The 43663-nt window shown below is 43.9% G+C and carries 34 protein-coding genes, 1 other RNA gene and 2 pseudogenes; 3 read left to right on the forward strand and 34 right to left on the reverse strand.

From position 1 onward, the window contains the following. Window positions 1-63: 63 nt before the first annotated feature. The 22 genes and pseudogenes from HMPREF2904_RS07405 to HMPREF2904_RS07515 all read right to left on the reverse strand — a co-directional run bounded on the left by HMPREF2904_RS07405 (window position 64) and on the right by HMPREF2904_RS07515 (window position 20653). The gene (locus HMPREF2904_RS07405; RefSeq protein WP_045759973.1) at window positions 64-741 is read right to left on the reverse strand and encodes a rhomboid family intramembrane serine protease; all 678 of its coding nucleotides are present in this window, start codon (window positions 739-741) and stop codon (window positions 64-66) included. Beyond that, a complete protein-coding gene (locus tag HMPREF2904_RS07410) occupies window positions 725-1264 on the reverse strand; it encodes a 5-formyltetrahydrofolate cyclo-ligase (protein WP_049491407.1) in 540 nt (179 codons plus the stop codon). Before HMPREF2904_RS07410 ends, HMPREF2904_RS07405 begins: the two co-directional genes overlap by 17 nt. 109 nt (window positions 1265-1373) lie before the next feature. Beyond that, window positions 1374-2507, reverse strand: a complete 1134-nt coding sequence (locus HMPREF2904_RS07415) for an N-acetyldiaminopimelate deacetylase (RefSeq protein ID WP_070661515.1) — start codon at window positions 2505-2507, stop codon at window positions 1374-1376. A gap of 206 nt (window positions 2508-2713) precedes the next feature. After that, window positions 2714-3412, reverse strand: a complete 699-nt coding sequence (gene dapD, locus HMPREF2904_RS07420; RefSeq protein ID WP_003016885.1) for a 2,3,4,5-tetrahydropyridine-2,6-dicarboxylate N-acetyltransferase — start codon at window positions 3410-3412, stop codon at window positions 2714-2716. A gap of 65 nt (window positions 3413-3477) precedes the next feature. Continuing rightward, window positions 3478-4386 carry a hypothetical protein gene (locus tag HMPREF2904_RS07425; RefSeq protein WP_083307548.1) on the reverse strand — a complete coding sequence of 303 codons (909 nt, stop codon included), beginning with the start codon at window positions 4384-4386 and terminating at the stop codon, window positions 3478-3480. 14 nt (window positions 4387-4400) lie between these two features. Next, window positions 4401-5090, reverse strand: a complete 690-nt coding sequence (locus HMPREF2904_RS07430) for a hypothetical protein (protein WP_070661521.1) — start codon at window positions 5088-5090, stop codon at window positions 4401-4403. Window positions 5091-5095: 5 nt separating this feature from the next. Then, window positions 5096-5803, reverse strand: coding sequence for a hypothetical protein (locus HMPREF2904_RS07435; protein WP_070661523.1), 708 nt, complete (start codon window positions 5801-5803; stop codon window positions 5096-5098). A 108-nt stretch (window positions 5804-5911) separates the two neighbouring features. After that, window positions 5912-7000, reverse strand: a complete 1089-nt coding sequence (locus HMPREF2904_RS07440; RefSeq protein WP_070661526.1) for a hypothetical protein — start codon at window positions 6998-7000, stop codon at window positions 5912-5914. 276 nt (window positions 7001-7276) lie between these two features. Next, window positions 7277-7753 (reverse strand): annotated as a pseudogene (gene pgi, locus HMPREF2904_RS07445) (glucose-6-phosphate isomerase); the annotation flags it as partial. A gap of 440 nt (window positions 7754-8193) precedes the next feature. Then, a complete protein-coding gene (locus HMPREF2904_RS07455; RefSeq protein WP_008808177.1) occupies window positions 8194-8565 on the reverse strand; it encodes a PTS glucitol/sorbitol transporter subunit IIA in 372 nt (123 codons plus the stop codon). Window positions 8566-8663: 98 nt separating this feature from the next. After that, window positions 8664-9644, reverse strand: a complete 981-nt coding sequence (locus HMPREF2904_RS07460) for a PTS glucitol/sorbitol transporter subunit IIB (RefSeq protein WP_020992831.1) — start codon at window positions 9642-9644, stop codon at window positions 8664-8666. A gap of 13 nt (window positions 9645-9657) precedes the next feature. Next, on the reverse strand, window positions 9658-10203 hold the full coding sequence (locus HMPREF2904_RS07465) for a PTS glucitol/sorbitol transporter subunit IIC (protein ID WP_001015684.1): 546 nt from the start codon (window positions 10201-10203) through the stop codon (window positions 9658-9660). After that, complete coding sequence (locus HMPREF2904_RS07470) at window positions 10200-10697, reverse strand: transcriptional regulator GutM (protein WP_001086645.1); 498 nt, start codon at window positions 10695-10697, stop codon at window positions 10200-10202. The genes HMPREF2904_RS07465 and HMPREF2904_RS07470 overlap by 4 nt, the downstream gene beginning before the upstream one ends. Then, window positions 10697-12523, reverse strand: coding sequence for a BglG family transcription antiterminator (locus HMPREF2904_RS07475; protein WP_080981318.1), 1827 nt, complete (start codon window positions 12521-12523; stop codon window positions 10697-10699). The genes HMPREF2904_RS07470 and HMPREF2904_RS07475 overlap by 1 nt, the downstream gene beginning before the upstream one ends. 62 nt (window positions 12524-12585) lie before the next feature. Next, the gene (locus HMPREF2904_RS07480; protein WP_001000837.1) at window positions 12586-13386 is read right to left on the reverse strand and encodes an SDR family oxidoreductase; all 801 of its coding nucleotides are present in this window, start codon (window positions 13384-13386) and stop codon (window positions 12586-12588) included. Between the two features lie 186 nt (window positions 13387-13572). Beyond that, a complete protein-coding gene (locus HMPREF2904_RS07485; RefSeq protein ID WP_008808173.1) occupies window positions 13573-14922 on the reverse strand; it encodes a glucose-6-phosphate isomerase in 1350 nt (449 codons plus the stop codon). 485 nt (window positions 14923-15407) lie between these two features. Further along, window positions 15408-15503: signal recognition particle sRNA small type (ffs, locus tag HMPREF2904_RS07490), an RNA gene on the reverse strand. Window positions 15504-15541: 38 nt separating this feature from the next. After that, the gene (gene tadA, locus HMPREF2904_RS07495) at window positions 15542-16051 is read right to left on the reverse strand and encodes a tRNA adenosine(34) deaminase TadA (protein WP_070661528.1); all 510 of its coding nucleotides are present in this window, start codon (window positions 16049-16051) and stop codon (window positions 15542-15544) included. A gap of 302 nt (window positions 16052-16353) precedes the next feature. Continuing rightward, window positions 16354-17931 carry an ATP-binding cassette domain-containing protein gene (locus HMPREF2904_RS07500; RefSeq protein WP_003012890.1) on the reverse strand — a complete coding sequence of 526 codons (1578 nt, stop codon included), beginning with the start codon at window positions 17929-17931 and terminating at the stop codon, window positions 16354-16356. A 161-nt stretch (window positions 17932-18092) separates the two neighbouring features. Further along, entirely contained in the window at window positions 18093-18383 is a 291-nt protein-coding gene (locus HMPREF2904_RS07505) for a hypothetical protein (RefSeq protein WP_024055403.1), read from the reverse strand. Window positions 18384-18501: 118 nt separating this feature from the next. Further along, window positions 18502-19146 carry an HAD family hydrolase gene (locus HMPREF2904_RS07510; protein WP_003002091.1) on the reverse strand — a complete coding sequence of 215 codons (645 nt, stop codon included), beginning with the start codon at window positions 19144-19146 and terminating at the stop codon, window positions 18502-18504. Between the two features lie 214 nt (window positions 19147-19360). Beyond that, complete coding sequence (locus tag HMPREF2904_RS07515) at window positions 19361-20653, reverse strand: adenylosuccinate synthase (RefSeq protein ID WP_014714023.1); 1293 nt, start codon at window positions 20651-20653, stop codon at window positions 19361-19363. A 319-nt stretch (window positions 20654-20972) separates the two neighbouring features. On the opposite strand from HMPREF2904_RS07515, the gene hslO reads away from it, so the two are divergent. Continuing rightward, a complete protein-coding gene (gene hslO, locus HMPREF2904_RS07520; RefSeq protein ID WP_049518472.1) occupies window positions 20973-21845 on the forward strand; it encodes an Hsp33 family molecular chaperone HslO in 873 nt (290 codons plus the stop codon). Beyond that, window positions 21832-22809 carry a tRNA dihydrouridine synthase DusB gene (gene dusB, locus HMPREF2904_RS07525; RefSeq protein ID WP_049474202.1) on the forward strand — a complete coding sequence of 326 codons (978 nt, stop codon included), beginning with the start codon at window positions 21832-21834 and terminating at the stop codon, window positions 22807-22809. Before hslO ends, dusB begins: the two co-directional genes overlap by 14 nt. Before the next feature lie 463 nt (window positions 22810-23272). On the opposite strand, the gene HMPREF2904_RS07530 is transcribed toward dusB, so the two are convergent. The 12 genes and pseudogenes from HMPREF2904_RS07530 to HMPREF2904_RS07585 form a co-directional block, all read right to left on the reverse strand. Next, entirely contained in the window at window positions 23273-23959 is a 687-nt protein-coding gene (locus HMPREF2904_RS07530) for a YoaK family protein (RefSeq protein ID WP_070661531.1), read from the reverse strand. A 129-nt stretch (window positions 23960-24088) separates the two neighbouring features. Next, window positions 24089-24865, reverse strand: coding sequence for an NUDIX domain-containing protein (locus tag HMPREF2904_RS07535; RefSeq protein WP_070661534.1), 777 nt, complete (start codon window positions 24863-24865; stop codon window positions 24089-24091). 24 nt (window positions 24866-24889) lie between these two features. Further along, window positions 24890-25081 (reverse strand): annotated as a pseudogene (locus HMPREF2904_RS07540) (hypothetical protein); the annotation flags it as partial. A 10-nt stretch (window positions 25082-25091) separates the two neighbouring features. Next, window positions 25092-26153 (reverse strand): AAA family ATPase, encoded by a 1062-nt coding sequence (locus HMPREF2904_RS07545; RefSeq protein WP_049474198.1) that lies wholly within the window; start codon window positions 26151-26153, stop codon window positions 25092-25094. A 164-nt stretch (window positions 26154-26317) separates the two neighbouring features. Beyond that, on the reverse strand, window positions 26318-27043 hold the full coding sequence (locus HMPREF2904_RS07550; protein WP_070661537.1) for a hypothetical protein: 726 nt from the start codon (window positions 27041-27043) through the stop codon (window positions 26318-26320). Window positions 27044-27207: 164 nt separating this feature from the next. After that, entirely contained in the window at window positions 27208-27615 is a 408-nt protein-coding gene (locus HMPREF2904_RS07555; protein ID WP_070661538.1) for a DUF4430 domain-containing protein, read from the reverse strand. Then, window positions 27593-28081, reverse strand: coding sequence for a hypothetical protein (locus HMPREF2904_RS07560; RefSeq protein WP_049485778.1), 489 nt, complete (start codon window positions 28079-28081; stop codon window positions 27593-27595). Before HMPREF2904_RS07560 ends, HMPREF2904_RS07555 begins: the two co-directional genes overlap by 23 nt. Window positions 28082-28090: 9 nt before the next feature. After that, a complete protein-coding gene (locus HMPREF2904_RS07565; RefSeq protein ID WP_070661541.1) occupies window positions 28091-30520 on the reverse strand; it encodes an ATP-dependent Clp protease ATP-binding subunit in 2430 nt (809 codons plus the stop codon). Further along, complete coding sequence (locus HMPREF2904_RS07570; RefSeq protein WP_003002068.1) at window positions 30521-30985, reverse strand: CtsR family transcriptional regulator; 465 nt, start codon at window positions 30983-30985, stop codon at window positions 30521-30523. A gap of 217 nt (window positions 30986-31202) precedes the next feature. Then, window positions 31203-34913, reverse strand: coding sequence for an alpha-L-fucosidase (locus tag HMPREF2904_RS07575; protein WP_070661543.1), 3711 nt, complete (start codon window positions 34911-34913; stop codon window positions 31203-31205). Window positions 34914-35015: 102 nt separating this feature from the next. Beyond that, a complete protein-coding gene (locus HMPREF2904_RS07580; protein ID WP_070661547.1) occupies window positions 35016-41858 on the reverse strand; it encodes an Ig-like domain-containing protein in 6843 nt (2280 codons plus the stop codon). A gap of 215 nt (window positions 41859-42073) precedes the next feature. Continuing rightward, complete coding sequence (locus HMPREF2904_RS07585) at window positions 42074-42595, reverse strand: Dps family protein (protein ID WP_070661549.1); 522 nt, start codon at window positions 42593-42595, stop codon at window positions 42074-42076. A gap of 173 nt (window positions 42596-42768) precedes the next feature. On the opposite strand from HMPREF2904_RS07585, the gene HMPREF2904_RS07590 reads away from it, so the two are divergent. Continuing rightward, on the forward strand, window positions 42769-43239 hold the full coding sequence (locus HMPREF2904_RS07590) for a COG2426 family protein (protein WP_070661707.1): 471 nt from the start codon (window positions 42769-42771) through the stop codon (window positions 43237-43239). The last annotated feature ends 424 nt before the right edge of the window (window positions 43240-43663 follow it).

A 43663-nucleotide genomic window follows, 5' to 3' on the forward strand; every position in this document is an offset into this window, starting at 1 on the left:
ACTGCGTCTTGCTCGACAATCCAAAAATAATTAAGAGGCTAGGACTTTTGTCCTAGCCTCTTCTTAAAATAGAGTTAAGATTTTACCTAAGAAATAAAGCAAAAGTAAGAGATAAGATAGAGCTGCACTCATCTGATAGGTTCGGTTCATAAAGCGAGCTTCCCCTCTTACTGGAAAGACATAAGCCAACATGACCCCAGCTACTAAGCCACCGATGTGCCCCGCCATACTGATCCCTGGCATGAAGCTAAAGATCAAATTGACCACAATCAAGCTGGTATAGGACTGACTCAAGTGGCGAATATAGGGACTTTGGACAATAAAGCGCAAAGCACCAATGGTCCCAAACAGTCCAAAGAGGGCTGTAGAAGCTCCTGCTGCAATCACATCTGGCGTAAAAATAGCAACAAAGACATTGCCCATCATGCCTGATAAGAGATAAAGAGCTAAGAAAGCCTTCGATCCAAAGAGGTCTTCTGCCAAACGTCCTAAGTAATAGAGGGTGATCATATTGAGCACAAAATGTTCTAGGCCGATATGAACAAATGTAGCTGTTACGATTCGCCATAACTGGCTAGGATCGACTTTCACAACCTCTCCAATAATACCACCGCTATAGTAAACAGCAGCACCTGTTTGGTAGTCGCCTCCAAATCGGATAAACATGGAAAGAAAGACTGCCGTTGTCACGAGCAATAAGAGGCTGGTCACAGGATAACGACGATCAAAGAGTAACTTCATAGACTAGCACCTCCTGAACTGCCTGATCAAACGTATCTGGCTGGAAATCCTTCTGCTGAATGGAATAAATCGTACTAACCGTTTTTCCAGTAAAATCTTCCAAATAACGATCATAATAGCCACCACCATAGCCAATTCGGTAGCCTTTTGACTGGAAGACCACGCCTGGTACATGGATCAGATCAATCTCTGACTGATCCACAACCCTTCCTTTTTCATTGGGCTCCAACAAACCAAAGCGTGTCTTTTCCAAAATATTAGGATCGTATTCCACAAATTCCATTCGCCCTTGTGGATAGGTACGGGGAACACAGACGCGTTTTCCAAGTTGAAGAGCTGCTTGGATCAAGCCAGCTGTGGAAACTTCATGGTCAAAAGACAGATAGGTCGCAAGGGTCTTTGCCTCCTGAAAAGCTGGTAACTCCAAGAGGCGCTGAGTCAGTTCTTCATCTGCTTGAGTTTTTACGGATTCTGGCAACTGTTTCATGGCTGCAATGGTTTCTTTTCGTAGTGTTTTCTTCATTCCCTACTCCTTTTGTCTAGCTTTAATTGTATCATTTTTTAGGAAAGATCCGAACAGTTTTTATACAACAAAGAAAAAATCCAACTCCAGACGGAGTTGAATCATTCCTTTATTGGTTGGCCTTCATTTTCAAAAATTTACCAATGTTTTCCACAGCAAAGGGAAGGGCTGCTTCATTTGGGCTCATCTTCGGATGGTGTAAGGCATAAGGGGTATCAATCCCCAACCAGAACATGACACCAGGGACTTTGCTCAAGAGAAAGCCGAAGTCTTCTCCTGTCATCGCAGGCAGAATATCAATCAGGTTCACATCTTCCTCAGCTGTGAAAAAGTCCATGAGTTCTTTGGCCAATTCTGGTTGGTTTTCCACAGGCAGGTAGCCTCCTTGCTTGAGTTCCAGATCCAATTTCACATCAAAGGCTGCTGCAACTCCTTCTGCAATGGCTTTGACCCTTTTTTGAGTCAAAAGGTTCATCTCCATAGTCAAGGTCCGAATGGTCCCATGAAGGAAGGCTGTCTCAGCAATCACATTATTGGTTGTTCCTGCATGCATGGAACCAAAGGTCACCACAGCACCTTCAATCGGATCGACATTTCGACTCACGACCGATTGGACTTGGGTAATAAAGTAAGAGGCTGCTACAAGAGCGTCATTGGCCTCATGTGGAAAGGCAGCATGCCCTCCCTTACCTGTAAATGTAATCTTGACTTCACAGGTTCCCGCAAAAAGGGTAGCCGTATTAGTCGCAATGTCTCCCACCTTCAAATCAGGGCGCACATGCAGACCATAAAATTCGTCAGGGAGCCAGTCGCCAAAAGCATTGTCCTTATACATGAGCATCCCACCAGCTTCGTTTTCTTCAGCTGGTTGGAAGAGAAAGAGCAGGTTATTTTTTGGTTGCACTTGAACCAGTTGATCCAAAAGCCCAAGAGCTGTCGTCATGTGCATATCATGACCACAAGCATGCATCCGTCCTTCGTGCTTGGAGGCAAAATCAAGGCCCGTTTGTTCCACAATCGGTAAGCCATCGATATCTGTCCGCCAGCCGATAGTTTTTTCAGGAGCAGACCCATGGAGATAAACCAGGATCCCGGTCCGCCAAGTCCGTTGCTCAACAAAGTCCTTGCCCGCTGTGATCTCTGCGATTCGCTCTAAGAGGTAGGCTTGGGTTTCAAATTCTTCCAACCCAATTTCAGGGATTTGGTGCAAATCCCGTCTGATTTTGATTAAATCCAATGTCATCGTCGTCTTCTTTCTATTAGAAGAGGCTGGGACAAAAGTCCTAGCCTCTCAATTATCTTTGAATTGTCGAGCAAGACGCAGTGGTTGAGTGGGCTCTACTACGCTGATTTCATCAGTTTTTACAGCCCTACTCAACTGTTCGGAGGTGGGACGACGAAATCGAATTCTAACGAATTACCGATTTCTGTCCCACTCTCATTTCTATCTTACAAATTACGCAAGGCGTCTTCGAGTGCTGTTTTTTGTTGTGTTTTTTCGTCAATTTCCTTGATGATGCGAGCTGGGACACCAGCTACAACCACATTTTCAGGGACATCTTGAGTAACGATCGCTCCAGCGGCAACGACTGAACCGTTTCCAACTTGAACTCCTTCGATCACAACAGCATTGGCACCGACCAAGACATTGTCCCCAATCCGAACAGGCTCCGCAGAAGCTGGCTCAATGACTCCCGCAAGAACGGCACCCGCACCGATATGGCTGTTTTTACCAACAGTGGCACGACCACCAAGGATAGCCCCCATATCAATCATGGTTCCTGCACCGATTTCAGCACCGATATTGATGACAGCACCCATCATCACGACAGCATTGTCTTCGATGGTTACTTGGTCACGGATAATAGCGCCTGGTTCAATACGCGCATTTAGGTAGCGTTTATCCAGTAATGGGACAGCTGAGTTACGGCCGTCTTGTTCTACCACATAATCCTTGTTTTCAGTTAAGTTAGCAAGAAGGGGCTCGATATCTTTCCAGTCACCGAACAAAACATTGCCAAGCTTGGTAACAGAAGCAGGAACAGCTGTTGCCAATTCCCCTTCAAAGGTTACTTTCACATTTGTTTTCTTTTCTGCATTTCCAATAAAAGCAATAATTTCTTGAGCAGACATTTTTTGTGCAGTCATGAGATTCTCCATTCATTTCAATTAAAGGTATCCATATTATACCACAATCCTAGTGTGATGAACACCTAAGGCGACGTGGAAGTTGATGTCGCTGGATCTTCTAGACCCTTGATTTCACTGATAGTTCGATTCCCTCCAAAGTGAATAATGACGGAGCGCGAATCAGAAAGCTTATAGTAAAAGGTTAAGAAGGACTCTGAACCCAGCATACTCGACCAAGAAACACTGCTAGGAATTCCTACTGTATTCACAAGATCTGAATAGCTGGTTCCGACTGTAATATTCGCAAAATCCTCTCTGTTCAAACTGCCATTTTTATTGGCTAATCGCTCACTGTTTAAGTTTTTAAAATCAAGAGAAGATAAACGATCAACACCAATATTTGAAAGTAAAACGGTTACGGAAGAAGGAGAGCCTTCAGACTGATACTCCAATTGTGTCATAAAAGGACTGACACCACCTTCTTGGTAGGTTTCTTCCCCACTGCTAGCCTTCCCCAGTACAGCCACCACTTCCTGTGGAGACAGAGAAGTTGAATAATGACGACCTTGATCCCCCTCACTTAAACCAGGAATCAGGGAAATGGCCTTCTCATAGGTCACTTGAAACTGAAATTCCCTCTCCGGAGCAATCAAGCTACTCGTACCACCTCTCAAGGTTTCCTTTCTAGTTCCATAAGACAAGCTAGTGCTTCCATATTCACTAGTAGTAGAAGAACTATGAATACCTCCTGAAGCCAGATAGGCAATTAATCCCAGCATGGCCAATAAACCAAAAAAGGCTGCCAGCGAAGACCCTTCACTCTTAGAGGAAGGAGAGTAGGTTTTCGTCCTATCCGATTGGGGGTCTAGTACCGTTTGTCTTGGTTCTGAATGCCTGCTCCCCCCTATTGAAGCCAGATCGGCTTCTGAAATCAAGCGGCTTCCACCCTGGTGAGAGGAAGCTGCCTTGATGTCTGTCCGTTGATCGTCCAATGATGTCTCCTTTCTTATACCAACACCAATTTCTTGGCTTTTTTCTTGAATTCCATCACCACTTCTGGCTGCCCTGGCACCTGGTAAGTCGCGCGATAGCCCATTCCGCCATCTGGCATTTCCCCCCAGACCAAGCGTTGAGGATTTCCTAGTTGCTTAATGAGCTGGGCGAATTCTGTACCTTTTTTCTCTTTTTCAGTAGTGATTTCTTTCTCACTGCTTGTCTTCTCTTTTGCGTCCAACAAATTCGTCGCATCCACTGTCGTCAAGCGATACCCCTGGTCTTTTTCCTGTTCAAACCACAAGGTTACACTTTTCTTACCCTGATCGGTTTGCTTAGCCGCATAAGTCAAGACAAGAACGGTTTTATCTCCTTGAGCTGTCTTTGTATACTTAACTTTTTGGGCTTTTCCCCATTTCGTCACAATTGTTTCCAAGCGGGTTCCTGGTTGCTGACTCTGCTTGAGACGAACTTTCAAATTCGCCACAGCTTCGATGGTCCATTTAAACTGCTTGATTTCTTGTTCCTTGCTGACCAAATTCTTGTAATCCTTTGGTTGAAAATGGGAAAGCGTTTGGTCCTCCTTGGTATCGGTTCCTTGCTCCTGCACCTGGATGCTTGCAATCGCAAGTAAGAGCCCTAAAACAAAACACAAAAACGGCAGCAAGAGCTCTTTTCGATTCTTTTTCATCCACTCGATCATCTGCTTCACCCCTTCTTCGTCAAACGATACTGACCAGTCTGGTCTCGTTCAAAGGTTAAAGAGACCAGTCCATCTGTCACCTGATAAGACAGGGCTAGGACTTGCTTGTCCTTTTCAGAGGTCAAACTAAGAGAATTGGGAAGACCTGATTTTTTCAAAACATCTTCTACCGCTGTTCCCTTTTCCTTTTTTCCATCTAGCGTCTGATAGCCTGTAAAATCTGCCAGTTTTACGTTCTTTTTGCTCTGATAGTGAGCCGACTTGGGTGAAAAGCTTTGAATCGAGTTCAAATAAAAGGTATCATCCTGCTTTTGAAATTCTATGGTATAAGGATGAATCCCTTGCACAGGAGTCCCATAGCCTAGCTGGACTTGCGCTCCAAAACTCGTATCTTCTTGTGTAAAACTCGCTGCTTTTCCAAATTTTTTGACGAATGCAGATAAAGTCACCCAATTTTTTTGTGTCTTCCCTTCTTCCCTTACAAGCTCCAATGACAACAAGTCTTCTAAAGCCGGCTCTTTGGAAGAAGACGCGACAAATCGCTGGCTGTCTGCTTGCATGCGAGACAAACTCAACAAGCGATCTTTGGGCAAGGTTTTCACTGGATGAATCATAAACACCAAGCAAACACCAACCATAAAAGCCAGCAAAGCACTTGCAGCTTTTTGGAGGATCCGCTTATGACGTTCTATCCACTGTTTCATTTCTTCCATCCTTCATGCTCTTTCTATTCAAACTCTTTCTATTGTATAGAAAATTAGCGTATTTGTCTCGTCTTATCCCAAAAAAGAGGCGCTTGCCTCTTTCTTTTATTCAGTGATTTAGTAGCTGTCTTTACTGCTCAAGAGAAAATCTCCATTTTCTTGGCGAATAAAGGTCAAATCCACGTAGTCCCCATTTTTCTTTTGGAAGTCCATGACCAATTCTATCTCGTCTGAATCATCAGATGAACTCACCGTCAGATTGACTGCATCACCGTATTTTTCTAAAAGCTCTTTGTAAGAGGTCCCTCCAGCACCGGTTTCACTATCTCCAACCTTGAACCCATCTGCAAAGTTATCCTCAACCGTAAGATTTTTCCCAAATTGATTAAATTCAAATTTGACAAGCTGGAATTCTTTCCCTTTCTTAGAGTAAGTCGCTTTGACCTCTTTATTATAAGAGTTATCATCCCAAAATAATTTCAATTCTCCACTTTCAAATTGAACGGAGCTAGCTTTCCCATAAGCTTCAATCATTTCCTCAGGAGTCTCCCCAGCATCACTTCCTGTTAAAAACTGAAGTTGCTCGATATCAGACTGTTTCCAGCTAAAATCAACTTCCGCGTCTTCTGCGGTCAATTGATCCAAATCGATATTGGAAGACGAACCAGACTGGTTACCTGACCAAGAAGTCTGCTTTCTAGATGATGACGTGCTAGGGCTAGCATGACCAATCAAATAACCACTGACTCCACCGATAAGAAGCCCAACTAAAATCCCAAGGGCAAAACGAATCGCCTTCTTGTCTGCAGTATCCATCGGTCTTCCAACAGGAGAAAGAGGAGCTTGTGGAATAGGTGTCTCAGAAACAGGCACTGTTTGTGGACCAACTGGTTCAGCTGCCATATTTTGAGGAGCTTGAGGCGCAGGCTGGAATGGAGGGGTCGGTTGGGGAGCAGCAGGCACTACCGCATCTTCTTCAACAGTCGTTTTATCCACTTTTGGGAGCTCCACCGTTTCTGAAATAACTGGCTCTTTTACCTCTTCTTCCATTGCTTCCGTCTCCGTCACTGAAAGGCCACTAACTTCTGGAACGACCATGTCTTCGGCTTCTTCTTTTGGGACAAAGGCTGGCGCAGCCACATCAAATTGAGGCGCACCCTCTACGGGAGTATGTTTCATAAATTGTTCTTGATCTTTCTCGGACATTTCGAATTCTCCTTTTTATTCTTCTCTTCTACTATAACATAAAACCAAGCAAGGACCAACTCCTGTCTTGATAGACTAAAAAAGATCGGAGAGATATCCGACCTTTTAGAAACTTATCTTAAAATTTCTTGCGAAGGGAGACAATAGCAATCAGTTAACCATATGATTGAGAAACATAACTAGATCGTGTTTTTATAATTGATTCCAGGGGACAAAAATATGAGTTTGTTTAGCAAGTAAAAAAACGACCTCTTGCGAGATCGTTTTGTCTATTGATTAAAGACGAGCGTTGAGTTCTGCTCCAAGTTCTTCAAATCCTGGTTTACCAAGAAGGGCAAACATATTTTTCTTGTAGGCTTCAACACCTGGTTGGTCAAATGGGTTGATCGCGTTCAAGTAACCTGAAAGGGCGATGGCCAACTCGAAGAAGTAGATGGCATAACCAAGAGTGAAGGCATCTTGCTCAGGAAGAGTTACGTACATGTTTGGCACGTCACCGTCTGTGTGGGCAAGAAGAACACCGTCAGTTGCTTTTTTGTTTACAAAGTCAACGTCTTTCCCTTGAAGGTAACCAAGTCCATCAAGGTCTTCTTCCAATGTAGGGATGATCACGTTCTTACGTGGTTTGTCCACACGGACAACTGTTTCAAACATGATACGAGTTCCTTCTTGGATAAATTGACCCAATGAGTGCAAGTCTGTTGAGAAGTTTGCTGAAGTTGGGTAAATACCTTTTTGGTCTTTTCCTTCTGTTCAGGCACACCTTATGGATGCATCTGCTGGAAATTCCCTTGCACTGGCTGGCTAGTTTGATTGACTTCAAGCTCTTTGCGCTTGACCTTGACCGTCTTTTTCTGGCATGCTTTTATCCTTATAAATTTTGTTGATTTGTCATATTGCGAAAACATTGAAAAACAATGACAAATTTTACAATATTAAAACATAAATTATTTTCCCTATCAAAAAGGGAGTGGGAAAGAACTTCAAACAAGTTAAAAAGTTCATCTTCCCACCCCCGCACAGTTGATCAGGCAATCTTTGGGGCTTAAAAAGCGAAGGAAGATGCCAATCAACCACCGCGTCATCTATTTTTTCTAATTTAGACCCAGAAGCCTGGACTTTTTGTCCAAGCTCTGAATCAATTTTTTTGACTTTTATGTTTCTAAATTGCTTGATTTTAAATTTTGTTATGGTCAAGCAGTTTCGAAAATCTGAATGGTAGAGTCCTTTTCAATTACTACTGCTTGGTCTGCTGCAACATGGAGAGTGCCCGGCAGGCTGCCCTCTTTTGAACCATCAAAAGAAATCGTGATATGGCCCAGTCCAGTTAAATTTTTTTCTACTACATTTCCTACGGCAGTAATCGAATATTCCTGACTATCTACCACCAGCTTTCCACCTTCTAGTATTGCACCTAGAAGATTTTTGTTATCGATTTTAAAACAATACTCTGCTAAGTCTTCCGGAGCTTCTTCTCCAAACAAAATGAGCATATTGGCATCTTGAATCATATTCTGAGCTTCAGGCCCCACTTGAATTACTTTAGCTTCAAAAATTTTCTTCATCTAATTCCTATTCATCCTTTCTCAAATCTGTCATAAACTTATGCTTATAGATAAGTTTAACATAATAGTTGCTATGTTTACGTGCATCTATCAAAGGTTTACTGATAAAGGCCAATACTAGCTATCCAAGCTACTAGCACCCGCGGAACACCATTGAGAAAGCGTGAATAAAGCACAGAAGGGACACCAACCTCAACTGTTTCAGCCTTGGCTTCAGATAGACCGAGTGCTACAGGAATGAAATCACAACCGTTTTGAGTGTTGATAGCAAATATAGCTGGCAGAGCCATTTGGGGCGGAATATTCCCTTTGCCGATTTCAACTCCAATTAAGGTTCCAATAATCTGACTGATAACAGCTCCGGGGCCTAACAAAGGAGATAGGAATGGCAAGGAACAGATAAAGCCAATCAAAATGAGTCCCCAGATGTTCCCAGCTAGGGGAACCATTAATTTTGCCAGCCAATTTCCAACACCTGAACCTTGAATAACCCCAATCAGCAAGGAAACAAAGGCCATGAAAGGAATGATCGTGTTGAGCATTGTTTGGATGGCTTCACGAGCAGCCTGGTTGAAAGTCGCAACGACCTTCCCAGCGCCCATCCCAATTCTTGCTACAATACTTGTTTCAGCTTTTTGCTCTGTAATTTTTTTACTAGTATCGTAAGTTGGCTTTTCTGTTACCACAGTTGTCGCTTTTTCGTCTTCATTAGCAGCAGAAATTTGATTAAGGCCAACTGCTGACACATAGATTTCCTCGGTTATATATTGAGCTAGAGGCCCACTTTTCCCTGTAGCTACAATATTTATTGTAGGGATCCCCTTTTTAGGATAAATACCACAGCGAAGAGTACCGCCACAATCCACGATTGCTAAAGCAATTTCCTCATCTGGGATAGAAGTTTTAAACCCATTAACAGCTTCCATACCGGTCAAATCAGCAATTTTATCCACAATATCTGGCTTTTCTCCTCCGCCAGTGATATAGATGAATTTATGCTTAGCTTCACTAGGTGTAATGACCAAAGGTCCTCCGAAACCGCCATTTCCTTTAACAACTTTTATACTCTTATATGACATAATTTCACTCTTTCTATAAATCAAATGTTTTACTCAAGGTAACACCTTGCTGTTTTGCTACATAAGCAGTTGTAAAATCGGTCACCCAACCGCCTACAAAGTTCATGACAAGCCCAACAAGCATGTAACGAATGGCTAAGTCCATTTGACTTAAACCTAAAGTTTGAATTCCTGTTGCAATTCCCATCCATACAAACAATTCCCCAGGATTGATATGCGGAAATACACCATTTGAAGTATGGCAGAACTGCATCTGAGCTGCTACAAAACTAGGTTTATAATATTCTGGTAAGAAACGTCCCATACTGATTGCCATCGGATTCCCCAGCATAAAGGCTGAAATGAAAGGTAAAATCATATACCGGCTAACAGGATTTTTGGCAGAAATCTTAGCCAGGGAATTGACCTTCTCTTCTCCCAAGAAAGCGATAAGGGTATTCATTGCAATCAATAGCATTAAGACAAGCGGTACAATATTTGTCATCCAGCTAATAAAGGTTTCTCCACCTAATTGGAAGAGTTTCATAAAACTCTCTGCAAAATTTGTAATGTGATTCATAAGGAACTCCCTTTCTTATTTTTTTTAAATAACTGTTTAATAGATAATTGTAAGTAATTCGCATAAAAGCCGAATCCCAGAAAAGAATCAGATGAACTTGTCTCTTTCTCAATACCTGCCTCATGCCAAAGATAGACTTTTCTAGCATCTTCTATGGCTGATTGCATCAACTTATTTTCTTTTCTCACAAGAGGATTATACTTGTCAAAATAATGGATGTCTTCTCCAACATAATCGTCCATATTTTGAAAACGTGCTAAGATTGTGACTCCTTGCATTTTGCTAGCTTTAAGAACCCGACCGTTTTCATCAACCGCGAACATGACAATCGTACCGGATTTGATTCTTCCGGACTTCCTGCCAATCGCTACGCGCCCCAGTCTTCGGAGCATCGTATAGGTCTTATTGAAGTCTTTGAGTTGCTGCCAGCCGAGGAACATTTGAAATATATAAGCTGCCATGACAAATACAGCGAAAATTATTAGCGAATTCATTAAAATACTCCTTTGCTCTTAGAAAATGATAGAAACTCTGTCTCTGTTTCTACAGCCCTCAAAGCTTCTTTTAGAGAAGGCTCTCCTGCAATTCGAAAAATGTCGTCATACAATTCCAGCAATTCACTCTCCATTTTGCTTTCAATTTCTGAGGGAATGGCGACTAGAAAGATAAATTCAATCCAATCATCTCCTTTTTGATAAGGCTCTTCTAGCTTTCCAAACATTAAAATAGTCTTTGCATAACCCTGGTTAATTGTATGGGGGAAGGCAATTCCTCCACCAAAAATGGTTGATTGTTTTTTCTCCCTATCAATTATCCGATTTCTAAAACCTTCATCAATCATCTGAAGTTTCTCTAACTCTGCAACCATATTTAGCAAGTATTGCTGATAGGTTTTTTGGGGACTCAACCGAAGAAAACGTAAGCTGACTGTTTCTAGATTTTTTTGATGAAAAGCATTGGCCCTCTGCCATTCTTCCCGCAGCCATTGATCATCAAAAAGATGATTAACTTGAATGACTGGAGATTTAGAATCTTTATATTTTAGAGGAACTGTCGTAAAAATCGCGAAATAGTCCTGATTCAAATCCAGATTAAAATCCTCTTCAGAATACTGAGTAATGTCTACATCATTTCCAAGGATTCGTCTGAGTTGCTGAATAATCATCGCAGCAGTTCCTCTTCCTGTTGTGCAAACTACTGCTATCTGCTTGCGAGAACCATTTACAACAGAGTTTTGCTTTCTTAAAATCATTTCAAAATACAAAGCCAGATATCCGATTTCAGATAATTCCAATTCAGAACCAAAAATTGCAGACAGTTCTTCTCCAGCAATTTTCGCCATTTCAAAAGCAAAAGGATATTGAGTTTGAACCTCGCCATGGAATATATCATTAGCTTGCACATGGAAAATCAGTCGATTGATTAAGGGGCCTAGATGAGACTTGATTTCTTCAAATAATTCTTCATCATCAAAGTTAACCAACATTGTTTCTTTGACTTTCTTGACAATCCCTTGAAAAATGTTTGCAAGCTGTTCAGATTGATAAGACGGCTTGCTTAAAGTGTCAATAAAACGGATATTAAACGGAAAACACAAAAAGTCTATTTCAAACTGACTGAGGGAAATCTTATAAGTCATCTCAATATGATAGATTAATTTTTCAACCAAAGGTGTCTCTGTTAAATCATTCCTATAGTAAGGAATAGGGCAACTCAACACCCTAGATGCATAAATACGCTCCACCATAATTGAAATTGTCTTTCGAAGGAGTTCCTTTGTTTCTTTCGGGATTTTATACTCCTGGAGTAGCGTCTCCAGAAAAGAAGATGTTGCCTCGGTGAGTGTCTTTCCTTCAAAGTAAGGGGCCACTTGGTGAATATAGAGCAAGCGCAAATTCAGCTCGGACCCCAAGACCTCCAGCCCACGGTTGGGCTTTCCTGAAATAGTGATAGAGTAACTCTCTGCCAAAGATTTTACTTGTTTTAAATCCTTATTAAGGGTACTTCTACTAACACCTGCCTCCTCAGCCAAGTCGTCAATAAGAAGAGGGGAGGTTGACTTAATTAAACGTTTTAGTAAATAGGCAATTCTTTTACTGGAAGAATTGAAGTCACTCTCCCGTTTTAAACTACCAGATAAAATCCTTTCCAACTCAGTATAGTCATACACCTCTAACATTAACTTATCATCTTGTGAGATAATCTGGATACTCGGAGCCAAAACATCATTTAATTGTTGGATACTCTTTTGCAAGGTTTGCATACTAATATCCAGCTCTGAGCGCATATCTACCAAGGAATAAGTTGGCTGTGAGACCATTTTTTCTAAAATGTTATACCATCGATTTACTATGGTCAACTCTCTTCCTCACCTTCATTTTTTTAACCGCGAGTTTTCCCCCCGGCAATATTTGTAGTGACTCCAGTTATATAGCTAGAACGGTCTGAAATATAGAATGCTACAAGGTCAGCTACTTCCCGTAGTTTACCACTTCGTCCCAAAGGAGTTGTTGAAGTTGAAGCATAACCAGCTCGAATATCTTCTACCGTCTTTCCACGGGTATAAGCAAGAGCTTCCTCATAAGAAAGAGTTCGAAGTCCCGTAGCTTCCATAATTCCTGGAGCAATTCCAACCACACGTACACCATGCTTACCCAGCTCTTTTGCCCATGAACGAGTGTAACTATAGACTGCTGCTTTTGTGGCAGCATAGGCACTTTGTCCTTCAGAACCTTCCAAGCCTGCTTCTGAAGCCATGTTCACAATTACACCTTTTCCATTTTTCACTAAAATACGTCCCACTGCCTGACTAACCAGATACAAACCTTTTTGATTAATCATCGTTACTTTTTCGAACGTCTCATCGTCCAATTCGTAAGGACCTTTAGGATTTTCTGCATCGATTAATAATCTAGGGATATTAATCCCTGCATTATTGACCACTGCATCAATATTGCCAAATCTTTCAACTATTTTGGCAACACCCTCTTCTACTTCAGAGCGAGAAGTTACATCAACTTTTACAAATAATAGATTTGGATGACGCAAATCGTTGTCGCTAAGATCGAAATTCGCTACATTGACACCTAATTCCAGCAATTCTTCAACGATTGCCTTACCGATCCCAGATGACGCGCCAGTCACAAGAACTGTTTTGCCTTTTATGTTTAACCAATCATTCATTTTGATACCTCTCAAATTTTATTTACAAGGCAATTATACAGCGCTTTCATAAAAGAATTAAGACACTCTTTTTTATACTGTTCAAAAAAATAATAAACTAATTATGAGGCTTGTACTAAAAAATCCACAAGAAATGAACTTGTGGATCTCTTTTTATACTCTAAATGAACTCAAGGCATATAAGAATCAAAGGCGTGCATTCAGCTCAGCACCCAGCTCTTCAAAGCCTGGTTTTCCAAGAAGGGCAAACATGTTTTTCTTATAAGCCTCAACTCCAGGCTGGTCAAATGGATTGATACCATTCAGGTAGCCAGAAAGAGCAATAGCCAACTCAAAGAAGTAAATAGTGTAGCCCAAAGTGAACTCATCTTGCTCAGGCAGTGTCACAAACATATTTGGAACTCCACCATCAGTGTGTGCTAACAGCACTCCATCTGTAGCTTTTTTATTGACAAAGTCAACATCTTTTCCTTGCAAGTAGCCAAGACCGTCCAAGTCTTCTGCCAATTCAGGAATCAGCACATTTTTGCGAGGTTTATCTACACGTACAACTGTTTCAAAGAGGATACGGGTACCTTCCTGGATAAATTGTCCCAGAGAGTGCAAGTCTGTTGAGAAGTTGGCTGAAGTTGGGTAAATCCCTTTTTGGTCTTTCCCTTCTGACTCACCAGCCAGTTGCTTCCACCACTCAGAGAAGTATTGTAGAGATGGTTCATAGTTAGCTAGAACTTCTGTCAGATAACCTTTACGGTACAAGATATTGCGTACAACTGCATATTGATATGCTTCATTTTCAGCCAACTTATCAGAAGCATAAGCCTTGCGAGCAGCATTTGCTCCTTCCATTAACTTGCTGATATCAGCCCCTGCAGCTGCGATTGGCAAGAGTCCCACTGCTGTCAATACTGTAAAACGACCACCTACACTATCAGGCACTACAAAAGTATCCCAGCCATTAGCATCTGCTTCAACCTTAACTGCACCTTTAGCGCGGTCTGTAGTTGCATAAATCCGTTTATTTGCTTCTTCCTGACCATACTTCTTAACCAAGAGTTCTTTGAAGACACGGAAAGCAATAGCAGGCTCTGTAGTCGTTCCTGACTTAGAAATAACGTTGACAGAGAAATCTTTGTCTGATACATAGTCTACCAAATCAGCCAAATAGCTTGAAGAAATAGAATTTCCAGCATAGAGGATTTGAGGTGCCTTGCGTTCTTCCTTGCTTTGTAGATTTACAAAAGAATTATTCAAGAAATCAATAGCTGCACGAGCTCCTAAATAGGAACCACCAATACCGATTACGATCAATACCTCACTATCAGATTGGATTTTAGCAGCAGCCTTTTGAATACGAGCAAATTCATCTTTGTCATATTCTTCAGGCAAGTTCAACCAGCCAGTCATTTCTGCCCCAGGACCTGTACCATTTCGCAGAGCAGAATCTGCAGCAGTCACTTGAGGCTGCATATAATCTAGTTCATGTGGTGCTACAAATTTATCTAACACCTTTGAGTAGTCAAATTTAATATGTGACATGTTTATCCTCCAATTGTTCTTTTCTTTTATGATAACGCTTTAAGAAAAAATAAGCAAGTGCTTTCACTATTTTAAAACGTTTACATTTTATATTCTATACTATTTTTCTAAATAAGCTAACCTTAGGACATAACCGAGAGCACTCGTTTGCGTAAGACAACAAATTTTAGGCCTATTGAGAAGAACAATTTTGATTGACAAGAAAACAAATACGCTTCTTAAGATTGGATGTCAGCTGAATTCATTTCAGGTCCGTTCAAACTAGATTCGCTGCTCCAATATTCATCTGCACCTTTTAGGCTTGATTCATTATACTTCGGAACCTAGTTCTCACTTTGTTCGAACTGCGTCAATGCACCTAAGTTCATCCGCGTCCGTTGGACTTGATTCACTAAGGGCTATCATAGGTTTACAGCTTTTTCCCTAGCGGGAAAAACTGCATCCATTGCTCTAGGATTCTTCTGCGTCCCTTGGACTTGACTCATCAAGAGCAATAGAAAAGAGCACACAGTTCACTTCGCTTAGGGCTGCTGGATTCCTCCCCTGACCCGCTTCACGCAGAACTGTTGCTCCGATAGGTATTATATCATAATTTGTTCGATTTGCAAAGGTCCGGTTTTTATTCTTGTGTTTCGGCCTTGGCTGCGAGTTTGGCTTGTTTTTTTCGTTCTCGACCTTGGCGGAAGAAGGTCTGCATGATGGCTGCACATTCTGCTTCCAAGATTCCTGTTTCTACTTCGACTCGGTGATTGAGGCGTTCATCTGCCAAAATGTCGTAGAGACTACCTGCTCCACCGAACTTCTGATTGGTCGCCCCGTAAATCACCTGGGGAATCCGAGCTAGACCAATGGCACCACTACACATGACACAGGGCTCAATCGTGACAAAAAGCGTCGTATCCAGCAGGCGCCAGCTATTTTCACACTGATTGGCCTCCTCGATCGCCATGATTTCCGCATGCATGACCGCCCGCTGCAGCTCCTCACGCGCATTATGTCCACGCCCGATAATCTGACCATCCTTGACCAAGACACAGCCAATCGGTATTTCATCATTGGCGAGGGCAATCTCCGCCTCCTTCAGGGCTTCCCTCATAAACATCGCTTTTTCCTCTATCGTGTAGTCCATCTCTTCCTTCTTCCTTTTAGTTTCTTTGTTCATTATACCATAGGCAGCTTACGACTCACAAAAAAAGCCGCCGATTGGGCGACTCTTATGGGAGATTATTATGAAAAAGTTTAGGAGGTTTAAACAAAGTTAGGAGGTCTTTGTTTATGCTTCTAGTATAGCTGGCCTATCTTAAATAGAGCTTAAGTTCTCTGAGTATTGATGATTTTGGAAATATCACCACTTAGAATCTCAAAAATATCTGACAAATTGCTGGCTTACTACTATCCGCTTTGTCGCAGAACCAACTATTGTGGCATCGCTCATCCTTTACGTAACTCAAGGATTTGGTCATAGCGCTCTTCTTCATCAATATGATGGGCTATTTCTAGTACCGTGATCGGCAAAGAAAAGATTAGGTCTCTAACCAGACGACTATTTTTTTCGTCCAAAGCTGATGTCACTTCGTCCGCTAATAAAATATCCTTCTCGCGTAAGAGAAAACGAGCCAACTCTAATCTGACACGCTGACCTCCTGAAATGTTTTCACCATTATTATGAATTTCTACATTCAAAATATCCTGAAATTCATCTATTAAGCCAACTCGGTCCAATACCTCCAATAATTCATGGTCCTGAAAAGGCTGACCAAAAGTTAGATTATAGCGGATAGTATCGTTAAACAGGAAGGGATGCTGGCTAATTAAACCGATATTCCCTTGGAAATGACTCGTTATTTGATTTCCATCATACTGAACGAAAATGTCACCCTCATCACATACTTCTTCTCCTAAAATCAAGCGAAAAAGAGTCGTCTTTCCAGACCCGCTCGGTCCTTTGATTAAGACCTTCTGACCTACTGAAATCGTCGCCGTCAAATCAGAAAAAAGCTGACGTTCAGCAAAACTTTTTGAAATATGATTTAAGCGCAACGATTCGAGATTTTCAACAAATTGATCCTTTGTCTCTTCGAAATCAGGTTCTTCCTCGATAATCTTAAACAGGCGGTTCGCAGTCGGCAAGGCACCTTGGAGATTGGCTGCACTGTACATCAGAGTTTGGATCGGTTCTACCAGCATCCCCGCAGCAACATACATAGAGATGAGGCTTGTAATAGAAATAGAATTTCCCTGTAAACTCAAATAAAAGCCTAAAGCAAGAGGAACAACCTGACTAAAAAAGACCATAAATCCATTAAAGAAAAAAATAATATTATGTGTGAAACAAAATCTTTGGATGGCTTTTTGATATTCTCCGTTTAAATCATTCACGCGCTCTTCATTCAGCCTCATGGCCTGATTAATCCGTAAGGTTTGGCTGCCTTGCATACTATCCGAGACAAGCCCATGTAATTTCGTTCTAAGCTTGGACCAGCTGTCTCCCGAATCTTGTAAACGACGATTCATGATGAACTGAGGAATAGGTCTCATAATCGTAAAAATGACAAAAATAAGTCCTAAGAGAAAATTTTGTGAAACAATATAAATGGCTGTAACAAGGGCGACAAATCCCCAACTCACCATAACATTTATATTTTCCAAATAATTATCGCCCACATATTCCATATCTTGAGTTAGCAGACTAACTTTTTCATCATTGGAAAATTTAGGATTCAATATGACTTTCTTAAATAAAAGGGCACGGACACTTTTGTTGATTTCTCTTCGGAATATATTGTGCGAATAGTTTGAAAACAGCATCAGACTATAAATAACAAGATAGACAGACAAACCAAATAAAACAAAATTGAGAATTTTTCCATAAGAAAGGCCGTTTTGATCTAACTTCAAGGCCTTCGTTAAAATCAGAGGTTGCGCCAACACCAAACCACTATTCACAATACGCCCTAAAAAAATAGGAAAAAGATACTTCTTATCAATGTACTTATAAATATTTCTCATAATTATCATCCATCAAAATAGAGGGCTAGCACAACCCTCTTCTCTAATTTATTTAAAATCGTGATTATTTACAATCACAATTATAGTTAAATACTCTAGGTTTAGCATTCATTTTGTCATCGAATTTGTTATTCACTTTAACCTTCATGATATCTTCCTTTCTAGTCCACATCTAAAATGTCATTATAAGATTTTGACAAAGCGAAAAGTGCTAAATTTTTACGAATTTTTTCCTTCACACTTTTACATAGATACTTTTCGACCTCATACTCACCCTCACTTAAATATTTATTTTTATCAAGATAAGCATGAAACTCTTTCCTAATCACATCATTGCTGTCGACTACTCTATTCAATTCATTCGTAAGAAAAAATGAATGATTGGTTTTAGTATTAAAATACAACGTACCATCATCAGTACTATATTTTAATATATATCGTGACAAATTCATATTATCACCTCTTAATCTGTGTTACTTAACCTACAGTAAGTATACACCGATAGAAATATTGAATCAAGCAATATTCAGCAGATTAGAAAAGTTCCAACTTTTAATATTTTGGAAAAGGTTATCCTATAAAAGCTGCAATTTCGCCAACTTCTTGAGCAATATAGGTGGCGCCGGCTTCTTCCAATTCTTCCCTGCTTCCAAAGCCATAAAGGACACCGATAGAATCAAGCTTTTGCGCTTGAGCGCCAAGCACATCGTGCTCCCTGTCTCCAATCATGATGGTATGCGCCAAATCTGTAATCCCATTTTGCTCCAAGGCATACTGGATAACATCGCTTTTTTTACTACGTTTTCTATCCATGGTCGCACCAGCGACAAAGTCAAAATAATCATACAAACCAAAGTGTTTGAGAATTTGAATGGAAAATTCTTCAGGCTTTGACGTAGCTACAATCAACTGTTTGCCAGCCTGCTTGAGAGAAGCCAGCAAGTCAGGAACGCCTAGATAGACCTCATTTTCATAAAGGCCTTTTTCGGAAAAATACTCATGATAGTAGTCAATGGCCTTTAAACATTCTTCCTTAGAAAATCCATAAAAGCGCTCAAAAGACTCCTGCAAGGGCGGACCGATGAAAACTCTCAATGCTTTCTTGTCTGGCACTTGAATCCCATATTTTCCTAAGGCATAGGCCACCGAGTTGGTAATCCCTAGTTCTGAATTGGTCAAGGTGCCGTCTAGGTCAAATAAAATCGTTTGATACATTTTTTCCTCTTTCTGCTTTCAAAAAGAGGCTGGGACAAAAGTCCTAGCCTCTCAATTATCTTTGAATTGTCGAGCAAGACGCAGTGGTTGAGTGGGCTCTACTACGCTGATTTCATCAGTTTTTACAGCCCTACTCAACTGTTCGGAGGTGGGACGACGAAATCGAATTCTAACGAATGACCGATTTCTGTCCCACTCTCTTATCTTCATTTGCTTATAAACTAGACCACACACTTTCAAGGATATTGGTTTGGTCACGATCTGGTCCGACTGAGAAGGTTGAAATGCGCACACCAACTAATTCACCGACACGGCGGACATAGTTGCGGGCATTTTCTGGAAGCTCATCCAAGTGGCGGACACCTGTGATGTCTTCTGACCAGCCTGGTAATTCTTCATAGATTGGTTTGCAACGTTTGAGTTGCTCCAAGCTTGCTGGGTAGTGGTCGATGCGTTCCCCATCCAAGTCGTAGGCTACACAGATTTTCACCGTATCCAAGCCTGATAGAACGTCGATCGAGTTCAAGCTAAGGTTAGTAATTCCTGAGACACGACGGCTATGGCGCATGACAACTGAGTCAAACCAACCAACACGACGTGGACGTCCTGTAGTTGTCCCATACTCATGACCGACTTCACGGATCCGATCACCCACTTCATCAAAGAGTTCCGTAGGGAATGGTCCGTCACCGACACGGCTGGTATAGGCTTTACATACACCAACAACCTTGTCGATCTTGCTTGGGCCGACACCTGATCCGATGGTCACCCCACCAGCAACAGGGTTTGAGGAAGTAACAAATGGATAAGTTCCTTGGTCGATATCCAACATAACCCCTTGGGCTCCTTCAAAGAGCACGCGCTTGCCGTTATCCAAAGCATCGTTCAAGATGACAGAAGTATCGGTTACATATTGCTTGATTTGTTGACCATATTCATAGTATTCTTCGAAGATATCGTCAAATGAAAGAGCCTCTGCATCATAGAGTTTGGTAAATTGACGGTTCTTTTCTTCCAAGTTGATGCGAAGGCGTTCTGCAAAGACGTCGCGATCCAATAGATCCGCAATCCGGATTCCCACACGTGCAGCCTTGTCCATATAGGCTGGGCCAATCCCTTTAATCGTCGTTCCGATCTTGTTGTCTCCTTTAGATTCTTCTTGGAGACGGTCCAATTCGATATGGTAAGGAAGGATGACATGGGCGCGGTCTGAAATGCGCAAACTGTCTGTTGTCACACCTTCTTCATGAAGATAAGCCAACTCTTTGACCAATGACTTAGGATTGATCACAACCCCATTCCCAATGACAGAAATCTTTTCAGGGAAGAAGATACCTGAAGGAATCAAGTGCAACTTGAACTTTTTGCCGTCGATCACGATGGTGTGACCGGCATTGTCCCCACCTTGGTAGCGAGCAATGACTTCTGCATTGGCTGATAGGAAGTCAGTAATCTTCCCTTTTCCTTCATCACCCCATTGGGTTCCTACTACAACTACTGATGTCATAATTCTTTTTCATATACCATAGATAGGATGCTATCTATGCCTTTCTTCAAACTAAGGGCAGGAGTCTCACCTGCAAGTTTGTCTTACACTCTATTATAAGCAATTTTTGATGTTTTTTCAAGATCCACTCGGCTATCGTTTATTTTTCTCCTCCTTTTTTAAACCAACTTCTCTATGAAACTCGTCTTTTACTTGGAAATGGCTTCTTTCTAGAAATAACGTTCGGAATTTTCTTTTCTTCTTGCCCTTCTTCTGAAACGGCTGATTTTCGGAATTCTCCTTGTCCCCACTTTGCTTGATTTATGCTAAAATAGTAGGTATGGACAAAATTATTAAAACTATCTCAGAAAGCGGCGCTTTTCGTGCCTATGTACTAGACAGTACAGAAACCGTACGAACAGCCCAAGAAAAACATCATACACAAGCTAGCTCCACAGTCGCACTTGGCCGTACCCTCATTGCCAGTCAAATCTTGGCAGCAAACGAGAAAGGAGATACTAAAATTACGGTCAAAGTCCTTGGGACTAGCTCACTCGGAGCCATCATCACCGTGGCAGATACCAAGGGAAATGTTAAGGGCTACGTGCAAAATCCTGGAGTGGATATCAAGAAGACGGCAACTGGTGAAGTTCTGGTGGGACCATTTGTCGGAAACGGAGAATTCCTGGTCATCACTGACTATGGTACGGGAAATCCTTATAACTCCATGACCCCTCTTGTAACCGGTGAAATCGGAGAAGACCTGGCCTTTTATCTGACGGAAAGCCAACAAACACCTTCTGCAGTTGGGCTCAATGTCCTTTTGGATGACGAAGACAAGGTCAAGGTGGCGGGTGGCTTCTTGCTCCAGGTCTTGCCAAATGCCAAGGAAGAAGAAATCGCACGCTTTGAAAAACGCATCCAAGAAATGCCTGCTATTTCAACACTTTTGGAATCTGAAGACCACATTGAAGCTCTTCTTGCTGCTATCTATGGGGATGAACCTTTCAAACGTCTCTCTGAAGAAGAACTTCGCTTCCAGTGCGACTGCAGCCATGAGCGTTTCTTGAACGCTTTAGCAAGTCTGCCAGCTAATGATCTAAAAGAGATGAAAGATGAAGATCACGGTGCAGAGATTACCTGCCAATTCTGCCAAACACACTACCACTTTGACGAAAATGACTTGGAGGAACTCATTCGTGACAAATCTTAATACGCCATTTATGATCGGGGATGTCGAAATCCCTAACCGTACCGTCCTAGCCCCAATGGCCGGAGTGACCAACTCAGCTTTCCGGACCATTGCCAAAGAACTGGGGGCAGGGCTCGTTGTGATGGAAATGGTCTCTGACAAGGGAATCCAGTACAACAATGAAAAGACGCTTCACATGCTCCATATCGATGAAGGGGAAAACCCTGTATCGATCCAACTCTTTGGAAGTGACGAAGATAGCCTGGCACGCGCAGCTGAATTTATCCAAGAAAATACCAAGACCGATATCGTCGATATCAACATGGGTTGCCCGGTGAATAAAATCGTCAAGAACGAGGCTGGTGCGATGTGGCTCAAGGACCCAGACAAGATCTACTCCATCATCAATAAGGTTCAATCCGTCCTCGATATCCCCCTCACTGTTAAAATGCGGACGGGTTGGTCGGATCCTTCCCTAGCAGTTGAGAACGCCCTCGCTGCCGAAGCTGCGGGTGTCTCTGCCCTTGCCATGCATGGGCGAACTCGGGAGCAAATGTATACGGGGCATGCGGATCTTGAGACCCTTCACAAGGTTGCACAAGCCCTGACTAAGATTCCATTTATCGCAAACGGAGATATCCGCACAGTTCAAGATGCCAAACAACGGATCGAAGAAGTCGGTGCTGATGCGGTCATGATTGGTCGCGCTGCTATGGGGAATCCTTATCTCTTCAACCAAATCAACCACTACTTTGAAACAGGAGAAATCCTGCCTGATTTGACATTTGAAGACAAGATGAAGATTGCTTACGAACACTTGAAACGCTTGATCGATCTCAAAGGTGAGCACATTGCCGTTCGTGAATTCCGTGGCCTCGCCCCTCACTACCTCCGTGGGACTTCTGGTGCAGCCAAACTCCGTGGCGCCATCTCGCAAGCTAGCACTCTGGCTGAGATTGAAGAACTCTTACAATTAAAAGTATAGAAATACAAAAAGAGGCTGGGACAAAAGTCCTAGCCTCTCAATTATCTTTGAATTGTCGAGCAAGACGCAGTGGTTGAGTGGGCTCTACTACGCTGATTTCATCAGTTTTTACAGCCCTACTCAACTGTTCGGAGGTGGGACGACGAAATCGAATTCTAACGAATTACCGATTTCTGTCCCACTCTCTGTACTATTTTTAAATAAAATAAGTTAAGCAATTCTGCAAAGAAATATAAATATGTTTTAATTTTTTGAGCGAATCAAAAAAATACCGAAACTTTCCGCTGTGAGAAAGGTGCCTGAAACACGATTGTTTCAGGCACTCGGGAGTTTTGAGACCTTAGGCTCAAAACTAAGTCATGGAACTTCAAAGAAGTTCGCTGACGTCCGTACTCACCTAAGGAAAGTTTCTAAGATGACTTTGTCATTAATCTAAAACAGGACCTCATGTGAGGTCCTGTTTTTATAGATTGTCTGTTTGCAGGCCGAGTTGTTTAACTCTGGCGGTGTAGTAGGTCATGATCAAAAAGAGGTTCACTGTGATCAGCCAGATGGCCCATTGGTGAATGAAATGCATGAGGATGGCTACGCTAATAGCTCCTGCAACAAAGCTTCCAACAACAATCCCGTAATTCATGGCCTGACGCCGATACTCGTCCAAATCTCCCTTTCCTCGAGTGATTCGGTACAAGGCCGTCAGCATCTTGCGGTAATTACCAGAAGTCATAAAGATCACGTAAGGGTGGGTTTCAATCAAGCTTCCTGTAAAGGTCAACATCATCATCCCTGTCCCAAAAGCAATAAAGGGAACTTCTACAGGTGGTATGACAGACACCAAGGGAATCAGGAGTGTCACCACAAACAAAGGAATCAACATCTTGGTTCGCCAAAAGGCTGTCTTGCGATATTCTTTGATATGGAGGGCAACCACAAAGCCGATCGAGAAAAATAGAATAGATGAAAAACGCATGATGGTATTTTCGACACGGGGATCGTGCCAATCAGCGATGAGAAGCAGGAGGTTCCCCGTTTGGGTCGCGACCAAACTCCGGTAGTGCATGTGGCAAAAGACATCGAGGCCTCCTCCGATAAAACCAAGCAGAGCCCCCATCAGTCGTGTATTTTGTGGTAAAATTATTTTTTCTTCCATAGTCTTGTCTCTTTTGATCTCAATTATGTTTATTATACCACTTTACACACAAGTGGAGTTGGAAAAATCAGAAAAAGCCCTTCCGTTACTAAAAGTAAGGGAGGGCTGGTAGAATGAACCTCGCTCGATCTACTGTTTTAGACGATAGGTCTTGCGTGGTTTTTTCTTAGGTACTCGCTTGACACCCACTTCTTCCACGAATTCTCCGAATTTTACGAGGAAGTTATTGCTAACGATGGGACGTCCTGGATTGATCAAATTGACCAATTCGGTTGCTTCATAAACGGTGAAAGGCTCCTCTAACAGATAGAGGAAGGTTGGATTCCAGTCGAGACGTCCCTGAATCCGCTTGATCGATTCTTGAATAATCTGGTAGTGGTCAAAAGCAAAATCAGAAGCAGTTAAAACCTTTCCCTCTAGCAAGCACTGGGACTTTTTGAAGTCGACATCGAGAAAAACAACTTCCTTGGCATCGTCACCTGCATGGGCTAAGTCTACTGCTTCTGCCGGCAGATAGACCAGATGGGCGATGGTAATGACCCAGCCTCTGGGGTCCCGCCCAGGGGTGGAAACTGTCATGAGCTGCTCCACCTTATTCACTGGCAGATCGAGCCCAACTTCTTCTTTGACTTCTCGGATACAGGCATGAGTCGCATCTTCATCCTTGTTCACAAAGCCCCCCACCAAGGCGAGGCGGTGTTGATAAGGGTGGGCCTTGCGGCGAATGGCTAAGAGCTTGAGCTGTCCATCAACAAAACAGTAAGCCACCATGTCCGCTGTGACACTTGGAGTTTCATAAGTTGGCAGATCTTGCTCCTTGTACCACTTGAGAAAGTCTGCTTCACTAGCGACCGTCTCAAAATACTCTTTCTCCGTCATTCCTGCTGGAATTGAGAGACTTGCCATCTAAGCCACCTCCTTCTTGAGGGCTTTGGTCCATTCTAAGAAGAAGGGAACGCTGGAAAGAAGCAGGAGATAGATCCATTGAAAGGCTGTGCGTCCTACAAAAAGGTCCTTCCACAGGAGTTTCATAATATTGACAAAGCCTTGTTTTTTCGCTTCTTGGTGAACATTTTTAAAGTCTTGGATAAAGGTTGTGAATTTTTCAGATAGGTTTTTCATAAGCTGCTCCTTAGTCGGCTTGGTAAATGGCATCGATCACCTTCTTGGCTTCTTCGTAGTTGCCGAGGTAGTCTGATGCGAGGAAAGTGGTCGGAATGTTTCCTAGGTATTGCTGGCGCAATTGGTCTAGGTAATTTGAAAAGCTGGTGCGGATCTCTTCGTCAGCCATGGTCATATCTCGGAAACCATCATTGACATAAGAGCCGATCGGCTGTACAAAAAGGATCAAATCCCATTTTTCTTTGGACAGAATACTGACAAAGAGGTTGTCGAAGGTGTCGGTCATGCTGGTATCCTGACCTTCGACTTCCATGTAGTAGTCGTAATAACCCTTGGTCACCAGGGAATTGGTATCTGCGATGACAAGGCCTCGATTGGCACTACTATCGATGAGCTTAGAGGTTTGATCATACTGTCCTAAGAGTAGGTAATAGTAATCTTTTGGTGTGAGTTCATCATCCCGCACATTGTTCTTGATCTGGTATTCACGGGCATACTCCAGACTAACAGGTGCATCGTAAAAGCGAGCCAAGTCCTTTGCAAGGGTCGTTTTCCCGTTGCTGGCGCTCCCCATGATCAAGACTTTTTTTGTGAACTGGCGACGGAAGGGCTGGGCAATGTATTTCCAGTATTTGCTTGGATTTTCCCGGATCATGGTAGCAGAGATCCCGAAGCGACGCTCTTCTAAATGAACTTCAAACCCTCTAGCTTCCAACTCTTCCTTGTAAGCTTTCTCCCCTACATAAAAGATCAACTCTTCTGTCTCTGTTTGATACTGGATGGTGTCTAGGGCTGTTTGTAACCAAGGCTCCCAGCCCAAGGGATAACGAGGAAGTTCTGTCTCATCTAACTTATAGACTTGGGTCAACTCATCATTAGAGAAGGCTTCGCGGATATAACGGAAGCGTTTTTGTAAGGTCAACCCGACTTCTTCGCCACGATCCCCTTCATAACCAGATACGATGACACGAACGCGATCACACTGACGCTTGGCCCGCTGGATTAGGTCAATATGCCCTTGATGAAGAGGCGCAAAGGTTCCAAAAACCAGGGTAATTCTTTCTTTTTTCATATGAACTCCTTTTTATAATTTTTTATAAATAGATTTTCTTTATGTTTTTATTATAAACTATATTTTCCATCTGTCAATAGTTTTTTATAAAAAAATATATTTTTCTTCAAACCAACAAAAAAAGATCTGAAAAGAGAAGCTTCTCCTTTCAGATCTTTCGTATTTTATTCACGAGTGAGGGAGTGGCTGACACCGTCTTTCAGAACCGTCACACTAGATACAGAGCCATCTTTTCCAACTACGATATCTAGAGTCGCCGCAGACCCATCGCCTGCTGAGAGATTAGCATGGTAATGACCATCATCCAAGGTATAGTTATAAGCGCTGATACCATAGGCTACGGGTTGGCCCCCAGGAAGTTGGATGGTCACTTGACCACCTTGGCCAATAGTGACTCCAGTGTCGCGTTTGTCAGACCAATTCCCAGCTGCTGCAGAGAAATCCCCTGCTGCTACAGAATAGACTCCCTTGTATTGGGCATTCTCCGTAGCAGAAGCTTGCTTCTTAGCCTGGGCATGACCGTCTTCTAGACTTGGCAATTTTGCTTTCGCTGGTGTTGCTGGAGTGGCTACTTCTTTTGTTTCTTTTGTTACGGGTGCTACTGGTGTTGCTTCTTTAGCTGGAGCAGGTGTTTGACTAGCTGCAGCTTGGTTATTTTTGCTACCAACAGTATGACTTTCTTCTGATTTGCTATCAGAGGATGAAGAGGCAATCGGATCTTTACTAGTGATCACTTTTTTCTTAGAAGAAGAGCTGGTTTGTTTAACCAGACTGGTCTTTGAACTGCTTGCTTCTGAAGTTTTTTCTTCTTTATTCCCGCCACAAGCTCCTAGGAAAAGACTAGCTGTCAAAGCTAGGGCTGCTAGGGAAATGATTTTTTTGTTTTTCATAACAGAACCTCTTTTTTGTAACATTTGTAATATTTTGTAACATTATTGTAACACTGTTATATGAGGCTGTCAATAGTTTCTCAAATATTTTTCTAATTTGAAAGAAATTTTAGGTAAGTTCCTAAACTTTGCAAAAAAAAGCCGGACATACTGTCCAGCTTTTCTTATTTATACACTTCTTGATAGAATTCGATCTTGTCCCCTTTTTTAACGGTGGTTTCAGCAGCACCTTTTGGAGCCATTTCGCCATTGATCTTGTACATCCAGTAAAGACCTTTGGCTTCATCTTGGCTGTGACCGTCAATCGAGGTGATCATGCCATTTTTTTCTTCAATCTTGTAGTTGGCTTTGAGCACTTTCATGAGGTTGCTCTCTTCTGCTACTTTCAAGGTTTTCGATTGCGCTTTTTGACCTTCTGGCGTCACGCTAATCGTAATCGAAATTTCGTTTTTCTTGGCAACTTCTGTGCTAGAAGTAGTTGTTTGATTGTTTGTGCTATGAGACGGAGCGCAACTCGCTAAAAGAAGAGCTGCAAGTAAGGTCATCAAGCTAGAAATGGTTTTTTTTAACATAAAATCTCCTAAAAATATGATAAATAATGGGATAAAAAGCGATCGTCGACAGAGCATGGGCAAGGTTAAAACTAAAACCATTGACCAAAGCATAGGTCCACCAAGGAATATGGTAAATCAAGGCATAAACACTATCGATCAAGACCCCATAAGCAAAGGACAGTAGCCCCACAAAAAAGATCTGAAAGACAAAGGGCAACCACTTGTAACAGATACGCCAAAGGAGCATCAAGCAGCCGAAGGCGACAATCTGAAAGAACACAATCAAGCTCATCCCCAGGAAAAAGGCGGAGACAAACATGGTGATCATCATCACAAGAAAAGCAAAGCTATACCCTTCAAATATCACCAAGAGAAAAAAGATGGCAGAAATAGGTTGGACATTTGGGAAAGGGGCAAAAGCCTGACGTAGAGCGACACAAAGGGCCGCCAAAAGCGAAATACGGGTTAATCGCTGAAGCGTCATGACATCCTCCTAGACAATCTCAAACTTGATCGTTCCTGCTGTCGTTCCAACCTTGATCGTTTGTCCTTCTTGGGCTTGGCCTTTCAGCAATAGCTCTGCTAGTTGATCTTCCACTTCGGTCTGCAAGACACGACGCAGTGGGCGAGCTCCCATTTCTGGATCGTAGCCTTTGGTTGCTAGCAACTTGAGCGCTGAAGGCTGGAATTTGAGGGTCATGCCTTGTTCTGCCAAGGTCGCGATGAGCGGTTTGACCATGACTTTCACTACCTGCTGCATGTCCTCACTGGAGAGACTATGGAAGACCACCTTTTCATCAATCCGGTTGATAAACTCTGGACGATAGGTCTTCTTCAACTCTTCAAACATGCGTTTTTCCATATTGGCTTGGTCAAAGCGGATATCTTTGGCACCAAAGCCAACGGTCTTATCATCCCGAAGGGCTGTAGCTCCCAGGTTTGAGGTCATGATGATAATGGTATTGGAGAAGTCGATCTTCCGGCCTTTGCTATCGGTTAAGACTCCGTCATCCAAGACTTGCAAAAGGACATTGAAAATATCTGGATGGGCTTTTTCCACCTCATCAAATAAGAGAACTGAATATGGTTTGTTGCGGACTTTCTCGGTCAACTCGCCTCCTTCTTCGTAGCCCACATAGCCTGGAGGGGCTCCGTTGAGGCGGCTGGCCGCGAATTTTTCCATGTACTCACTCATATCAAAACGGATGAGGGCCGATTCATCATCAAACAAAACTTCCGCCAAAGCTTTGGCTAGCTCTGTTTTTCCGACACCGGTAGGTCCTAGGAACATGAAAGAACCGATCGGACGTTTATTGCTACGGATACCTGATTGATTGCGTCGAATAGCCCGACTGATACTCGAAACGGCTTGGTCTTGACCAATCACGCGCTTATGCAATTCTGCTTCTAAGTTTAGGTACTTCTTGGCATCGGTTTGGGTCAGTTTTTGAGTTGGAATACCGGATAATTGGCTCAAGGTCACCAAGACATCTTGGTCAGTGACTTCTTTTTTGTAGACAATGGGAGCGGCCTCTACTTCTAAGAGCTGGGCTGCTTTCTTCCACTTGCCATCCATCAAGGCCCGATCCAAGGCGGTCAACTCTTCTTTTACGTGACCGTTGGAATCGCGGTTTTGTACGGTAGCTGCCGCTTCATCCAAGAGATCAATGGCTGAATCTGGCAATTGACGACTAGTCAAATAGCGGTGGGCATATTTGACAGCTGTTTCGATCGCTTCATCGGTAATGATCACATGATGGTGGTCCTGATAAGTCTCTTTCAAGCCTTGGAGAATTTGGATGCTATCTGCAACACTTGGCTCTTCAATGGTGACTTTCGCAAAACGCCGAGAGAGGGCTGCATCTTTTTCGATATGCTTTTGGTACTCATCTTGGGTTGTTGCCCCAACTGTACGCAAGGTTCCCCGTGCCAGGGCTGGTTTTAGAATATTGGCTGCGTCTAAGGTCGAATCAATACCGGATCCTGACCCCATAATAGTATGCAGTTCATCGATAAAGAGAATCACGTGACCGTCTTCTTCGATGTCCTGGATGATATTGTTCATCCGTTCTTCGAAGTCCCCACGGAAGCGCGTCCCAGCAACGACATTCATGAGATCCAATTCCAGAACACGCATCTGCGCGATTTCAGCTGGTACATTGCCACTAGCGACACGCTGGGCCAGACCTAAGGCAAGGGCTGTTTTTCCGACCCCTGCTTCTCCCACCAATACAGGATTGTTCTTCGTCTTGCGGCTGAGGATTTGGATCATGCGTGAAATCTCTGCATCCCGACCAATCACAGGCTCAAGCTGGCCTGCACGCGCCATTTCTGTCAAATCACGGGTATAATCTTCAAGACCTCCACTGGTGCTTGGGGGCATGCCCATCATATTTCCCATGGTTTGGCGGTTAGGGTTTTGGGCGCGATAGAGACTCCGAATGGCTTTGATATCATTCTTGTCCCAGCCTGCCTTGTCCTCAAGATTCTTTCGAAGAGAGGCAATAGGAACTCCCTTGTCTTGCTCTGTAAAGGCAAAGCCGGCAAACTCCATGACTTGGCTCGCTAAGGTCCCACGGTCTGCTAGAAGAGAGAGGAGCACATGCTCTGTTCCCAAGGTCTTGGCATGAAGGACCTGGGCAATCTCTCTTGCGTGCTTCATAATGGCTTCCATCCGATAAGAAAATGGGAAGATTTCATACCGATTGTCGCTTTGAAAAGCTTGGCCTGTAATATGCTCCGCCGCATCCTGAAACTCATCGATCTGCATAGGATAATCGTTCAGTACAGAACCTGCCACGCTATAGGGATTATTGGCCATAGCCGTCAGGAGATGCCAAGTATCTAAGGTATGCCCCTGATAGTGGCCTGCTAGTATTTGGGCCGCTTCTATACTTTCTAACAGTGCTGTTGAATAGTTCATCTAGTCGGTATTTCCTTTTCTATCTACTTGTTGAATGATTTTTTTCAGCATCGTTGCTCGTAGGATGAGAGCATCTCGACCTAGGACCTCATCGGAGGTCGTCGCAAGCAAGAGCTGAGCCTCACGTTTTGTCAATAATTTTTCTTCATAGAGCATCTGGAGGATATCATTGAAGACCTGCTGGCTGATGGTCTCTCCAATATTGGCTGCCAAGTCTTGGAGCATCTGATGGTGATCTGAAAACTGGACCTTGCCAATGCGGATATAGCCACCACCACCGCGCTTGCTCTCTACAATATAGCCTCGGCTCTCGGTAAAACGAGTCTTAATGACATAGTTAATCTGACTAGGTACGACCTGAAAGACATCGGCTAACTCACTTCTTTTGAGCTCTGCCATGCCAGCTTGAGCCAGCAAGGCCTTAATATAAGCTTCGATGCTATCAGATGTGTTCTTATTTGCCATGATGCTCCTTTCTGGCTTGTTTTTTTCTAGATGGATGCTCTGTTCTTTGGCCCATAAAAAATGGCCTTGGAGTGTTCCTTCTCATCATTGACCTTATTTGACTATTATACAATTTTTACGGCTGTAAATAAAGCAAAGACTCCATGGAAATAGGAATCTCTTAAGAAGGCAAAACAAAAGAGGCTAGTGAGAACTAACCTCTTATGCGAAGAAGGAGCTACTCTTTGCGACGAGCAAATTTGGGGCCTCCGCCCAAGAATCCTAGACCAAGAAGGCCTAACCAAGCAAACAATCCACTTTCTTTTGTACCGGTTTGAGGAAGTTTTCCTTCCGATTGTAGAGAAGGACTTTTAACCACTTCTTTTTCCGGATGGTCTGAAGTCGAAACAGAAACTGCTTCTGGGGTTTTCGGTTGCAAGAGAACAGGTCTTCCTTTTTCTTTTTTGTCTTCAGCTTGAGAAAGAGTCATAACTTCTGGTTGCATCTTACTTGGGGTGACAGGAGTGGTTGGAGTCGGCATATCAGCTATCAACGGACTTTTTTCCGCTTCCTTCGTCCCGACTTCCGTAATCTGATCCTGGGCCTCCACTTCGACAAAGGCATCGACTTCTGTCCGAATTTCTTTGCCTTCTTCTTGTCGAACCTCAATCAATTTCAATCGGCGTCCGACCTTCCCTGCTTGAAGGATCCGGCTTTCGCCCTTGGCCAAGTCCTTGTTCTCACGTGTTTGACTCTCAAATGGAATTTCTTCTGCTTCGATGAGAAGTTCTGGCTTTTCAAGAACCAAATCCCGAACACCTTCGTCTGGGCGTGTCTGCGTCAGCGGTTCATAATTGTGAACATCTCCTAAGATGGTTTCAAGGGCTTCGACTTGATTAGCTGCAGCAACCAAATCTGGTCGCTCTTGATCCAACAACTGAGTCAATTCCGTCAATTGTCCTTGAACCGTCGGTTTGAGGTCTGCTTTCAAGCGATCGAGAGAAGTAGCCTTGATCTTTTCAACTCCTTCTTTGATAATCTGTTGCAACTCCTCTTGACTGAGCAACTGACTATCTTTCCCTGAGAGGATAAATCGGTCTACTTGGATAGCTCTAGATGACTGAGGGTCATTGAGGGTTGGATCTAGATGCAGGCGTAGCTGGTGGTAGCCTTTTGCTAGGCCTTGTAGATTGACCAAACTCTGGTCGAGCTTGCGTTGATCTCCGTAGCCACTGAAATAATGATCGCCTTCGATCTCATAATCATGGCCCCGACCTTCTTCGAAGGCCATTTCTTTTCCATCCAGGGTGACGCTGTAGAGCCCATGACTTGGATCAACCACTCCTCGGACCTCCACGCCGGTGCCCTTAAAGGTAATGGTCACTTCAATGTGTTTCTTGCCTTCTTCATCGGTCACTTGGTTAAAGCTAGACCAAGATTCTGTGCCATTTGAGAAGTTTGGATTGTCTGTCTCGTGCTGCCAACCCTCACTGTAATGCAGTTTTGGATCTTGGTCATCTACTTCTTTGCGATTTTCTGGAAGCAGGTCCTCGTTCATCACTTGGACTGTCAGTTCTGGAATAAAGCCGACCAGACTTCCTTGATCCGGATGCAACAATTTGACCTTAAAGTCATAGACATCGGTTGCTTTTCCTGCAAAATCAAGGGTTGGAACTTGGACTGTTTTTTCCGTCTCTCCATCTGCGAACTCAAGGGTGACGTTGGTATCTTTGTAGACCTTGCCATGAACTCCTGTTCCTGGTTCTGTGATCAATTTGAGACTGGCACTTCCTTTAGAGCCACCTTTTCTCTTGACGACGACTTGCGCTGGGTCGCCTTTCTTAACAGCTAGGGTTGGCTGAGCAAACTCAAAGAGCCCCTTTTCTTGGTTATTGAGGGCATAAATCCCTTCTGTTGCGATCGCATCTCCCTTGCTATTGACCAAGGTCAAGGTGTGGGATCCTGCTGCCAAGTCCGGTGTTTCATAGACCTTTTGGCTCCGTTTGCGGCTTGGACTTTGGGTATTGACGGTCGCTAGCTTTTGGCCATCGACATAGACATCCATTTCCCCATGACCAGGGTCGACAGTTGCGACCACATAGGCTTTGGTGCCTTCAAATTGATAGGTCACTGAAGCTCCCTTTCCCTTGGTCCACATAGAGGTGCCTCGAACACCTTCTCCCTCTTCATTCCACTGGCCATTGGCCCGCTCAGCAATCCGGTCGGAATGATAGGTCAAACCAAGCGGATAGCCATCGGTTTCTTCAATGCTAGCGGGTGTCTTATAGACAGAGACTCCGTTCAAGATTGGAGTAGCTTGGGCATCGGTGATGGACACCCGGATATAACGACTATCAACTGGTTGCCCTTTGATCAATCGACGGTATCCTACGGTTGAGCCAGCCCCATATGGAACCCATTGGCCATTCACAGCCACATCAATGGTGAAGCCAGAAATCCGTTGGCCTTTCTCGATGGTTTCTTTGAGCTCTACCACATCAAAATGCTGTTCTTTTCCGAGATCCAGGACAAAAGATCCGGTCTTGGCATCATCTGCAGGGGCCCAACTGGTCTTTTCATCTCCATCTATCAAATGGCTAGCCTTGTAGAGCGGATTGCGTCGTGTCGAGTCAGCTTCTACCAAAGCTCCTGCCGCATAGTTCACACTGTAGAGTTGGTCCAAGGTCTGACGGAATTCTTTCAAACGGGCCACATCGGCATCCGCAAATTTTCCGTCTTGATTGGGTGGAATATTGAGCAAGAGTGGGGTTCCACGACCGACCGATTTGAAGTAAATGTCCATCAATTCACGGAGGGACTTAGGCTCTTGATTGTCATGGTAGAACCAGCCGGAGCGGATAGAGACATCGGCTTCTCCCACTGAGTATTGCTTCCCTTCTGGATCCCCGTGATTGAGGTAGCTATTAGATGGATTGTTGCGGATCTTATCTGGATTAACCTTTTGCCAAACCGGATCTCCGGCAATCCCCTTTTCATTTCCAATCCAACGAACATTGGTCGGCTCAGCTGAGAAGATAGCAATATCCCCTTGGGCCTTGCGAATGGCTTCAAACCACTTGTCAAAGGTATAGGTGACTTTTTGAGCCCCATCGCCACGCGCTCCATCCATCCAGACTTCTACAAACTTGCCCTTGTTCCCATATTTTGGATCTTCAAGGATTTCCTTAAGCTGGTTGAGATAGTATTCATTGTATTGGTCCTCTGTATCCACATGGTAGAGCGGACTGTGAGCATCCCAAGGTGAGAGGTAGACCCCCATGTCCATATCATACTTGCTGGCAGAAGCAGAAACCTCAGCTAGGACATCTCCTTTTCCATCTTTCCAACCACTTTTAGCAATGGTATGGTCGGTGTATTTAGAAGGGTACAAGAGGAAGCCATCGTGGTGCTTGACGACCATGATCGTCCGTTTAAAGCCAGCATCCTTCAGGGTTTTGATCCACTGATCGGTATCCAGATGCTCTGGATAGAAATAATAAGGATCCTCTTGTCCATCTCCCCACTCACGATCGTAGTAGGTATTCATCCCAAAGTGTATGAAAGCTGCTAGTTCTTCGCGGTGGTATTGCATCTGAGCCTTGCTTGGAAGCGGTCCATAATCCGCAATCTCAGTCTCCTCGTCTAGAGAAGTGGCAGGTTGAGTGGCTTCTGTCCCTTGGCTGGCTGCACGATTTTCTTTCTCGTTAGTAGCTACTGAGGCATGCTCTGATTCTTCTTGGTGCTCGTTCACAGTTTTCTCCTCCTTTCCCTGATCTCCTGCATCACTCGTTTCGACCCGTTCTTCACGTGGTTCACTATTCTCAGCTTGTTCCTCTGCGTAACTGGTAGTAGCTCCTAAAAAACAAGTCGCTACGACTACCGAGCAGACGCCTACTGAGAGTTTACGAATGCCAAATCGATTTCTCTGATCAACTAATCTTTTTCCCATATTCTATTCCTTTATGTCACCAGGTAAAGAGGGTGGGCTTCCCCATCCTCCTTCTTTTACCTGTGAACTTTTCACCGTTTTTTGCTAGTTTCTCTAGCTGTTTTACTTGGCCTTATTGGCTCTTTTTTTCTGATCGTCCAGCACAGCACTGGCAAGGCCTGCCGCTAGGATTCCAGCAACGAGGCTTGCGACGCTTTCTTCCGTTCCTGTATTTGGTAATCTACCTTCGGAAACTGGAGCAGCTGAAACTGCTGGTGTTTGAGTTTCTTTCTCGACTTCCTTCCCTGTTGCATCTATCCCTTCCTGGCGCACCGCTTTGACCTCAAGAGATGCTTGAGGAGTTGCGATAGCTACTGGTCCTTCTGAAACATGAGGGCGCTCTGGGTTCGGAAGCGGTTGTGGTTCTGGCTGCGGTTCTGGCTGTGGCTCTGGCTGCGGTTGCGGCTGTGGTTGCGGCTGTGGCTCTGGTTGTGGAGTGTCTGGAAGTACCTCTTTCGTGCCTACCTCTGTGATTTCTGCCACTGGATCTAGTTCTACAAAGGCATCTAGTTCCTTCCGGCTTTCCACACCATTTTCTTGAGAAACTTCCACCAAGCGCAATTTGCGGCCTTTTTGACCTTCTTGAACCACACGTTTCTCACCTTTTGGAAAATCTGCATTTGGACGTTCTAAACGTTCAAAGTCCATCTCTTCTGGCTCAATCACCAACTCTGGTTTGGTATGAACCAGATTCTTAACCCCTTCTTCAGGAATGGCTGAGCCTGTAGGTGCTTTTGCAGAGAGAGAAAGTTGATATACTTTTTCGAGCTTGCCATCTTCTGAGACAACTTTGACAAGAACAGGGGCATTGGCACTTTTAGCATCCACGACCGTAACGGCTGTTCCATTCTTGCCTTGTGCTGAAACGATTGGACGGTCTCCCTCATACTCTAGATGATAATCTGTCGCATCTGGTTGAAAACCTTCTAGGTCTTTGCCATTCACTTGGATGGTGACATCTGTTGTTGCCTGGGCCTCTTCTGTTGGGGCGTAGGCGCTCAATTCAATGATTCCGATTCCTTTAAGATTTTCATCACGAACCATTCTTAAACGGATGGCTTTGGTTCTGGTTTCATTGAAGCTGAGGTTGGAGATATAACCAGGTTCAAAGGCATAATCCAAGCTATACGGGATTTCTTCCCAGTTAGAGGCCTGGTTAAATGGATGATCTGGAAGATTCTTCAGATTGCCATAATCATCCGGAACTTCAAAGTCTGGACCAATATAGCGTTCAAGAACCGTTTTCGTTGGCAGACCTGTTTCCTGATCTGCAAAGAAGTCGACCGCTACTTTATTGACCAAACGCTCTGTTACCTGACCATTTTTCTTGAAGATGAGACCAGCAAAGGCTTCGGTTTGATCCGGTTCTCTCTTCCAGTTGGTCCAACGATAGTATTCGTTGTAGCCACCATCGTTGATGTAATCGATATAGTCGATTTGATTTGGATCGAGATCATTGGTTTCACTAGCAAATGCTCTTGTATCTTCTGCATTGTAGTCACGGTTCACAGAGAGGTTTTCTCCTGTCTTTTCTGACACCCGGACGGTCAGCTGAGCTGTCAGATCATAGCCAAGGACTTTTCCTTCTAGCGTGAAGCTACCTTCGTGAGAAAGCGCATCAGCTGGTACAGCCTGCCAGTCCACCGTCAGTTCCTTGCGTTCATAGCCTGTATCCCCTTGGAAGTAAACGCCTACGGTAGATGGTAGAACCAGATCTTGACCGACTTTCACAAAGCGGTTACCTGCTTCCACTGCTACTGGGGCAGCTTGTTTCAGTTTTTCTGCATCACTTGTGAGATGGAGGCGGTATTCTTGTAAGATGGTGCCATCTTCTGCTTTATGGATGACACGGATTGGCTCACCTTCATGGACGCTTGGCACAACCGTTGCAAGACCGTGATGGCTGGCTGTCGCTTCCACTTGTGGATAAGCCCGATCACGCGCATCGATGTAGTAATCGGTCACACTTGGGTTGACACCTGGCAATACATCGCCATTGACGCGAATGGTCAACTGGCTCTTCTCTTCTGCCGCAACCTTATTGGCAAAGATCTGAATCTCTGAAATAGAGCTTCCACGCTTGCCTTCTGGCGTCTTCATACGGATACGAACAGCATAGGTGTCGACTTTATCAAAACTGAAATGATTCATCTTACCAGCTGCTACCGGTTCTTCAACGGTTAGGTTGCTGACTTCTTTCCAGTTAGCTGGATTGTTAAATGGATGGTCTGTTTCGTCTTTAACACGATTTGGATTGCTTGGAACAGTTGGAATTTGTTCCCCTGTATAGTACTCAATCACATATTCACTTGGAGCGCCAACGCCGTGGTCTTCATGGAAACCAACATGGAGGTTGTCCACTGCTCGCTTGGTCAAGATACCAGAATCCCCAAACAAGATACCAACAGAATCTTCCGCATTGTCACGGCCCCAGTTGGTCCAACGGTTAGCTGGAGCATCGGTAAAGGAGATGACCTTGTCATTAACCTTAGCAACTGGATCTGCATCGTTAGAGTCACTTGCAAAAGCGAGTGGCAAGACAGATCCTGTCCATTGCTCTGCTACGTTGGCCCCCTTGACTGTGTTTGCGGAAACACGAATATGAAGACGTGTTGGAAGATCCGTTCCTTCTACACGACCGGCTAGGACAACTTCTCCTTCTTTGGCCAAGAGTTGCGGATCGACCGCATCCCAGGCCACCTTAGCAGTATAGGTCTTACCATTAGAGTGATAGGTCCGCACGCTTTCTGGAAGAGCTGGTTTTTCTCCGACTGGAGTGGTAGTGCTGACTTCTTCTACAGCGATAATGCCTTCAACCGTCACTTGAGCTTGTGCTTCTTTTTCCACACCCTCTACATGACCTGTGACTGTAAAGCTATGGTAATCCTTGACTTGATCTGCGGTTACAGCATCCCAGGTCACGCGTTTTTCTTTAGGGAATCCCTTGTCATACTCGACCAAGACGGTCTCTGGAAGAGCTGGCAAAACATTTCGATCGGTGTTGATTCGTACAGGACGCACCTTCACAACCGTTTTTTCTTCTGGATTTGGCGTGATGGTAAAGGTGACTTCTCCTGTTTGTCCTTGGAAGTTGGCTTCTAAATGAACCAATCCTGCTTCCCGCAATTCCAAACCTTTATTGGTTGCGACTGCTTTTCCTTGACTACCAGCTCTTGTTTTCACATCGATTTGATCTGCTTTGAGACTTGCCTGGCTACCATCTTGGTAATGGGCAATGACTTCAAGTGGTACCGTTTGGTCTTCCTTGAGTTCCTGTCCTTCTGGCAGACGCAATTCTAGGCGCTCAATCTGTGGACTTTCTTCTTGGAATTGGACCACATAGGTCTGCACAGCTCCCGTATCCTGAGCAGTGACATAGATTTGAGCTTTCAAACCATTTTCACGGTTAGCTTGGAGGACCGTCACTTGGGCATTTTCTGCACTTGCTGTGACTTGACCTGGCTCTTGACCGTAAGCGAGGGAACGGAAAATAGTATGGTTGCCACTACCAAATTTTGGAAGAGCTACTCCATCTAGCTGAACCGTTGGTTTCTTAGCCTTGGCTACATCTCCTCCTGCAACCACTAGTGTCGCTTGGACCGTTTCCCCATTGCCTAGGAGTCCTGTCGCCTTCAAGCGTGCTCCTGGTGTGGACAACTGATCTTCTTGACCAGCTTCCAAGGTCCATTGATCGACCTCATAGTGAGCAGTGGTCCCATCGGTAAAGACTAATTGCACAGCCTTATCCACTGTCGTTAGATCTGCTCCCTGTGGGATTTGTTTGATGACTGGAAGGACTTGTTCCACGCCGATCACATCGACCAGAGCTTCGACCGTGCGTCCTTGAACATGACCTGTCACACGGACTTGTCCAGCACGGCTATAGTCTGTCGCATCCCATTCAACGGCTTCTTCTTGGGCCTTGCCATCACTATAGACTACATTGACCTTACTTGGCAAGGTTGGTTTTTCTCCTAGATAAGCACTTTGTCGAACAGGTTCCACACCTAATACAGTGCGTTCTGCTTGGTCCTTCTTACCTGTAAAGAGGCTGACTTGGTCTGATTGCAAGCGATCTGAGTCTGCATACAGAGTAAAGGCTCCCGCCTGCTCAGTTGATTTGACAATCACAACCCCTTTGCCGTTGAAGGCTTTGCGTTGCCATGAGCCATCTTCCTGCGCTTTGTAGCGTTCACGGCTGGCTTGTTCCCCATTATCGACACCGACAATTTGGCCTTGTCCATGCAAATGGAAATGCACCAAATTATTGGCAGTTGGCACGACACGACCTTCTTCATCGACGATTTCGTAGGTAATATAGGTCAAATCCTTGCCGTCCGCTGCAATCGCGTGTTCTTCTTTTAACAAACGAACACCCGCAGCCTTGCCGGCTGTTTCGACTTGATCTTTCGCGATCACTTCTCCTGCTTCGTTGCGCGCAATAGCTTCCACTTTACCTGGTACATAAGGGACCAACCACTCTAGATAGAGCTCATCCGGATTTGCCCCTTCTTGGTAGGTCCGGCCATCTGCTGTGGTCTTCTTGGTAAAGGTCTTGACTCCTTGTGATTCCCCATTGACAATCAATTCCACACTGTGAGCATTGGAGAAGGTCCGAACAGGAATCCGTCCTTCTTCATCCATGACACGATTGGCTAATTCTGGATTGTCCCAGTTCCAATGTGGCAAGAGATGGACCATTGGATGTTTCTCAGCCGATACCCATTGACTTTGGTAAAGGTAAAAATCATTCTTCGGAAGGCCAGCCGTATCGACAATACCGAAATAAGAACTTTTCACAGGTGTGTCATTTTGGTTATGCCATGGTGTTGGCTCGCCGATATAGTCCGTACCGGTCCAGATAAATTGTCCTGCATAGCCGGCATGATCACGGTCAAAGGTCCAAGAGGCGGTCGCTGTCCGACCCCAACCAACCCGGTCATTGCCGTAGTCTGATTGTTCATAATGGCGGTCTTCTTGGTTGCTACCGACCCACTCTCTTTCAGGGTGATAGTAAGAGCCCCGTGTCCGCGTTGCAGAAGAGGTTTCTGAGCCATAAATGAGCCAGTTTGGATGTTTCGCCCGTAAGCTTTCATAGTTGGCCTCTGAATAGTTGAAACCAACCGCATCAAGCTCTGCGGCTACCTTTTCATGGCCTCCTGAACCATCACCAAAGCGGAATTTATCAGCTCCCATGGTGACATAGCGGGTTGCATCCACGTCCTTGATGGTCTTGACTAACCGACGAACAGTTGCGACAGATTTGTCTGAACCATCTGCTTCACCGACTTCATTACCGATCGACCACATGACAATGGCTGGATTGTTCTTGCCCCGCTCTACCATGGTCCGTAGATCGTAATCGGACCAAGTATCCCCCTTACGAGCTTCTGGGTGAGTGGCATCCTTTTCAAAGAAACGACCGTAATCGTATTGTTTCTTGCCACCATACCAGGTATCAAAGGCTTCTTCTTGGACCATCAAGCCCAACTCAGCAGCAATTTTTAAGGTTTGTTCACTGGCTGGGTTGTGGGTCGTCCGGATGGCATTGACTCCCATGTCCTTCATCTGTTTGAGACGACGGTATTCAGCCTTGTAATTTTCCTCAGCTCCAAGAGCCCCGTGGTCATGGTGAAGGGATACCCCGTGGAATTTCGTCGCCACCCCATTGAGGAAGAAGCCACCTTCTGGCGTCCAGTTGAGATAGCGATAACCAAAGCGTTCCTTTTGCACATCGACCAACTGCGAATCCCGATAAACACGCGTATACAAGGTATAGAGAGCTGGATGATCCGTTTTCACATCCCAGAGGGTTGGTTTTTCAACATGCAAGGTTTGAGAAAGGTTGATCGCTTGACCTGCTAGAACAGCTTGTGCTTCACTGCGCGTTTTTTCGCTCACCACTTGGCCATTTTGATCAACAATTTCATATTCCGCATACACACTATGGGCTTGATCATCCTGGTTGACAATGCGGCTCTTCACAACTGTATCCACTGCCCCATTTTGCTGTTTTTCCAACTGAGGGGTCGTAATCGTTGTCCCATACTGCGCTAAATGAACCTTGTCCGTTACACTCAGCTTAACATCCCGGTAAATCCCACTACCAGAATACCAACGGCTACTTGGTTGTTGATTGACCACATGAACGGCGATGGTATTCTCGCTTCCATCCGCATTTAAATAAGGAGTAATATCATAAGAAAAGGCATTGTAGCCATTTGGATAATGACCGACGAATTGTCCGTTTACATAGACTTTGGAATCCATATAAACCCCGCCAAATTCCAAGCGGACCTTCTTATCTAGATCTTTGTCGTCCAAACGGAAGGTCTTACGATACCAAGCATCCCCTCCGTTTAATTGACCCCCCTCATTTTGAGCAGGAGAGTTGTGATCGAAATCAAAGAAAATAGACCAGTCATGAGGAAGATCTAATTTTTTCCAATCCTTGACATCCACTTGACGCCCTTCTGCACCAGGAGCTGCATTTAATTTAAAATACCAATCTTTATTAAAATCACGTTCTCGATCTTGCACAATATCCTCCGCTACACGATTTTGATCTGGAGCAGCAGTTTCTTCCGTTCCTGTAGCACGCTCAGATGAAGTAGAAACAGGCTGGCCCTCTCCTTGAGGGGCTGGCTTTTCCTCAGCTCTGGTAGGGGTGATGACAGCTGGAGCTTCTGAAACTCTTGCACCAGCTTCAGGAACTTCCGCTTCTGAATTTTCCGTCACAACACTTGGTGTCTCAATCGAAGTCGGTTCACTTTCGAGGGCTGGCTTTTCTTCCGCATGGACCCTTGAAAGACCCAAGGCAGAAATCCCAATCACAACAGAACAAGCTCCAACTGAGAGCTTACGAATACTAAAAACAGGACGCTTTTCAAAAAAAGACTTTCCCATAAAAACCTCCTCTTAGGATTAACAATTAAATTTGTAAGCGCTTTCTTATACCTGCGAACGCTTACAGAAAATCACATATTAACTATACCAAAAAAAGAGGAGCGATAGGCCTCGATTTCGCTCCAACTATAGTTAGATTAAGAATTCCTTTAATTAGTGGAAATCTCCTACAAACCAAAAAAATAGAAGCCAACGGCTTCTATTTTTTTATGATCTTATAATCCTGGTTCTTGACCAAGTTCAGCAGCCACCATCCAAATGTTCTTTTCAAGTTCTGCTTTAGCCCCAACAAAGATATCATTAGTTACATCGTCACCTTCAGCATCAGTGACATCCAATGCTTTTTGGTAAAGGCCATCAAGGTAATGAAAGATTTCAAGAACACGTGTCAAGCTTTCTTCTACATTTTTTGTAAATGCTCCACGGCGTTCTTCAATATTGCTGTGTTCCAAAAATTCAGTCATGCTAGAATAAGGAGCCCCACCAAGAGTGATCAAGCGTTCGCTCACTTCATCCAAGGTTGCATCCAAGCTGTCCATGTATTCGTCCATTTTTGGATGCCAAACCATAAAGCCACGTCCACGCATATACCAGTGTACTTGGTGGAGGGCAATGTGAGCTACGTAGAGATCTGCTACGACTTGGTTCAAGAGCGCTTTTGTCTCTGGAAGACTTTCTTTATTAGAAGGTGCAAAAGTTGCTACATCAGTAGCTGCTTCATGTTTCATCATTGTCATGTTGTTCTCCTTTTTATAATGATTCTAATTAATTATGTCTTTATTATAATCCTTCTAATTAAGAAAGTCAAGATAAAAGATTCAAAAAAAGATAAATTTAAAAAAAGTTGGAATAGTTGTCAATTGATAGAAGATACGATAGAATGAAGAAGACTAATCGAAAGGCTTTTCTAATGAAATACATTCTTACATTTTTGATCTCTATGGTTCCTCTCGTGGAACTTCGTGGCGCTGTTCCCTTCGCTATTTCAAGAGGAATTCCCCTCTGGCAGGCCCTCACCATTGGGGTTATTGGCAATATGCTTCCGATTCCTATAATCTTCTTCTTTGCCCGCCATATTCTTACTTGGGGGGCAAAAAAACCAATTATCGGAGGCTTTTTTAGCTGGTGTCTCAATAAGGGCCATAGAGGCGGACAGAAATTAGAAAAAGCTGCAGGAGACAAGGGAATCTTCTGGGCCTTATTGCTCTTTGTTGGAATCCCTCTTCCGGGAACTGGTGCCTGGACCGGTGCCCTTGCAGCTTCTATCCTTGACTGGGACTTCAAACGCAGTAGCCTCGCAGTCATGCTCGGAGTGATACTAGCCGGCCTCATCATGGGAACCCTGTCCCTGCTCCTAGGAATCGATACCTTCGCACATTAAGCAAAAGACTGAAGCAACGGCTTCAGTTTTTGCATACAAAAAAGAGGCTTCCGTTCCTCTAAGAGTATAGACAAACTGTTTTTTTTTAAAATCTAATAAATTCTATAAAACAAAAAAATTTATTTATTAGAATTACTCAGTCATCTACTAAAACTTTCCGCTGTGAGAAAAGTGCTAGAAACAATCATGTTTCTAGCACTCGGGAGTTTTGAAAGTAAAACAGTTCGGGGAACTGTTTTAGCATGAGCTTAAAATTTGAAAAGCGAATGGGTCCAAAACTAATTGAACACGGGCTGCGGATTGTGTCAAAAAGAAAAGTTTTCCTAGAATCTAAAGATTCTTCGTTAAACTTCCTATTTTGACTTTATCCGCAGACGCCCTTTGTATCTTAATAAGTCATGGAACTTCTTTGAAGTTCGCTGAC

The sequence above is a fragment of the Streptococcus sp. HMSC072G04 genome (genome assembly GCF_001813295.1).
Classification (GTDB): domain Bacteria; phylum Bacillota; class Bacilli; order Lactobacillales; family Streptococcaceae; genus Streptococcus.

Bases quoted from the DNA above. Each gene is read 5' to 3' on its own strand.
- HMPREF2904_RS07440 (WP_070661526.1), bottom strand. From the start codon at position 7,000: ATGTCCGAGAAAGATCAAGAACAATTTATGAAACATACTCCCGTAGAG.
- HMPREF2904_RS07455 (WP_008808177.1), bottom strand. From the start codon at position 8,565: ATGAAGAAAATTTTTGAAGCTAAAGTAATTCAAGTGGGGCCTGAAGCT.
- HMPREF2904_RS07430 (WP_070661521.1), bottom strand. From the start codon at position 5,090: ATGATCGAGTGGATGAAAAAGAATCGAAAAGAGCTCTTGCTGCCGTTT.
- HMPREF2904_RS07550 (WP_070661537.1), bottom strand. From the start codon at position 27,043: ATGAAAAACAAAAAAATCATTTCCCTAGCAGCCCTAGCTTTGACAGCT.
- HMPREF2904_RS07560 (WP_049485778.1), bottom strand. From the start codon at position 28,081: ATGACGCTTCAGCGATTAACCCGTATTTCGCTTTTGGCGGCCCTTTGT.
- HMPREF2904_RS07585 (WP_070661549.1), bottom strand. From the start codon at position 42,595: ATGACAATGATGAAACATGAAGCAGCTACTGATGTAGCAACTTTTGCA.
- HMPREF2904_RS07510 (WP_003002091.1), bottom strand. From the start codon at position 19,146: ATGTATCAAACGATTTTATTTGACCTAGACGGCACCTTGACCAATTCA.
- HMPREF2904_RS07555 (WP_070661538.1), bottom strand. From the start codon at position 27,615: ATGTTAAAAAAAACCATTTCTAGCTTGATGACCTTACTTGCAGCTCTT.
- HMPREF2904_RS07500 (WP_003012890.1), bottom strand. From the start codon at position 17,931: ATGAGAAATATTTATAAGTACATTGATAAGAAGTATCTTTTTCCTATT.
- HMPREF2904_RS07405 (WP_045759973.1), bottom strand. From the start codon at position 741: ATGAAGTTACTCTTTGATCGTCGTTATCCTGTGACCAGCCTCTTATTG.
- HMPREF2904_RS07485 (WP_008808173.1), bottom strand. From the start codon at position 14,922: ATGTCACATATTAAATTTGACTACTCAAAGGTGTTAGATAAATTTGTA.
- HMPREF2904_RS07410 (WP_049491407.1), bottom strand. From the start codon at position 1,264: ATGAAGAAAACACTACGAAAAGAAACCATTGCAGCCATGAAACAGTTG.
- HMPREF2904_RS07470 (WP_001086645.1), bottom strand. From the start codon at position 10,697: ATGAATTCGCTAATAATTTTCGCTGTATTTGTCATGGCAGCTTATATA.
- HMPREF2904_RS07465 (WP_001015684.1), bottom strand. From the start codon at position 10,203: ATGAATCACATTACAAATTTTGCAGAGAGTTTTATGAAACTCTTCCAA.
- HMPREF2904_RS07530 (WP_070661531.1), bottom strand. From the start codon at position 23,959: ATGGAAGAAAAAATAATTTTACCACAAAATACACGACTGATGGGGGCT.
- HMPREF2904_RS07590 (WP_070661707.1), top strand. From the start codon at position 42,769: ATGAAATACATTCTTACATTTTTGATCTCTATGGTTCCTCTCGTGGAA.
- HMPREF2904_RS07580 (WP_070661547.1), bottom strand. From the start codon at position 41,858: ATGGGAAAGTCTTTTTTTGAAAAGCGTCCTGTTTTTAGTATTCGTAAG.
- HMPREF2904_RS07565 (WP_070661541.1), bottom strand. From the start codon at position 30,520: ATGAACTATTCAACAGCACTGTTAGAAAGTATAGAAGCGGCCCAAATA.
- HMPREF2904_RS07570 (WP_003002068.1), bottom strand. From the start codon at position 30,985: ATGGCAAATAAGAACACATCTGATAGCATCGAAGCTTATATTAAGGCC.
- HMPREF2904_RS07435 (WP_070661523.1), bottom strand. From the start codon at position 5,803: ATGGAAGAAATGAAACAGTGGATAGAACGTCATAAGCGGATCCTCCAA.
- HMPREF2904_RS07460 (WP_020992831.1), bottom strand. From the start codon at position 9,644: ATGTCATATAAGAGTATAAAAGTTGTTAAAGGAAATGGCGGTTTCGGA.
- HMPREF2904_RS07575 (WP_070661543.1), bottom strand. From the start codon at position 34,913: ATGGGAAAAAGATTAGTTGATCAGAGAAATCGATTTGGCATTCGTAAA.
- tadA (WP_070661528.1), bottom strand. From the start codon at position 16,051: ATGGACTACACGATAGAGGAAAAAGCGATGTTTATGAGGGAAGCCCTG.
- HMPREF2904_RS07545 (WP_049474198.1), bottom strand. From the start codon at position 26,153: ATGAAAAAAGAAAGAATTACCCTGGTTTTTGGAACCTTTGCGCCTCTT.
- HMPREF2904_RS07480 (WP_001000837.1), bottom strand. From the start codon at position 13,386: ATGAATGATTGGTTAAACATAAAAGGCAAAACAGTTCTTGTGACTGGC.
- HMPREF2904_RS07415 (WP_070661515.1), bottom strand. From the start codon at position 2,507: ATGACATTGGATTTAATCAAAATCAGACGGGATTTGCACCAAATCCCT.
- hslO (WP_049518472.1), top strand. From the start codon at position 20,973: ATGGACAAAATTATTAAAACTATCTCAGAAAGCGGCGCTTTTCGTGCC.
- HMPREF2904_RS07535 (WP_070661534.1), bottom strand. From the start codon at position 24,865: ATGGCAAGTCTCTCAATTCCAGCAGGAATGACGGAGAAAGAGTATTTT.
- HMPREF2904_RS07505 (WP_024055403.1), bottom strand. From the start codon at position 18,383: ATGAATTTGTCACGATATATATTAAAATATAGTACTGATGATGGTACG.
- HMPREF2904_RS07475 (WP_080981318.1), bottom strand. From the start codon at position 12,523: ATGGTCTCACAGCCAACTTATTCCTTGGTAGATATGCGCTCAGAGCTG.
- HMPREF2904_RS07515 (WP_014714023.1), bottom strand. From the start codon at position 20,653: ATGACATCAGTAGTTGTAGTAGGAACCCAATGGGGTGATGAAGGAAAA.
- dapD (WP_003016885.1), bottom strand. From the start codon at position 3,412: ATGACTGCACAAAAAATGTCTGCTCAAGAAATTATTGCTTTTATTGGA.